The following is a 57,671-nucleotide window of genomic DNA, read 5'->3' on the forward strand; positions in this document are numbered from 1 at the left end:
ATGCCGGCCGCCGCACTGGCGCCGGCGAAGAAGCGGCCCGGCAAGGTCCAGAACACCGCCGTACAAGAGAACATCGCGAACGCAGCCAGGCACAGCGCCGCCATTTGCAGCACCGGCACACTCAGCCAGGCGCTGAAGAATAGGCCGATCGCACCCAGCACATAGAGCACGGCGAGGTGGCCATAACGGTCATTCAAGCGGTCGGAACTGCGCGGGATAATCAGCAAACCGATGATGCCGAAGATATACGGCACCGCCGATATGAAGCCGGTGGTGAGATCGCTGCCGCCGAACTGCTTGATCAACGTGGGCAGCCACAAGCCCAGGCCGTAGATGCTCAGGGTCACCGGCAGGTAGAACAGCGCCAGCAGCAACACGCGCTTGTCTTTGAGCGCATGTAATGGATTGCCGTGGCGGGTCTGACCGTAGGCTTGCAGGTCTTTGTTCAGTTCGTCGGTCAACCAGGTTTTTTCGGCGTCGGTCATCCACTTGACCTGCTTGGGACCATCCGGCAGATAACGCAGCACCGGCCAGGTCAGCAGGATCGCCGGGGTGCCGATCACGATAAACAGCCACTGCCAGCCGTGCAGGCCGAGGATGCCGTCCATACCCAGCAGGCCGCCGGACACGGGGCCGGTGATCATCATCGCGATGGGCTGCGAGAGGATAAACAACCCAAGGATCTTGCCGCGATGGCGAACCGGGAACCATTGGGTGATGTAGTACAGCACGCCCGGGAAGAACCCGGCTTCGGCCGCACCGAGCAGAAAGCGCATCACATAGAAGCTGTGAGGCCCCTGCACGAACGCCATGCCGATGGTGATGGTGCCCCAGGTGATCATGATGCGGGCGAACCAGCGCCGCGCGCCGAAGCGGTCGAGCATCAGGTTGCTGGGAATCTCGAACAGGAAGTAGCCAATGAAGAACAACCCAGCACCCAGGCCATAAGCCGCATCACCGATGCCGACGTCGGCGCCCATGTGCAACTTGGCAAAGCCCACGGCGGAACGGTCCACGTAGGCGATCAGGTACAGCAAGATCAGGAAGGGAATCAGTTTCAGCGTGATGCGCCGGATTAGCCGCAATTCCTCGCTCATGGGGTCGATCTCCGATTGTTGTTCTTATAGGAATCGGGGATGCCTCTCGCAGAAAATCCGCCAGGGTCATACCTCAGTTAAGCCAGACTATATAGTAGGACTATTTGCAAAACAACTCTTCCAAAGCGAACATTTTGCGCTTATGTTTAGCCGCAGAGAGAACATATAGTCATACAATAAGAGAATCGATCATGTCTGATAAAAAGCCCGGCCTACGCTCTGCCCAGTGGTTTGGTACCGCCGACAAAAACGGCTTCATGTACCGCAGCTGGATGAAGAATCAGGGCATTGCCGACCATCAGTTCCATGGCAAGCCGATCATCGGTATCTGCAATACCTGGTCGGAGCTGACCCCGTGCAACGCGCATTTCCGCCAGATCGCCGAGCACGTCAAACGCGGTGTGATCGAGGCCGGTGGCTTCCCGGTGGAATTCCCGGTGTTCTCCAATGGCGAATCCAACCTGCGCCCCACTGCCATGCTGACGCGCAACCTGGCGAGCATGGACGTGGAGGAAGCCATTCGCGGCAACCCGATTGATGGTGTGGTGCTGCTGACCGGCTGCGACAAGACCACCCCGGCCCTGCTGATGGGCGCCGCCAGTTGCGACGTGCCGGCCATCGTGGTCACCGGCGGGCCGATGCTCAACGGCAAGCACAAGGGCCAGGACATCGGCTCGGGCACCGTGGTGTGGCAGCTCAGTGAACAGGTCAAGGCCGGCACCATTACCCTGGACGACTTCCTTGCGGCCGAAGGCGGCATGTCGCGCTCGGCGGGTACCTGCAACACCATGGGCACCGCGTCGACCATGGCCTGCATGGCCGAGGCACTGGGCACTTCCCTGCCCCACAACGCGGCGATTCCGGCAGTGGATGCGCGGCGCTATGTGCTGGCGCACATGTCGGGCATGCGCGCGGTGGAGATGGTGCGCGAAGACTTGAAGCTGTCGAAGATCCTTACCAAGGAGGCGTTTGAAAACGCTATTCGCGTGAACGCGGCCATCGGTGGTTCGACCAACGCGGTGATTCACCTCAAAGCCATCGCCGGGCGCATCGGCGTCGAGTTGGACCTGGACGACTGGACCCGCATGGGTCGTGGCATGCCGACCATCGTCGACTTGCAGCCGTCCGGGCGCTTTCTAATGGAAGAGTTCTACTACGCCGGCGGCCTGCCTGCCGTGTTGCGCCGCCTCGGCGAAGCCAACCTGATCCCGCACCCGAACGCCTTGACCGTGAACGGCAAGTCCCTGGGCGAGAACACCAAGGACTCGCCGATCTACGGCCAGGACGAAGTGATCCGTACCCTGGATAACCCGATCCGCGCCGACGGCGGTATCTGCGTGCTGCGCGGCAACCTCGCCCCGCTCGGCGCAGTGCTCAAGCCGTCAGCCGCCAGCCCGGAGCTGATGCAGCATCGCGGTCGTGCGGTGGTGTTCGAGAATTTCGACATGTACAAGGCGCGCATCAACGATCCGGAGCTGGACGTGGACGCTAACTCGATCCTGGTCATGAAAAACTGCGGGCCCAAGGGTTACCCGGGCATGGCCGAGGTCGGCAACATGGGCTTGCCGGCCAAGCTGCTGGCCCAGGGCGTGACCGATATGGTGCGTATTTCCGATGCGCGCATGAGCGGCACGGCGTACGGCACGGTGGTGTTGCACGTCGCGCCGGAAGCAGCAGCGGGCGGGCCGTTGGCCACGGTGAAGGAAGGCGACTGGATCGAACTGGACTGCGCCAACGGCCGCTTGCACCTGGACATCCCCGATGCAGAGCTGGCGGCGCGCATGGCAGACCTGGCGCCACCGGAAAAACTCATCGTCGGCGGCTACCGCCAGCTGTACATCGACCATGTGTTGCAGGCAGACCAAGGCTGCGACTTTGACTTCCTGGTGGGCTGCCGGGGGGCGGAAGTCCCGCGTCATTCCCACTAATTGGGATGCTATGATGCCGCGTCTTTAAGCCAGAGCCTCCCCGTCGTTATGGATCACCAGCCGCCCAAGCCGCGCAAGAGCATGCATGCCCAGATCGTTCAGGACTTGGGCATGCACATCGTTTCCGGTCGCTTCAAGCCGGAAGAAAGACTGCCCATGGAGGCCACGCTCTGCGAGGAGTACAAGGTCAGCCGCTCGGTGCTGCGCGAGGCGACCCGGGTGCTCAGCGCCAAGGGCCTGGTGTATTCCAAACCACGGGTGGGCGCCGTGGTGCGGCCGCGCTTGAAGTGGCACCTGCTCGACCCGGATGTGTTGTCCTGGCTGATGCAATCCACGCCCCACAGCGAATTCTTCAATACCCTGGCCGGCGTGCGGCGCATCCTCGAACCGGAAATCGCCGCCATGGCCGCCACGACGGCGACCGATAACGACATCGCCACCATCGAAAAAGCCTACCAGGGCATGGAAACCGCGAAGACCCACGAAGACCTGTTGCAGGCCGACCTGGACTTCCACCGCGCCATTGCCGACGCCACGCGCAACGACTTGCTCGCCTATATGTGCAACATGCTGTCGTTGCCGTTGCGCGAGTCGATCAACATTACCAACCGTCGCCCGGACATCCAGGGCCTGAGCCTGCCCCGGCACAAGGCGATTCTCACCGCGATCCAGAACCGCGATGCGCTGGGTGCACGGCATGCCTCACTGGTGCAGTTGGATGACACGCGGGTGGCGTTGGATACGGTGATGAATGTGCTGACGCCGCTGTGAGGTAAACGCAATCAAATGTGGGAGGGGGCTTGCCCCCGATGGCGGTGGGTCAGCTGCAAATAAGCCAGCTGTTACACCGCTATCGGGGGCAAGCCCCCTCCCACATTGAAGCTGTGCAGGCCTTTACAGGGTGTAAGCGATACCGACCTGCACAGTGCGGGGTGCGCCTGGGTAGGCGTAGACATTGCCGAATGCGCCCTCTTCATACTCGCGGTTGAACAGGTTCTTTACATCCAGGTTCAGTCGTACCTTGTCATTGACCTTGTAGTAGCCCAGCAGGTCCACAACGGTGTAGGCGTCCATCGAGAACGCCGTATTGGCGGTCTGGCCGGCACGCTGGTCGACATACTTGCCACCCGCGCCCAGGCCCAGGCCTTTGAGGGCGCCGTCCTGGAATTCGTAGACGTTAAGCAGGCTGAAGCTGTTGCGGGGGATGTTCAGCAGGCGCGTGCCGGAGCGAATGGTGTTGTCCTTGGTGACTTCGGCATCCACGTAGGCGTAACCGCCGATCACGCGCCACTCGGGGGTGATATTGCCCGCCACATTCAGGTCGAAACCACGGCTACGGACTTGGCCAGCGGCGACGCTGAAGGTTGAGTCGATAGGGTCGGTGGTGAGGACGTTTTTCTTCTCGATCTGGTAGATCGCCGCGTCGACGCTCAGTTGACGGTCCAAGGCTTCCCATTTGACGCCCATCTCATAGGACTTGCCCTTTTCCGGCTCAAACCCGCCACCTTGGCGAGCTGCGCCAGTGTTCGGCTTGAACGAACGTGCGGCGTCAGCGTAGACCGCGACGGTATCGGTAAGGTCGTAGATCACGCCCACACGTGGGGTGACGGCGTTATCAGCGGCTTGCCAAGGTTTAACCCCGGTCACATAGCTTTCGTAGTCATGCTCAAAACGCTCAAAACGCGCACCGGCCAAGACTTTCAGGCGCTCGGTGAGGGCCACTTGGTCCTGCACAAAGGCTGCGTAGGTCTTGAGGTTTTCTTTATCGTGGGTCGGTGTTCGCGTCAGCGGTGGGCGTGCCTGGCCGTAAACGGGGTCAAAGATATCGATCGGGTAAGTGCCCTCGGTGGCGCTGGAACGCTGGATGATCGACTTGTAGTCGTAATCCTCATACTCGATGCCGGTCAGCAGGGTGTGCTCGAAACCACCGGTGGTGAAATGCCCGGTGAGGTTGAGTTGGTAGTCCTTGTCGGTCCACTCCAGCTTGCGATAGTTGAAGTTGCGTTGCAGCGTGCGGCCATCGGCGCTCAGGCCGTTGGCTTCAATGGCGTTGCCCTGCAAGGTGCCGTCCAGCCACTGGAAACCGCCGCCCAGGGTCCAGTTTTCGTTGAGCAGGTGTTCGAAGCGCAACTGCGCCATGCTGTTGTCGTTGTGCAATTTGCCGACGTCTTTATCGCCCCAGAAGGTATCGCGCGACGCGTTGCCTTTTTGGGTGGGATAGCGCGTCAGGCCACGGTCCAGCGGGTGGTTGTTACGCATGAAGTCGCCTTCGAAGATCACCTTGGTGTCGTCGGTGGCTTGCCAGGTGATGACAGGCGTCACGCCGTAGCGTTCGGTTTCCACATGGTCCCGGAAGGTGTCGCCGCCCTCGCCCACCACGTTCAGGCGATAAGCGAGGCGACCTTCTTCATCCAACGGGCCGGAGGCATCCAGGGTGCCGCGTTTCATGCCTTGATCATTCAACTGGCTGCCCAGGGTCACGGTACGCTCTGCCAGCGGCTGTTTGGACACCACGTTGAACGTGCCGCCTGGATCGCCACGGCCATACAGCATGGTTGCGGGACCGCGCAGTACTTCGAGGCGTTCGATGGTGTTGGCGTCCGGCATGTTCGGGTAGCCGCGGTTGATCGGGAAACCGTTGCGGTAGAACTCGCCAGTGGTAAAGCCGCGCACGGTGAAGGTGGTCAGGCCCTGGCCGCCGAAGTTGTTGGCGCGGCCGACGCCGCCGGCATAGTCGAGGGCATCCTGCAGGCGGGTGGCGCCAATGTCTTCGACCACATCCTTGGACACCACGCTGATGGACTGCGGTGTTTCATGAATCGACGTGTCGGTGCGCGTCGCGCTGGCTGAGCGTGTGGCGTGGTAGCCCTTGACCGGCCCCTGAGCTGTTTCATAGTCCGCCGTGCCCGTCACAGTGGTCGCTTGCAACTCCAGACTGGTTTGCTCGGTGGGCGCCACTTCTGCCCAGGTGAACGGGGAAAACGCCTGCAACACACAGATGGAAATCAGGGTACGACGCATGGATGTTGGACCTAGTGAATGAGCCAGATGGGACGGCAAACCTGCCAAGAATTCGCGGCGCATGGTATATCAACGCATTCTCGTTTGACATCCATTCTCATTCGTTATTTTTTACGTATCCACTTTGTATCAATACTCAGATAAAAAAAAGCCACTCGATTGAGTGGCTCCATAAACCGCTTGGCTCGCCTCAGCGATAGCGTTCCAACCAATGCGCATACGGCGCTGGCAAGGTCCAGGAGGACTTATCCACGCCCAGCTCTTTGGCGGCAAAGTACGCCCAATGCGGGTCTGCCAGGTGCGCGCGGCCCACTGAGACCAGGTCCAGATGCCCTGCCTGCAACGCGCCTTCTGCCAATTGTGGCGTACCAAAACCCCACGCCGAGGTCACCGGGATACCGGCTTCGCGGCGCACGCGTTCGGCAATCGGGCCCATAAAGGCCGGGCCCCACGGGATGTTGGTGTCGGGGATGGTGAAACCGACGCTGACGCTCAGCAGGTCCAAGCCACCGGCTTTGAAATTACGCGCCAGTTCGATGGATTCGGTGAGGGTTTGCTCGTCACGACCGTCGTATTCGATCACACCGAAACGCGCGGTCAGCGGCAGGTTTTCCGGCCAGACTTCACGCACGGCGGCCAGGGTTTCCAGGAGGAAACGGCTGCGGTTGTCGAAGCTGCCACCGTAGGCATCGGTACGTTGGTTGGAATGCTCGGAGAAAAAGCTTTGGGCCAGGTAACCGTGGGCGAAGTGCAGTTCGATCCACTCGAAACCGGCGTCACGGGCGCGACGGGCGGCGTCGACGAAATCCTGTTTAACGCGAGCGATGTCGTCCAGGGTCATGACGCGCGGCACATTGGGCAGGTTGGCACCGAAGGCGATGGCCGACGGCGCAATAGTTTCCCAACTGCGTGCGTCGGAAGCCGGAATGTGGTCATCCCCTTCCCATGGACGGTTGGCACTGGCTTTACGCCCGGCGTGGGCAATCTGAATGCCGGGCACTGAACCTGCGGCCTTGATCGCCTTGACCATCGGCACGAACGCCTGAGCATGTGCATCGCTCCAGATGCCGGCACAGCCCGGAGTGATGCGGCCTTCAGGCGCAACGGCAGTGGCCTCGACCACTAACAAACCGGCACCGCCACGGGCCATGCCGGCCAGGTGCACGTGGTGCCAGTCGTTGACGATGCCGTCTTCGGCCATGTATTGGCACATTGGCGGGATGGCGATGCGATTGCGCAGGGTTACGTCTTTGAGTTTGAAGGGTTCGAACAGAGCGGACATGGGAACTCCAGCAGCGAGTGAGTGATTCGATAGTTCGATGGTAATCGAACTATGGTATTCGGCGATACCCCCCTGTTATCATCCGACCCATGCGAGCCTTCAAACACCCTACCCCTGAAGATCTGACCCTGGAGCGTCTGTTGTACGCCCTGAGCGACCCGGTGCGCCTGGAAATCGTGCGCTGCCTGGCCGGCGTGCCGGAAGCCACTTGCGGCGAACTGGACGGCGGGCGCCCCAAGTCCAGCATGTCCCACCACTTCCGCGTACTGCGCGATGCCGGCCTGGTGCACACCCGCAGCGTGGGCACGACCCATATGAATTCGTTGCGCGGCGATGTGCTTGAGGAACGGTTTCCAGGGTTGTTGCAGAGCATCCTGGCGCAAGGATAAACACCGATCAGTCCAGCAACGTGATCAGTTGCGACTCGATCGTCAGCGCCTGCATCTTCAGCACCGCCAACGTCACCGGCAACTTGAAGCGCCGCCGCCCTGCACTGCCGGGGTTCACATACAGCGTTGCGCCCCGCCATTCGATCAGGGGCTTGTGCGAATGACCGGTGATCACCAGCCGCACATGCGTATCGAGTCGTGCGGGGACGTCGGCGATGTCATGCACTACCAACGTCCGCCATCCGTCCACATCCAGCATCAGATGGTCGGGCACCTGCCGTGCCCACGGCGCGTCCTGGTCATTGTTGCCGCGCACCACGTGCAGGGGTGCGATCTGCGCCAATTGCTGAAGAATTTCAGGGCTACCGATATCGCCGGCATGGATGATCTGTTCGCATCCCTGCAACGCCGCCACGGCTTCAGGCCGCAGCAGGCCGTGAGTATCGGAAATCACGCCAACTTTCATAGGGCCTCCGGGGTGGACGTCGACCCCTGAAACACCGGCGCGCCATCCAAATACACGCGGTCTTTACCGTTGCCCTTGGCAGCGTAGAGGTTGCGGTCGGCACGCTTGAGGACCGCCGACATTTCGGCCCCGGCCGTAAAGCGCGCCATGCCCGCACTGCAAGTGTAGTCATGGGGCGGCGCGACACTGCTGCGGATCGCTTGCAGCAGGCGCAGCGCGTAATCGGTGGCGAGACCAGGGTCATCGCCCACCAGCAGCACCCCGAATTCTTCGCCGCCAATCCTGCCGAAACTGTGGCTGCCTGGGGTGGATTTAAAGCACGCGGCCATGGCGCAGAGAATCCTGTCGCCGACGTCATGGCCGAACTGGTCATTCTTCAATTTGAAACTGTCGATATCCAGCATCATGAAGTAGCCGGTATCACCGGCCGCAATCAGTTTGGCGAAGCTCTCCATAAAGGCCCGCCGGTTCAGGATGGAGGTCAAATAATCGGTCTCGGCCAACTCCCGAAACTCACTCTCCACCAGTAACACGGAACGCAGGTTCTTCAGGTAGTAGACATTCAAGATAAATCCGATGGCCACCGACGCGGCGCAAAAGATGAACACGTAGGTGTCGACGCCTGCGTAAAGGCTCAGCTGAATCTGGGGCCACGTCAGTAACCACACCAATGCGGCGCAGAACAGAAAATCCTGAACCACGATAAACAGGATTGCGCTGCTCATTACCAAGGTCACGGCCAGCGGCAAGGCGAACACCTGCAGGTCGGGGCGGGTGTGAACCACATAGGCAAAACCCGCGGACAGCAGCACCATATAACCCACGCCCAGCGCCCGCCACAGCACATACTGAGTCACCACCCGGTGAACCCCATACACCACGCACAGCCCCATCGTGACCAGCACGACCGGCCAGCCGAACATCCCCCCGCGATCAACCAGCAACACCGCCAACCAGGCGAAAATCCCGATCAATTCCGCCTGGGCAATTGCGGGCGACAACAGCCTTTGCATCCGTGGCCTGAGCTTCACATTAGCCGGCATCCCGTCACTCCCTATGCATGAGTGGCCGCTTTGGTATCGACATGACTCAGTTGAAGACTGTGCAGGCAGGTCGCAAACGAATACGCCATGAAGCGCCTTACCAACACGATAAAAGGTGGCAGGACTTCAAGCAATGTCTTGGAATGAATCTTGAAATAGCCCCGGTCAGCCCCCTCTTGCACCAAGCGAATAACATGGGTCTTGGACACCGAGAGTTGCTCAGCGATGGAAAGGTAGGACGAAGACCTGAAACTTGCCCCCTGGTTATCCAACGCACACGCATCGTTATAGATCGCCAGCATCAACATATGCCCGGCATCGCGCTTTACCAGCCAATAACAGTCGGGCATCAGCAGGTCGATGGTCACATTATGGGAGAGAAGGACCGAAAACCCTTTGAAATAACGTGCCAGATAAGCGCGATCATCCAACCCGTTCATTGAGCCGCAAACCGCGGTTTCCGGGCACATCACGCCCAGCGGCTCGACCACGGACGTGAGCATCAGCCTGATCTCCTCGCAGGCTAGGGGTGACGGGCTGAATACCCGCAGACGGCTGTCATCCGCATGCCTCGACACCGTCATGAACCCCAACGCCCTGAACAGCAGGAAGATCGACTCCAGACTGTTTCTGGAACAGAACCCGCGCGCCGTACAAAACTCTTTCACCTCGGACAGTAAAGGCACCTGCTTGGAGAAATAGGTGCTCAATAACGTAAAGGACACCATCAAGCGACTGAACTTCAGTGCGGTCTTGTAGAAAAATGGTCTTTTTGAATAGGACTCCAGCAAGATCGAATAATGGGTACGAATACACGCTTCAAAATCCACATGGCGCTCAAACGCACGCGCCGACTGTTCCACCGCCAACTTCAACGAACCACTGCACATGAGAAAGAGCCCTGATCAAACAACTTGGATTCACTGATCTCAATTGCAGCACAGATAATGGCGTTTTGCCTTGAGCGCAATCTATCGTGATTAACGCAGGGGACACCGTCGCTACCAAAATTGTTCCAAAAAGACCCCGGTGGCTTAACCGTTTCAGTCACCACAGCGAACCTTCCCCGCAAACCAGCGTCCGAGCTAAGGCACAGTTGCCTACCGCTCGCCACGAGGTTGTCGTTTGAAAGCCGCCATCATCAAAAAGTACCGCCTGATCATCAAGACCATGGGCTATGTGGGCTGGTCGCTGTTCTGGCTGTTGCTGTGGGACGTCGCCGTCACCGTGGACTTCATGCTGTTTCTCACCGCCAAGATCAACTTGCCGCTGATGCCCCTCACTCTGCTGGGCTCGGCACTGATTGTGCTCATCAGCTTTCGCAACAGCAGCGCCTACAACCGCTGGTGGGAGGCGCGCACGCTATGGGGCGCGATGGTCAACAATTCGCGCAGCTTTGCGCGCCAGGTGCTGACGCTACTGGACGACCCCGACGGTGAAGTGAACCCGGTCAAGTCCACCCTGCTGCGCCGCCATGTGGCCTACGTGAATTGCCTGGCCGCGCACCTCAAGGGCGAGCCATGCCCGGATGAAATCCGCGCGTTTATCCCCACTGAGGAATTCGCCCGCAACGGTGCCACCAATAACTTTGCCAACGATATCCTCACCGGCTCGGCGGCCATCCTGGCCCGGGAATACAAAGCCGGGCACCTGGACAGCATTCGCCTGGCCCGGCTGGAATCCACCCTGGTGGACTTGTCCAACGCCCAGGGCGGCATGGAGCGTATCGCCAACACCCCACTGCCCTACCCTTACGTGTATTTCCCGCGGTTGTTTATCTCGCTGTTCTGCCTGATCGTACCGGTGGGCCTTGTGGAGTCCCTGGGCTGGTTCACGCCGCTGGCCTCCACGGTGGTGGGCTTTATGCTGCTGGCCATCGAACGCATCGGCACCGATTTGCAAAGCCCGTTCCGCTCCAGCGAACACCAGATCCAGATGGAAGCCATCTGCGAAACCATCGAAAAAAACCTGCAATCGATGCGCCGCGACGCCCTGGCCGACGCCCAAATCGGCTGATCACGACGCAGGCCCTAAAGTGCGTGACTCCTCGGTCGATAAACCGGGGGTACGCATGGGCTACACCTCTTCATAACAACACATGCGACGTTCTGCGCTACCCACTGCCTTGCCAAAACTATAAATACTCCGCAGGTGAAGTCATGAATATCAAGCAGAAGCTGACCTGGGCGTTCGCGGCTATCGCATGCGTCCCCGTCATCCTGGTCGCCGTGTTGGTAGTGTTGAATCTGCGCGAGGGGGCCCTGGCCAACTTCCTCGACAGCAGCGGCCGCGAAATCCGCCAGATCGACAATGGCATGAAGCAGTTCTTCGACGGCATCAGCCAGAACGTCGAATTTGTGGCCAAGGACCCGCGCGTTGTCGCGGCCAAGGACCTCAAGAGCTACGCCGGCGCCGACGCCGCGCAAATTCCCCTTACACCCACCAACAAAGAACTGCTGGATATCTTCGACCAGTTCGCCAAGAGCCATCCGAGCACCGCTTACCTGTCCCTGGGCCTGAGCGACGGCGGTTACGCCAGTTGGCCGGACGACACCAAACTGAACAACTACGACCCACGCGTACGCCCTTGGTACCAAGCGGCCATCGCCGCGCCTGGCGCTACCGTGCGCACCGGCGCCTACTACTGGGCACCGGATGATGTGGTGCTGATCGGCACCGTGCACACCGTCGCCGACGCCAGCGGCAAAATCCTCGGCGTGGTCGGCCTGGACGTGTCGCTCAAGCAGCTCACCGAACTGGTGCGCAACATCAAGCTAGGCGACAGCGGCTACCTGATGCTGGTCGAAGCCAATGGCAACGTGCTGGTGGACCCCAGCGACGCCAAGCACAACTTCAAGCCGATGGCAGACCTCGGCCCCAACTACGCCGAACTGTCCAAGCGTGGCGACGGCGTGACCCAAATCGACATCGACGGCGTGGCCTATATGGCTAACGTGGTCAGTTCAAAAGACTTGGGCTGGCGCTTTATCGGGCTGATCAAGCGGGACGAAGTGATGGCGGGTGCGACCAGCCTCACCTGGCTGATCGCCGCGATCGCTGCCGCGTTGGCCTTAGTTTTCGCGATTGTCGGCGCCAGTTTCGCCAGCGTCATTGTCCGCCCGATCCGTGGCGTGGCCGACGGCCTGCAAGAAATCGCCGAAGGTGAAGGCGACCTGACCCGCCAGCTCAAGGTGCAAGGCAAGGACGAAACCGCCAGCCTCGCCGGCTGGTTCAACCAGTTCCTGAGCATGATCGCGCAGTTGGTGCAGCGCATCGGTAACGCATCATCCGACCTGCAAACCGCCGCCGCCGACACCAGCGAAGTGGCCAATAACATGAACCAGGCCGCCGGCCGCCAGCGTGAAGCCGTGGAACTGGTCAGCACTGCGTTCAACGAAATGGTCGCCACCGCCAACGAAGTCGCACGCTCCTGCAGCGCCGCGGCCACCAGTGCCGACGAAGGCTATCGCGATGTGCACGCCGGTCAGCAGCACATCGGCGAAGCCACGGGCAGCGTGCTCAAGCTTAGCGAAGACCTGCAGAAATCGACTCAGACCATGCAGTTGCTGGAGCAGGACAGCCAGAACATCAACACCATCCTCGATACCATCCGTTCGATTGCCGAGCAAACCAACCTGCTGGCACTCAACGCGGCAATCGAAGCGGCCCGCGCCGGTGACCAAGGCCGAGGCTTCGCCGTGGTTGCAGACGAAGTCCGCGCCTTGGCGCGTCGCACCGCAGACTCCACCGGCGAAATCGACAGCCTGCTGGGCAACCTCGCCCGCCGCACCCAGGAAGTCACGCAGCAGATGCAAGGCAGCCTGCTGGTGTCCCACACCAGCGTGGAACGCATCCAGCAGGCTCGCGACAGCTTCGACAAGATCCTTGGCTCCGTGGACTCGATCCGCGACCAGAACACCCAGATCGCGACCGCCGCTGAGGAACAGCACCAAGTGGCGGAAGAGATCAACCGGCACATCGCGCAGATCCATGCCGATGCGCAGTTGGTGGAAGGTTTTGCCCATTCGGCGCAGACCGGCTCAGGTCGTTTGACGGATATTTCCGGTCAGCTCAAAGGGTTGGTGGGACGCTTCAAGTTTTAGGCATTGTCAGACAGAGGGCGTATGCGGACACACACGTCAGTCGCATCGCCCTCAAGGAAGACGTCAACCCATGCATGGCAGTGACTTGAGCCACGACGGTACCGGGATCGGGATGACGAGGGTCATCTGATCCGCTCCGATATGCTCGAAGAGTTCGAGCAAAGCTGCCTGTAAAGACGGTGGTCGAACGCTACGCCCCATCCACTCAACCGATGGGGCGTTTCGTTGAGGCTCAGAGTGCGCTCATCCTGATACGGCTATCGACACCCCTGAATACGCGCTCCCCGCACCGCTGCCCATCGAGAAAACCCTCCTATCCAACGCGGCATTTGACCGCACTGCATCATCGCAGCAACTGTAATAGTCTATTGCAGGACTCTAATGTACTAACCAGTTACTTATCTTGCTAAAATCGCGTCTTTGCCCTCTCACATTCGAGTCCTTTCGACATGAAACGAGCATCGCGCGCCACTGGCGTCTCTAGATTCTTACTCCTGGGCCTGGGCGTTATCATCGCCCTGCTCGGCATCGCGCTCGCCGTCGGCGGCGCCAAACTGGTTAGCCTGGGAGGTTCCTGGTACTTCCTGATCGGCGGCGTGTCCATGGCGATTGCCGGCCTGTTGATTGCCCGGCGTAACCCGGCGGGTGCGTGGTTGTTTGCCGCGTTCCTGGTGGGCACAGCCATTTGGGCCGTGGCGGATGTGGGCCTGGTGTTCTGGCCGCTGTTCTCGCGGCTATTCATGTTCGCCGCGATTGGCCTGGTGGTCGCGCTGGTGTACCCACTGCTGGTCGGCAAGCCTGCGCGCGGTGCCTATGGCGTTGCCGCCGTACTGGCGGTGGGCGTAGTGGTTGCGGCGGGCAATATGTTTGTCGCCCACCCAAGCGTCGCCCCGACCGGTGCCGGCCCAGGCGTCACGCCAGTGGCCCCGGCCGATGCGCAGAAAGATTGGGCGCACTACGGCAACACTGAAGGCGGCAGCCGCTTCGCCGCGCTGGACCAGATCAACCGCGACACCGTCAACAAGCTCAAAGTAGCCTGGACCTACCACACCGGTGACGTGGCGATCAGCGACGGCAACGGTGCCGAAGACCAACTGACCCCGCTGCAGATCGGCAACAAAGTGTTCATCTGCACCCCGCACAACAACCTGATCGCCCTCGACGCCGACACCGGCAAAGAACTGTGGAAGAACGAAGTCAACGCCAAATCGGCGGTCTGGCAGCGTTGCCGCGGCATGGCCTATTTCGACGCCACCGCGCCGATTGCCCAGCCGACCCAGCCCAACAGCTCGCCGATCATTGCCGCCAGCGTTCCAGCCGGTGCGCAGTGCCAGCGCCGTCTGCTGACCAACACCATTGATGCCCGCCTGATTGCGGTAGACGCCGACACCGGCAAATTCTGTGAAGACTTCGGCACCCACGGCCAGGTGGATTTGAAAGCCGGCCTGGGCAATGTCCCGGACAGCTACTACCAGCTCTCCTCGGCCCCGTTGATCGCTGGCACCACCGTAGTGGTCGGTGGTCGCGTGGCGGATAACGTGCAGACCGACATGCCAGGCGGCGTGATCCGTGGTTTTGACGTGATCAGCGGGCAAATGCGTTGGGCCTTCGACCCCGGCAACCCGGAAGACAAACAAGCCCCAACCGGCGACAGCACTTACGTGCGCAGCACGCCGAACAGCTGGGCGCCGATGTCCTACGACCCGCTGATGAACACGATTTTCCTGCCGATGGGCAGCTCATCCACCGACATCTACGGCGTGGAACGCACCCAGCTCAACCATAAATACGGCGCTTCGGTATTGGCGCTGGATGCCTCCACCGGTGCTGAAAAGTGGGTGTACCAGACCGTCCACAACGACCTGTGGGACTTCGACCTGCCAATGCAGCCAAGCCTGATCGACTTCACCCCGCCGGGCAGCGACAAAGCCGTGCCTGCGGTAGTGATCGGCACCAAGGCCGGCCAGATCTACGTGCTCGACCGCGCCACTGGCAAACCGCTGACTGACGTAAAAGAAGTGCCGGTCAAGGCCGCCAACATCCCCAATGAACCGTACTCGCCAACCCAGCCTAAATCGGTGGGCATGCCGCAGATCGGCGCGCAAACCCTGACTGAATCGGACATGTGGGGCGCCACCCCGTACGACCAGTTGCTGTGCCGCATCGACTTCAAAGGCATGCGCTACGACGGCCTGTACACCGCGCCGGGCACCGATAAATCCCTGAGCTTCCCGGGTTCCCTGGGCGGCATGAACTGGGGCAGCATTTCCACCGACCCGGTGCACGGTTTTATCTTCGTCAACGACATGCGCCTGGGCCTGTGGATCCAGATGGTGCCGTCGCAGAACAAAGCCCAGTCTTCGTCCGGTGGCGAAGCGCTGAACACCGGCATGGGCGCGGTCCCGCTCAAGGGCACGCCGTATGCCGTGAACAAAAACCGCTTCCTGTCGGTGGCCGGCATTCCGTGCCAGGCGCCGCCGTTCGGCACCCTGACCGCCATCGATATGAAGACCCAGAAAGTCGCGTGGCAGGTGCCGGTTGGCACCGTTGAAGACACCGGCCCGCTGGGCATCCGTATGCACCTGCCGATCAAGATCGGTCTGCCGACCCTCGGCGGCACGCTGTCGACCCAGGGCGGCCTGATCTTTATCGCCGGCACCCAGGATTTCTACCTGCGCGCCTTCAACAGCGGCAACGGTGACGAAGTGTGGAAAGCCCGCCTGCCGGTCGGCAGCCAAGGCGGCCCGATGACTTACGTATCGCCGAAAACCGGCAAGCAGTACGTAGTCGTCACCGCCGGCGGTGCACGCCAATCCACTGACCGTGGCGACTACGTGATCGCCTACGCCCTGCCATAACCCCCCCCCCCAAGCGCGGTGCCCCCCCGGCACCGCGCTTTCTGTCTGGAAGACCCGCATGACACCCACTTCTCATCTCTCTTTTGGGCGCCTGTTGCTCGGCCTGGCCCTGGGCGCCGCCCTGCCCGTCCAAGCCGATGACACCACCCTGACCGGCGACTGGGGCGGCCTGCGCCGTGAACTGGAAGACACCGGTGTGCGCTTCACCGGCGACTACAGCGGCGAAACTGCCTACAACGCCCACGGCGGTCAGCACCGCTCGGCGCGCTACTCGCAAAACCTCAAGCTCGGTGTGCAGTTCGACCTGAGCAAGCTCTACGGTTTCACCAACGGCGACCGCATCCAGGTCACCGTCAATGACCGTCGTGGCAACAGCGCGTCCGAGGACCTGGTGGGCAACCGTCTGCCGATCCAGGAAAACTACGGCGGTCTCTACACCCGCCTCACTGAGCTGAGCTACGAGCGCACGCTCTTCACCCCGGCACTCAACGTGAAGCTCGGCTACATGGCCATGGGCAATGACCTCGGCGGCCTGGACAGCGGCATCCTGTGCAACTTCATGAACGCCGGTTTCTGCGGGCATCCGCTGAACATGTCCGGCGGCAGCGGCTGGACCAACTACCCGAACGCGCGTCTGGGCGCACGGGTGAAATACGACCTCTCGCCGGCCTGGCAAGTGCGGGTGGCGGCGTTCAATGTCGACCCGGAAAGCAACGGCGACTCCAGCCGCGCCTGGAAGTTGAGCCCCAAGCACACCACCGGGACCGTGGTGCCGATTGAGCTGGTGTACAAGCACGCAGGCCCCCTGCCCGGGGAATATAAGGTGGGTTACTACTACGACAGCTCCGATGTGAAACGCATCGGCAGCACTGAAAAAGTCAGCGGTCGCGGCGGTCACTATCTGCTGATCGACCAGGCGGTGTGGGCCTCCGAATCGTCGGCCGGCCGTGTGCTGCACGCCTTCGGCCAATACTCCGCCGCCAGCGAAGCGGCCTCGCCGTTCAGCAAGTGGTATGGCGCAGGTGTAGTGCTCTACAAACCGTTCGAAGGCCGCCCGCGGGACACCCTGTCCCTGGGTTATGGCCGCGCCGTGCCAAACCCGCGCAGCCGCGACGTGCAGGAACTGGCAGCGTTCAACGCCGGGTCCAGCTACCCCAACCTCGACAACGCCGAACAACTGATCGAACTCAGTTACGGCTACCAGGCCACGCCATGGCTGAACCTGCGCCCGGATGTGCAATACATCATCGAGCCAGGCGCGTTTTCGGGTGACAACATCGACAATGCGCTGGTGTTGGGGTTGCAGGTCAAGGCAGTGTTCTAAGCGCCTGAACGCGGTCAAAAAATGTGGGAGGGGGCTTGCTCCCGATGGCGGTGTGTCAGTCAAGCCATTCATTGACTGACACACCGCCATCGGGAGCAAGCCCCCTCCCACAGTGGGTTCAGCAGTGTATGTAAGGCCTTACTCAGGGACAGATAACGCAAACTCCGCGCCCCGCTGGTACTCCCGGGGCGTACAGCCAAACTCGCGACGAAACACGGTGTGCAGGTACTGCGCCGAGGTGAAGCCGCAGGTCGACGCGATGTCGGCAATCGCCAGGTCGCGGTTTTCCAGGCCTCTGGCGGCAGCCGCGAGTTTGAAGCGCAGGATTTCGTCATGCACGCTGCAATTGCGCACCTTACGAAAGTGCGCTTCCAGGGATGAACGCGACACACCGACATACGCCGCCACTTGAGCGGTCTTGATGCCCTGGCACGCGTATTGGCGGATAAACAGCAGCGCCTGCATCACGTACGGATTGCCCAAGGGTTGATGAAGGCTGGAGGCCTGGACGTTGATTGCGTCCGGCGGCACGAGGATTTGCGTACCGGTGCAAGGCTTGCCGTGCAACATCTGGTGCAACAGCGCAGCGGCAGTGCGACCCATGGTTTCGGTGCCCTGGATCACCGAACTCAGCGGCACTCGCGTAAGGGTTCGGGTCAGCGGATCGTTGTCGATGCCGATCAGCGCCACTTGTTCCGGCACGGCGATGCCGGCTGTGAGGCAGGCTTGCAGCAATTGCCGGGCACGGGCATCGGTCACGGCAATAATGCCAATGGGCTTTGGCAAGCTGTGCAGCCAGGCGATCTGCTGCTCCACTGCGCTGTCCCACAACGGCGCGCTGGTGCCGAGGCCGCGATACACCTCCACCTGCAAGCCGTCGCGCAGCATCAGGCGGCGAAAGGCTTTTTCGCGCTCCTGGGCCCAGCGGTTGGCCTGCGCTTCGGGCAGGCTGAAGCAGGCAAAGCGCGTCAGCCCTGCCTCGATCAAATGCGCGTAGGCCAACTTCATCAATGCGTAATTATCGGTGGCCACATAGGGGATGCCCTTGGGGTACGCGCGGCCGTCTTCATAGGAGCCGCCCACCGCTACCACCGGCAACTGACTGTCGGCCAATACCTCGCCAATCAGCGGGTCGTCGAAGTCGGCAATGATGCCGTCGCCCTGAAAACGCTCGATGCCTTTGAGGCGGCATAGAAAGTCCTCTTCCAGGAACAAATCCCAGGACACACGCGTACTGCTCAGGTAATTACCGATGCCGGCGATGATGCCGCGGTCGTAGATTTTGCTGCCGTTGAACAGCAGCGCGATTCGGTGCACGGGCGGTAGGGTTTTCATTGTTTTTGTCCTGGGGACTGTCGCGACAGACTAGCCCTCGCTGCACAAAATCGCACTACGCCTTGGTGATTTTCATAATCGCCAGCCCCATCGCCGTTGCTAGTATCCAGACACCGCCAAGAACAATAAGGAAAACGCCATGCCGTACTTCCCCGGTGTCGAGAAGGTTCGCTTCGAAGGCCCCAGCAGCGATTCCCCCCTCGCCTTTCGCCATTACGACGCCAACAAGTTGATCCTCGGCAAACCCATGCGCGAGCACCTGCGCATGGCTGCGTGTTACTGGCACACCTTCGTGTGGCCCGGTGCCGATATGTTTGGCATGGGCACCTTCAAGCGCCCGTGGCAGCGCAGTGGCGACCCGATGGAGGTGGCCATCGGCAAGGCGGAGGCGGCCTTTGAGTTTTTCTCCAAACTGGGCATCGACTACTACAGCTTTCACGACACCGACGTGGCGCCCGAAGGCAGCTCGCTCAAGGAGTACCGCGAGCACTTCGCACAGATGGTCGACCATCTGGAGCGTCACCAGGAACAAACCGGGATCAAACTGCTGTGGGGCACCGCGAACTGCTTCAGCAACCCGCGCTTTGCCGCCGGCGCTGCCAGTAACCCGGACCCTGAAGTGTTTGCCTACGCCGCCGCCCAGGTGTTCAGCGCGATGAACGCCACCCTGCGGCTCAAAGGCTCAAACTATGTGCTGTGGGGCGGCCGTGAAGGCTATGAAACCCTGCTCAACACCGACCTCAAGCGCGAGCGCGAACAGCTCGGGCGCTTTATGCGCATGGTGGTGGAACACAAGCACAAGATCGGCTTCAAGGGCGACCTGCTGATCGAGCCCAAGCCCCAGGAGCCGACCAAGCACCAGTACGACTACGACAGCGCCACGGTGTTCGGTTTCCTGCATGAGTACGGCCTGGAACACGAGATCAAGGTGAATATCGAGGCCAACCACGCCACCCTGGCCGGGCACAGCTTCCATCACGAGATCGCCACGGCCGTATCCCTCGGTATCTTCGGCAGCATCGACGCCAACCGTGGCGACCCGCAGAACGGCTGGGACACCGACCAATTCCCCAACAGCGTCGAGGAGATGACCCTCGCCACCTATGAAATCCTCAAGGCTGGCGGGTTCAAGAACGGCGGCTATAACTTTGATTCTAAGGTACGGCGTCAGAGCCTGGATGAGGTGGATCTGTTCCACGGGCATGTGGAGGCCATGGACGTATTGGCGCTGGCCCTGGAGCGTGCGGCGGCCATGGTGCAAAACGACCGATTGCAGCAGTTCAAGGACCAGCGTTATGCCGGTTGGCAACAGCCGCTGGGCCAAGCCGTGCTGGCGGGTGAGTTCAGCCTGGAATCGCTGGCAGAACACGCGTTTGCCCATGAACTGAACCCGCAGGCGGTGAGCGGGCGACAGGAGATGCTCGAAGGTGTCGTGAACCGGTTTATCTACACCTGACCGATGCTGTGCGCAGTTGATTGTGGCTGCAGTTGTAGTGAGCGGGCTTGCCCCGCGCTGGGGCGCGAAGCGGCCCTGAAATCAGGCACCTCGGTGTGTCACGTAAAATTGCCTCGTCTGGTTTGGGGTCGCTTCGCGCCCTAGCGCGGGGCAAGCCCACTCACCACAAAAAAGCCAGGCTACACACAACGCAAACAGCAACAGCAGTGTTCGGCTAGAGTCTTCCAACAACAATAAAAGGACGCACCAACATGAAGTCATTCAAACGTACCCTGCTCGCCACCGCCCTGGCCCTGCTCGCACTGCCGGTGATGGCCGATTCCGCCCACCCGAAAATCGGTTTCTCCATCGACGACCTGCGCCTGGAACGCTGGTCCCGCGACCGCGATTACTTCGTCGCCGCTGCGGAAAAACTCGACGCGAAGGTCTTTGTGCAGTCCGCCGATGCCAACGAGCAGAAGCAGATTTCCCAGATCGAAAACCTGATTTCCCGGGGCGTCGATGTGATCGTTATCGTGCCGTTCAACGCCACGGTGCTGACCAACGCGGTGGCCGAAGCCAAGAAAGCCGGGATCAAGGTGGTGTCCTATGACCGCCTGATTCTCAATGCGGACATCGACGCCTACATCTCCTTTGATAACGAAAAGGTCGGCGAAATGCAGGCCAGCGGTGTGCTGCAAGCGGCGCCCAAGGGCAACTACTTCCTGCTCGGCGGCGCGCCTACCGACAACAACGCCAAGGTGCTGCGCGAAGGCCAGATGAAGGTGCTGCAACCGGCCATCGACAAGGGCGATATCAAGGTAGTCGGCCAGCAGTGGGTCAAGGAGTGGAACCCCACCGAAGCCCTGAGCATCGTCGAAAACGCCCTGACCCGGAACAACAACAAAATCGACGCCATCGTCGCCTCCAACGACGCCACCGCCGGCGGTGCGATCCAGGCCCTGGCCGCGCAGAAACTGGCGGGCAAGGTGCCGATCTCCGGACAGGACGCTGACCTCGCCGCGATCAAACGCGTGATCGACGGCACCCAGACCATGACCGTGTACAAACCGCTCAAGCTGATTGCCACCGAAGCCGCCAAGCTCTCGGTGCAACTGGCACGTAACGAGAAGCCCACCTACAGCTCGCAGTACGATAACGGCAGCAAGAAAGTCGACACCATCCTGCTCACCCCGACTCCGCTGACCAAGGCCAATATCGATCTGTTGGAGAAGGACGGGTTCTATACCAAAGAGCAGATCGGCGGGCAGTGACCGCCATGGCTGACTATCTGCTGCAAATGAACGGCATCGTCAAAAGCTTTGGCGGTGTCAACGCGCTGAACGGCATCGACATCACTGTGCGGCCGGGGGAATGTGTCGGCCTGTGCGGTGAGAACGGCGCGGGTAAATCCACACTGATGAAGGTGCTGTCGGCGGTCTACCCGTACGGCACCTGGGAGGGTGAAATCCTCTGGGATGGGCAACCGCTCAAGGCTCAGTCCATCAGCGAAACCGAGGCCGCCGGTATCGTGATCATTCACCAGGAACTGACCCTGGTGCCCGACCTGTCGGTGGCCGAAAACATCTTTATGGGCCACGAACTGACATTGCCCGGCGGGCGCATGAACTACCCGGCGATGATCCACCGCGCCGAAGCGTTGATGCGTGAACTCAAGGTGCCGGACATGAACGTCGCCTTGCCGGTGTCGCAGTACGGCGGCGGCTACCAGCAACTGGTAGAAATCGCCAAGGCGCTCAATAAAAAAGCGCGCCTGCTGATCCTCGACGAGCCCTCTTCGGCCCTGACCCGCTCGGAAATCGAGGTACTGCTCGACATCATCCGTGACCTCAAAGCCAAGGGTGTAGCCTGCGTGTACATCTCCCACAAGCTCGATGAAGTGGCGGCGGTGTGCGACACCATTGCGGTGATCCGCGACGGTAAACACATCGCGACCACGGCCATGGCCGACATGGACATCCCCCGGATCATCACGCAGATGGTCGGCCGTGAGATGAGCAACCTCTACCCCACCGAGCCCCATGCCATCGGCGAGGTGATTTTCGAGGCGCGCAACGTCACCTGCTACGACGTGGACAACCCCAGGCGCAAGCGTGTCGACGATATTTCCTTCGTGCTCAAGCGCGGCGAGATCCTCGGTATTGCCGGGCTGGTGGGCGCCGGACGCACGGAGTTAGTGTCAGCGCTCTTCGGCGCCTACCCCGGCCGCTACAGCGCCGAGGTGTGGCTCGACGGCCAGGTAATCGACACGCGCACGCCGCTCAAATCGATTCGCGCCGGGCTGTGCATGGTGCCCGAGGACCGTAAGCGCCAAGGCATCATTCCCGACCTGGGCGTGGGTCAGAACATCACCCTGGCGGTCCTCGATACCTATGCGCATATGACCCGCATCGACGCAGAAGCTGAACTGGGCAGCATCGACCAGCAGATCGCACGCATGCACCTCAAGACGGCCAGCCCGTTTTTACCGATCACCAGCTTGTCCGGCGGCAATCAGCAAAAAGCCGTGCTGGCGAAAATGCTGATGGCCAAGCCCAAAGTGCTGATCCTCGACGAACCCACGCGCGGGGTGGACGTGGGCGCCAAGTATGAGATCTACAAACTGATGGGCGCCCTGGCGGCCGAAGGCGTGTCGATCATCATGGTCTCCTCGGAACTGGCCGAAGTGCTCGGCGTGTCCAACCGCGTGCTGGTGATCGGCGACGGCCAGTTGCGCGGCGATTTCATCAATGAAGGGCTCACCCAGGAACAGGTGCTCGCCGCTGCGCTCAGCCAAAACAACAATAATGATCGGAAGACCGCGTAGATGAATCAGGTCAAACAGCTGTTTACCCGCTACAAAATGCTTGCGCTGGTGATCGCCGTGGCGGTGATCTGGCTGTTTTTCAGTTGGCAGACCGAGGGCGGTTTCCTCACACCGCGCAACCTGTCGAACCTGCTGCGGCAGATGGCAATCACCGGGATTCTGGCGTGCGGCATGGTGCTGGTGATTATTAGCGGCGAGATTGATTTGTCGGTGGGTTCGTTGCTGGGGTTGTTGGGCGGGTTGGCGGCGATCCTGGATGTGGTTTATCACATTCCGCTGCTGGCCAATCTCAGCCTGGTGGCGCTGTGTGGGCTGATGATCGGTTTGGCCAACGGTTACATGACGGCCTACCTGCGCATCCCCTCTTTTATCGTTGGCCTGGGCGGCATGCTGGCGTTTCGCGGGATTCTGCTGGGGATCACCGGCGGCACCACCATCGCGCCGGTGTCGCCGTCGCTGGTGTACGTAGGCCAGGGGTATTTGCCGCATTCGGTGGGGATTGGCCTTGGGGTCTTGCTGTTTGCCCTGACCCTGTTGTTGACCTGGAAACAACGGCGCAACCGCGCGCTGCATGGCTTGGCGCCGCACGCCCTGGTGCGCGACGTGCTGCGCGTGGCGGTGATCGGCGCGGTACTCGCCGGGTTCGTCACCACCCTCAACAGCTACGACGGCATCCCCGTACCAGTGCTGCTGTTGCTGGTGCTGCTCGGCGTGTTCAGCTACGTCACCAGCCAGACAGTGTTCGGCCGCCGCGTGTATGCGGTGGGCAGCAATATGGAAGCCACGCGCCTGTCGGGCATCAACGTGCAGGCGGTGAAACTGTGGATCTTCGGGATCATGGGCGTGATGTGCGCCCTCGCCGGCCTGGTCAACACCGCGCGGCTCGCGGCGGGCTCACCGTCGGCGGGCAATATGGGCGAGTTGGATGCCATCGCTGCGTGCTTTATTGGTGGTACGTCGATGCGCGGCGGCTCGGGCACGGTGTATGGCGCGTTGCTCGGGGCGTTGGTGATTACCAGCCTGGATAACGGCATGTCGATGCTGGACGTGGACAGTTACTGGCAGATGATTGTGAAGGGCAGCATCCTGGTGTTGGCGGTGTGGGTGGATGTGAGTACGCGCACGGGGCGGCGCTGACGCCACCCTCACAAACACCACAAATCCCGTGTGGGAGGGGCGGTGGTCGTCTCACTTTCCGAGCAACACGGCCCCATCCCCCAACTGCCCCAGGCGATCCCCCGGATTGCGCAGCGGGCAATCATCCAGGGACAGGCAACCACAGCCGATACAGCCATCGAGCTGGTCGCGCAGTTGAGTGAGGCTGTTGATGCGCTCACTCAACAGGTCGCGCCAGCGGGTGGAGAGTTGGGTCCAGTCCTTCGCAGTCAACGGCCGTCCTGAAGGCAGTTCGTCCAACGCGTCCTTGATGGTCGCCAACGGAATGCCCGCGCGCTGCGCGACCTTGATCACCGCGATCCGGCGCAGTACGTCACGCTGATAGCGACGCTGATTGCCCGCGCTGCGTTGTGCGTGGATCAACCCCTTGGCTTCGTAGAAATGCACCGTGGCCACGGTCACGCCGCTGCGGCGGGCCAATTCGCCCACGCCGAGGGGGATGCGCACATCGATTTTCGCTTCCATCCAGCTCTTGACCTCATCTAAACATGAGGTTTTATAAAGGGTGTCGGCTTGCCTTGGCAAGCCTTCAGTCCTTTGAATCGGAGCCTACATGGACACACCTCAACCCTCCCCTTCCAACTGGGCCGCGCTGTTGTCCGGTGCCAACGGCGTACGTTCGCTCGCACTGGCAGGCGGCGTGGTGCTGCATGCGATCAACGTGTACATCGCCACCACGATTCTGCCGTCAGTGGTCCAGGACATCGGCGGCATCGACTACTACGCCTGGAACACCACGTTATTTGTCGCCGCCTCGATCCTCGGTTCGGCGTTGTCGGCGCGCCTGCTCGGCAGCCTCGGGCCGCGTGCGGCGTACCTGGTCGCCAGCCTGGTGTTTGCCGGCGGGGCCTTGGCCTGTGCGTTTGCGCCGTCCATGCCGGTGATGCTCGTTGGGCGGTTGGTGCAGGGGCTGGGCGGTGGGTTCTTGTTCGCGCTGTCCTACGCGATGATTCGGTTGGTGTTCGATGAAAGCCTGTGGCCTCGCGCGATGGCGTTGGTGTCGGGGATGTGGGGCGTGGCGACGCTGGTCGGGCCAGCGGTGGGCGGGGTGTTTGCCGAGCTGGGCATATGGCGCGCGGCGTTCTGGTCGTTGATTCCGGTGGCCGGGTTATTCGCGGTGCTGGCGGCGGCGGTCCTGCCCAAGCGCAGCACCGATAGCGTTGAGCCGACACCGCTGCCACTCGCCCAACTGGTGCTGCTGACGGCGGCGGTACTGGCGGTGTCGGCCGGCAGCGTCTCGTCCACCCTGCCCCTGAACCTGCTGGGGCTGGCCGTGGCAGCGGTGTTCACCGCGCTGCTGATCGTCACGGAAAGCCGCGCCCACCATCGACTGTTGCCCGCCGGAGCGTTTCGGATCACCACTGCACTCGGCGCGCTGTACGCGACGATGTCATTGCTGGCGGTGGCCGTGACCAGTGGCGAAATCTTCGTGCCGCTGTTTCTTCAAGTCCTGCACCACCAGTCGCCGTTGGTGGCCGGTTATCTGGCCGCACTGATGGCGGCCGGCTGGACGCTGGGGTCAATCGCCAGCGCGGGTGTGACGGGCGGCAACATTCGACGCGCGATCCTGGCCGGGCCGATCCTGGGCGTGGTGGGCATGGTGGCGCTGGCCATCTTGATGCCCGTCGAAAGCAACGGCAGCGGGCAGACGCTCACACCGATCTGCCTGGCGCTTATCCTGATTGGGTTGGGCGTGGGGCTGGCGTGGCCGCACTTGCTGACTCGGGTGTTCCAGGTGGCGCCGGCCGGTGAGCAGGACCTTGCCAGCGCGTCGATTACCACCGTGCAACTGTTCGCTACCGCGTTTGGCGCGGCACTGGCGGGCATGGTCGCGAACGTCGCCGGCCTCACTGAACCCGGCGGTGTCGAAGGCACCGCGAGCGCTGCGGTGTGGCTGTTTGGGGTGTTTGCGCTGGCGCCTGTGGTGGGTGTTCTGATTGCCAGGCGGGTGGTTCGCATGATCGGTTAGTGGCCATTTCTGGAGATTGCCAAGACCACCGTGGATTATGAACGGCTCAAAAATCACTGCTTGAACGGGGTCAAAGGTGGGAGGGGGCTTGCCCCGATAGCGGTGGACCAGTCGACACCTTCTTGACTGAGGCACCGCCATCGGGGGCAAGCCCCCTCCCACATTGGATCTCCATTTGTCAGGACCGGCCGAGTATGTGGCTCATGGTGGTCTTGAGCTTCAGCGCCGCCAATCTTCCAGACACGACACCGGTCAAAGGTGGGAGGGGGCTTGCTCCCGATAGCTGTGGACCAGTCGACACCTTCTTGACTGAGGCACCGCCATCGGGGGCAAGCCCCCTCCCACATTGGATCTCCATTTGTCAGGACCGGCCGAGTATGTGGCTCATGGTGGTCTTGAGCTTCAGCGCCGCCAATCTTCCAGACACGACACCGGTCAAAGGTGGGAGGGGGCTTGCTCCCGATAGCTGTGGACCAGTCAACACCTTCTTGACTGAGGCACCGCCATCGGGGGCAAGCCCCCTCCCACATTGGATCTCCATTTGTCAGGACCGGCCGAGTATGTGGCTCATGGTGGTCTTGAGCTTCAGCGCCGCCAATCTTCCAGACACAACACCGGTCAAAGGTGGGAGGGGGCTTGCTCCCGATAGCTGTGGACCAGTCGACACCTTCTTGACTGAGGCACCGCCATCGGGGGCAAGCCCCCTCCCACATTGGATCTCCATTTGTCAGGACCGGCCGAGTATGTGGCTCATGGTGGTCTTGAGCTTCAGCGCCGCCAATCTTCCAGACACAACACCGGTCAAAGGTGGGAGGGGGCTTGCTCCCGATAGCTGTGGACCAGTCGACACCTTCTTGACTGAGGCACCGCCATCGGGGGCAAGCCCCCTCCCACATTGGATCTCCATTTGTCAGGACCGGCCGAGTATGTGGCTCATGGTGGTCTTGAGCTTCAGCGCCGCCAATCTTCCAGACACAACACCAGTCAAAGGTGGGAGGGTTGCCCCTCCCACACTGGATCTCTGCTTGTCAGGGCCGACTGAGTATGTGGCTCATGACAGCCTTGAGCTTGAGCGCCACCAATCTTCCAGGCACAACACCGGTCAACGGTGGGAGGGGGCTTGCCCCCGATAGCGGTGGACCAGTCGCACCTTCTTGACTGAGACACCGCCATCGGGGGCAAGCCCCCTCCTACACTATTTGGATCGGTTTACACCTGATGAATCAGGCTGGCTTTTGCACTGCGGTCACTGGCTCAACACCACATCCCGCATCGCCGGAATGTAGCCGTAGTCATAAGCCTCCTGCACAAACGAACGATCACCCTTCAACACGATCCTGACCGTCGGCGCCTCGGTGCCGCCGATGCGATAGTCATCGCCGGTGGTGGGCACGCTGTCGATAAACGACGTCACCAGGCCGTTGGGCATCACGCAGTGAGAGTACGTCTGGAACGGCTGCGAAGGCGGGTTGCCCAGTACCAGCCCCGACGCATTCATCAGCGTATAGGGGCCGAACAGATGATCACTGACAAACCCATAGACGCCATCCGGCCCCGTCACGCCATCCGCATAGGTGAACTTGTGGCTGATGGTGAACAGGTAGTACTTGTTGTCCTGGAACACATAGTGCGGCCGTTCGGTCTGGTCGTTCACGCCAACGGCCGTGACCAATGGCGGCAGGATTTCCCACTCGTCACCGTTGAGGTCCTTGGCCACGGCAATGCCGATGCACCCCACCTGATAACGCGCGCCCCCCACATCTTCATGCCCTGGCGGCACCAGACCTATTTCATTCGGGCCCACTTCGTGAGTCCCGCGCTCGCCGGCCACATTGCCTTCGAACACCATGTACAACTTGCCATCGACGGGATCGATAAAGGGGCTGGGATCGCGAAAGTTCCAGGTCGCATTCTGCGCTTCGGTTTGGTAGTAGGTGCCGTCGGCATCGAACAACGACTTGACCTGATCAAAGCCCTGGAGCGTGACGCCGGTGTCCGACGTGACAACCTGGCCCCTGACTTTGGCAATCGTGGCACCCGGCGTGACGCAGGTGTAGTACAGGTCGATGTCACCGTTGTTATTCAACAGAATCGGCGTGCCCGCCCATTCACGGGTGGTCGGCGAAACCCCTTCGGCCATGACACGGCCGCCGAAGATCCAGTCTTTGCCGGTGCGCGAATACCAGTAGCAGATACGCGCATGACCATGGCGGTCTTCCCAATCGCGCTTGATGTCGTAACGGCCATCGGCATTGATGAATTGTGGATCATGGGGGCGACGGTCGGCGGTCAAGGTGAAGATCACCGACCAGCCATTCACCGATACCACCGTGCCATCCAGTTCACGCAATGGCATGGTGTCCCAAATAAAGACCGTGTCACTCATGACAGGAAAGTCAGGACTCACTAACGGCTGTGTCGTCGTCGGGTCATTCTCATTAACTTTCAGCGCATCGGCCCGTGTCCAGCGAGTGGGTGTGTGATTCGCATGTTTCATGATGATGTCCTTTTGCTAACGCTTAAGTGACAAGCGAAGATTAAATAGCACCTGGCAGTCAGCAACTTAATACTGACTGAAAGAGCAAGAGATAGTTGGCCCTGCAAGTGCGCACCAAGGTTTAACATGGGCACTTGCTTATAGCAACATTAAGAATTATTCATATTACAAAGGCCATCACTGTATTTATATCTTTGATATACATACAGTGGCACTTGCAATAAATGACAGCTAAGTAGAAAGCTAGCTACTCAACTACCGAATACTAGCGTCCCAGCCTGGGCGCCGGCATTCTTCTGTGTGAAGTCCTTGGCTTGCGCCGCCGTCTTCAAGGTATAGGCGTAGTTGGAACTTGCCGTCCATTGTGCTTTGGGTGACTTCTGGTTGGTGATCGGCGGCACACTGTTTGTATCAGTGAACGTCCCGGTACCTTTGTCATCCAACATGCCTTTATTTTGGCTGCCTTCGCCAAAATAGTTGCTTTCAGAGAGGATATTGGCGTTCTGTGCGAGGGTAAAACCGAGATGGAAGTTATTGACGTAGTTGTTATACACATGGAAATAACCGTAACGCATCAAGCCAGGCGCGCGTACTTCCATGTTGTCGAAGCGGTTGTGGCACAACGTCAGGCGCGGATAACCGTTGAACTCTGCCTTATTATCATCCGCCGGATGCCCGAAAATCAGCCCGTACTTGTGGCTGCCAAAGAAGCAGTTGCTGATGGTGGCATAATCGGCTTTTTCACCGATATACAGCAGCTTGTCTTCACTGCCGTCAGTGGTGGACCAGGTGTGCCCGACAAAAGAGCAATGATCGATCCAGTACTTGCTGCCGTAGTTCAAGTACACCTGAATATCGTCATTGGCCTTAATGCTCGCCGAATGTTTGAAGATAATATTCTGCAGAATAATGTTCTGCGACTGCGCGGTTGCACGCAGGTGAATATTCTCCAAAGTACGGTTCTGGAATGAACCGATCAGGGTCTTGTTGGCACCCATGTTGACTTTGGTCAGGCTCGACGCCGAGATATTGCTGTTGATCACCAACACCCGTGGGGTGGTGTCGCTAATGTTGGCCTTGAGTTGATCCAGCGTGGTGATACTGACCACTTGGCCAGACCAGCCGCCGGTGACTTTTGCCGCAAGGGCGAAACCGGTCAGGCCGGTGAGTTTGCTTTCTGGATACGACATGAGTTCCCTCTCTATAGATAAAAACGGCTCGGATTGACGAGCCTGTGCATTAAGTTAATCCGTTAACTTGCACACAGTGTTTGGCGTGGCTGAGGTTGCCAGGGTTTGGTTGGTCAGCGCTTAAACACTGTGTTTATGTACAGTATTCATCATTCGCCTAGCAGTCAACCCTCAAGTGAAAAACAACCAAAAGTGGGAGGGGGCTTGCCCCCGATGGCGGTGTAACAGCCACATATACAGTGACTGTCATTCCGCCATCGGGGGCAAGCCCCCTCCCACATTTGCCCTGCGGTGTTCTTCCAAGCGTTATTTGGACACCGGCATCGCAAACTCCGCGCCTTGCTCGATGCTCTCCGACCAGCGCTGCATAATCGATTTCTGCTTGGTATAGAACCGAACACCCTCAGTGCCGTACGCATGCATGTCGCCAAACAGACTCTTCTTCCACCCCCCAAAACCGTGCCACGCCATCGGGACCGGGATCGGTACGTTGATGCCCACCATGCCCACCTGAATACGCCGCGCAAATTCGCGGGCGATGTTGCCGTCGCGGGTGAAACAGCTGACGCCGTTGCCGAACTCGTGGTCGTTGACCAGCTTGATCGCCTCGCCAAAGTCGTTCACCCGCACACACGCCAGGACCGGGCCGAAGATTTCTTCGCGGTAGATGCTCATCTCTCGGGTCACATGGTCGAACAGGGTCGCGCCGAGCCAGAAGCCGTTTTCCAGGCCCGCTTCGGTGGGCACGTAATCACGCCCGTCCAGCAGCAGTTGCGCGCCGGCCTGCACGCCTTGTTCGATGTAGCCGCTGATGCGTTCCAGTGCAGCGCGGGACACAATCGGGCCCATCTCGGCCTTGAGGTCGCGGCCGTCGGTGATGCGCAGTTGCTTGGCGCGCTCGGTCAAGGCAGCGATGACTTTGTCACCGACGTCACCAACCAGCACGGCGACGGAGATCGCCATGCAGCGCTCGCCGGCACTGCCATAAGCCGCGCCCATCAGGGCGTCGACGGTTTTTTCGATGTCCGCATCAGGCATCACCACCATGTGGTTTTTAGCACCGCCCAGCCCCTGCACACGCTTGCCGTTACGCGCGCCGGTTTCGTAGATGTACTGGGCAATCGGTGTGGAGCCGACGAAGCTCACGGCCTTGACGTCCGGGTGTTCGATCAGTGCATCCACCGATTCCTTGTCGCCCTGCACCACGTTGAACACGCCTTTGGGCAGGCCGGCTTCACGCAGCAGCTCGGCCATGAACAACGAGGCGCTCGGATCGGTCGGGCTTGGCTTGAGGATGAAGGTGTTGCCCGCCGCGATGGCGATCGGGTACATCCACATCGGCACCATCACTGGGAAGTTGAACGGCGTGACGCCGGCCACTACGCCCAACGGTTGGCGCAGGGTCCAGTTGTCCATGCCTCGGGAAACTTGGTCAGAGTGTTCGCCTTTGAGCAGGTTGGGAATGCCGCACGCGAATTCCAGAATATCGATACCACGGTCCACTTCGCCCTGGGCGTCGGTGAAGACCTTGCCGTGCTCGGCGACGATGATGCGCGCCAGGTCGTCCTTGCGCTCACGCAACAGGTGCAGGTACTGGAACAGCACGCGGACGCGGCGGATGGGCGGGGTATCGGCCCAGCTGTCGAAAGCGGCTTGGGCAGCAGCAACGGCTTCGGATACGGTCTGGCGGCTGGCCAGCGCGACGCGCCCGGTTTTTTCGCCGGTGGCGGGGTTGTAGACGTCCTGATAGCGATCATCGCGGGACACGCGCTGGTCGTTGATGTAGTGCTCGATTGTGGTTGTCATGGCAGTCGATCCAGGTGGGTAGCGTTGGAACACACGATAGGCTTTCGCTTTGTTCCAAACCAGAGCAGAATCCTGAACTTATTGTCCACATACGCGAACAATCCACCCATGGAAAAATCTGAGATCGAAGGCCTATGGACCCATATCCACTGGCTTTCCATATTGGAAGAGCAAGGCACTTACACGGCTGCCGCTGCGCGCCTGGGCGTGAGCAAGTCTGCGGTCAGCCAGCGTATTGCCGACCTGGAAAAGGCCACCGGCACTCAGTTGGTCACGCGCACCACGCGCAGTGTGCGGCTGACCGATGCGGGGCTGTCGCTGACCCGTGAAGTGCGCAGCGCCTATGCGCAGATCGCCCGCAGCTTCTCGTCAGTGCGTGACTCTGTGGGGGAGATTCGCGGGCTGGTGCGCCTTACCGCGCCGGTGGCATTTGCCCGACAGCAACTGGTGCCGCATCTGTCGGAATTCCTGCAGCGTTACCCGCAGGTGCGTATCCAGCTGGATGTGTCCGATGCGCTGAGTTCCCTGGCAGCCGAAGGTTACGACCTGGCCGTGCGCCACGGTTTCCAGGTGCCGGAAACCCACGTCGCCTGGAAGCTCTGCGACACCGGGTCGGTGCTGGTAGCCACCCAGGATTACCTGCAACGCCACGGAGAGCCCCGCGAACCCGGCGAGCTGTCGGCACACAACTGCCTGTTCTACCCACGGGGCACCGACCAGCCCGCCTGGACCTTCGAACGCGGCAGTAAAAACGTTGAACGCCTGACCGTGCCCATCGCCGGCAGCTTCGCCACCAATAACAGTGAGGCGCTGCGCGACTCCGCTCTCAACCACCTGGGCATCGCCCTGCTCCCAGACTTCAGCGCCCATGCCGCGCTGACCAGCCGCAAGCTGGTGCAGGTGCTCAAGGACTGGACGCTCAAGGGCGCATTTGCCAATGAGATCTACTTGATTCGGCCGTATTCGCCCCATGTGCCGAAGTCGGTGAGTGTGTTGGTGGGTTATCTGAAGGAGAAGCTGTCGGGGGGCTTTCGTTATCTCGGATAAGGTTTGCCTCTTGCTCGACGGAACTAAAAGTCCATAATGGACAAATAAGTTCAACAAAAGAGGCATTCATGTCCAGCACCCCGCATGTGATCAACCAAACCCAGGCCCGCGAACTGCTGGGCCAAGTCGATGTGCTGCAGATCCTACGCGCACTGTTCCGCGACCTGGCGGCCGGGCATGCGGTGCAGCCGCCCCAGCAATGGGTGGAATTCCCCCAGGGCGCCGGTGACTTCATCAACTACCTGGGCGTGCTGGCGCAGGACGGCGTGTATGGCATGAAAACCTCGCCGTATATCGTGCGTGAGCAAGGGCCATTGGTAACCGCCTGGACGCTCTTGATGTCCACGCACACCGGCCAGCCGCTGCTGTTGTGTGATGCCGCAGAACTGACCACCGCACGCACCGCCGCGACCACTGCGCTGGCGGTGGATGCGCTGGCGCCACAGGCGGCTCGGCGACTGGCGATCATCGGCAGCGGCAAGGTGGCCCAGGCTCACCTGCACTACGTGAAAAACCTGCGGGATTGGCAAAGCATCAACTTCTTCTCGCCCAGCCTGACCGCTACTGACTCCACGCTTCAACGCCTTGACCCACGCGTGAGCATCGCTCCAACCTGCGAAGCCGCCCTGGAAGACGCCGACGTGATCCTACTGTGCACGTCATCCGCCGGCCCGGTGATTGACCCTTCGCGCCTGAGCAAACCGGCGCTGATCACCTCCATCAGCACCAACGCACCGCGCGCTCACGAAGTACCACCCCCATCACTGAACGAAATGGACGTGTTCTGCGACTACCGCCAAACCACGCCAGGCTCGGCGGGCGAGATGCTGATCGCCGCCGAACAACATGGCTGGAACCCAAGCGCAGTCATGGGCGACCTGCCCGAACTGCTCAGCGACCAGGTGAAGCGCCCGTCCTACAACCGTCACGTATTCTTCCGTTCCATCGGTCTGGGCCTGGAAGACATCGCACTGGCCAATGCCCTCTGGAGACTCCTATGAACCACGCAGATTTCATCATCATCGGCGGCGGCATTGCCGGTGCGTCCACGGGTTTCTGGTTGTCGCAACACGGCAAAGTGAGAGTGCTGGAACGTGAATCTCACCCGGCCTATCACTCCACCGGGCGTTCGGCTGCGCTCTACACCGCCGCCTACGGCACTCCGCAGGTGCGGGCGTTGACCCTGGCCAGCCGGGAGTTTTTCGACCACCCGCCGGCAGGGTTCTGCGAGCATCCCTTGCTCACACCGCGCGGCGAGATGACGGTGGACTTCACCGGCGATGCGGCCGAGTTGAACGCGCAGTACCTCAGCGCCAAGGCCACCGTGCCGCAGGTTGAACAGCTGAGTGTCGACGAGGCCTGTGCGAAGTTGCCGATCCTGCGTCGGGAAAAGGTTCACGGTGCGATCTATGATCCCACTGCCAGCGACATCGACACCGACGCCCTGCACCAAGGCTATTTGCGCGGTATTCGTCGCAAGGGCGGCGACGTGCATACCGACAGCCATGTGCTGGGCTTGAGCCGTGACAGCGGTGGTCTTTGGCACGTCACCACCCAACACGAAACCTTCACCGCGCCGATCATTATCAACGCCGCTGGCGCCTGGGCCGACCACATCGGTGGGCTGGCCGGTGCCGCATCCATTGGCCTGCAACCCAAGCGCCGCTCGGCGTTTATCTTCGCCGGCCCCGAAGGCATGGACAGCCATGCGTGGCCAATGCTGGTGGCGCTCGACGAAGCGTTCTACATGAAGCCCGACGCCGGCATGTTCCTCGGCTCACCGGCCAACGCAGACCCGGTCGAGCCTCAGGACATCCAGCCCGAAGAATTGGACATCGCCATGGGCATCTACCAGATCGAAGAAGCCACCACCCTGACCATCCGCCGCCCCACGCGAACCTGGGCCGGACTGCGCAGCTTTGTGCACGACGGTGACTTGCTTTCGGGCTTCGACCCGCGAGTCCCAGGGCTGTTCTGGGTAGCGGCGCAAGGCGGTTACGGCATCCAAACCTCACCGGCCATGGGCCAGGCCAGTGCGGCACTGGTGCGCGGCGCACCGCTGCCGGAGGCACTGACCCGGTTCGGCCTCGACGCTGGTATGCTCTCCCCCGCCCGCCTGGAGCCCCATTGATGAACACCGTCGAACCCGACAACGTCTTGCAGAACTTTCGCGCGATCGCCGATGCCATCGCCACGCTGTTCTTCCCCCACGCCGAAGCGGTGCTGCATGACCTGCGCACGCAAAAAGTCGATTACATCGCCAATAACCTGTCGAAACGCGCGATTGGCGACGACTCGGCGCTGGAGGACATGCTCAGCGATGACGTCAGCGAAGTGAATATCGGCCCCTACGAAAAACTCAACTGGGACGGTCAGAAAATTCGCAGCCTGAGCACCGTACTGCGCGACGCCAACGGTCGGCCCCTGGCGGTGCTGTGCATCAACCTGAATATTTCACTGTTCGAAAATGCCAAGGCGGCATTGGACCTGTTCCTGTCGCCAAGCAAGCTGATCCCACAGCCGGACGCGCTGTTTCGCGATGACTGGCAGGAACGCATCAACACCTTCCTGCATGCCTGGATGCGTGAGCGCCAGTTAAGCCTGAACCTGCTGACCCGCGACCACAAACGCGAACTGGTGCTGGCACTGCATGCCGAAGGCGCGTTCAAGGGCAAGAGCGCCTCGAACTATGTGGCCAACGTGCTGGGTATGGGGCGGGCAACGGTTTACAAGCATCTGAAGGAATTAAAGGGCTGAACCTTCAACCCTGGATGATTTTTTTGGTGAGCAGGCTTTTTGTCTTGAGCAGGCCTTATGTGGTGAACAGGATTTTGTAGTGAGCGGGCCTGCCCCGCGCTGGGTGGCGAAGCCGCCCCAAATTCAGACGCCTCAGTTCCAACTGAAGGTATGCACTGTCAGTAATGGGGCGGCTTCGCCACCCAGCGCGGGGCAAGCCCGCTCACCACAAAAGCAGAACTGCTCACCACAAAAGCAAGCCAGCTCACCACAAAAGCAAGCCCGCTCATTACAACTGCAGGACTGCTCATCAAAAAAGCAAGGCTACTCACCGCAACAGCAGCAGCCCCGCTGCATCAATCACCGTAAATGTCAGCCTTGAAGTACTGCTGCGAAATCTTCTGGTACTCACCACTGGCACGAATGCCGTCGATGGCCGTGTTCAATTCGCTGACCAGCGTGGTGAGCAGGCTCTTTGTCTTGAGCAGGTCTTATGTGGTGAACAGGATTTTGTAGTGAGCGGGCTTGCCCCGCGCTGGGTGGCGGAGCCGCCCCAAATTCAGACGCCTCAGTTCCAACTGAAGGTATGCACTGTCAGTAATGGGGCGGCTTCGCCACCCAGCGCGGGGCAAGCCCGCTCACCACAAACGCAGAACTGCTCACCACAAAAGCAAGCCCGCTCATTACAACTGCAGGACTGCTCATCAAAAAAGCAAGGCTACTCACCGCAACAGCAGCAGCCCCGCTGCATCAATCACCGTAAATGTCAGCCTTGAAGTACTGCTGCGAAATCTTCTGGTACTCACCACTGGCACGAATGCCGTCGATGGCCGTGTTCAATTCGCTGACCAGCGTGGTGAGCAGGCTCTTTGTCTTGAGCAGGTCTTATGTGGTGAACAGGATTTTGTAGTGAGCGGGCTTGCCCCGCGCTGGGTGGCGGAGCCGCCCCAAATTCAGACGCCTCAGTTCCAACTGAAGGTATGCACTGTCAGTAATGGGGCGGCTTCGCCACCCAGCGCGGGGCAAGCCCGCTCACCACAAAAGCAGAACTGCTCACCACAAAAGCAAGCCCGCTCATTACAACTGCAGGACTGCTCATCAAAAAAGCAAGGCTACTCACCACAACAGCAGCAGCCCCGCTGCATCAATCACCGTAAATGTCAGCCTTGAAGTACTGCTGCGAAATCTTCTGGTACTCACCACTGGCACGAATGCCGTCGATGGCCGTGTTCAATTCGCTGACCAGCGCCTCGTTGCCCTTGCGCACCGCAATCCCCGCGCCTTCGCCTACGTATTTGGGGTCCTTGAGCTCCGGCCCGACAAAAGCGTAGCCCTTGCCCCGTGGCATTTGCAGGAAGTCATTCAAGGGGATGGTGTCGGCAAAAATCGCATCCAGGCGCCCTGCCGCCAGGTCCATGTAGATCTCTTCGTTATTGCTGTAGCGCTTGACGTTAATGCCCTTGGGCTCAAATACCTCGGTGGCGTAACGGTCGGTGGTGGTCGCACGCTACACACCGACGGTCTTGCCCTTCAGGCTGGCGTACTGGTCATCCACCACCGCGCCGTCTTTCATCACAAGACGCGATGAGGTGAAGTAGTACTTGTGGGTGAAATCTACTGACTTCTTGCGGTCTTCGTTGATGGTCATGGACGACAGGGCCATGTCGATTTTCTTCACCTTGAGGGAAGGAATCAGACCATCGAACTCACCTTCAACCCACACGCACTTGACCTTCATCTGCGCGCACAGCGCGTTGCCGATGTCGTAGTCGAAGCCAACGATGGTGCCTTCCTGGGTCTTGGAGGCAAACGGCGGGTAGGCCGCCTCGATGCCGATGCGCAGGGTTTTCTCGGCGGCCCATACGTGGCTGGAAGCGACCAAGGCCAGGGCGGTGATAAGCAAGCGTTTCTTCATGGGGGATCTCGCAAGTTGTTGTTGGTTTGGCAAGAGAGAAGAAAAAATCCAGCAATAGCTTTTGTACTTATAATTCCATACTGGACTTTTATGTATTGATCGTCAATCCAGCCCCTGCACCCATGACTTTTTTGCACAACACACCGGTGTTTTTGAGCGTTCATCTCTGGATTTATGCGTGCCTATACTCGGTTCAGCCTCTCGGTTGAACCGTGGGTCACCGCAGCACAGAAATGTCCCTACAACAATAATCAAGGACACCGACCATGACGCATCCCTTCCTGGCCGCGCGGGATTTTCTGCTCGCCCATCGCACCGATTACGCCACCGCCGTTCGCGACTTCCGCTGGCCGCAGCTGGACGCGTTCAACTGGGCCTTGGACTACTTCGATGCCATGGCCGAGGGCAATGCGGCCAACGCGCTGTGGATCGTCGAAGAAGACGGCAGCGAGCAGCGCTACAGCTTCCAGCAACTGGCGACGCGCTCAAACCAGGTGGCCAACCATCTGCGTGCCCTCGGCGTGCGACGCGGCGACCGAGTGCTGTTGATGCTCGGCAACGACGTGGCGTTGTGGGACACCATGCTCGCCGCCTTCAAACTAGGCGCGGTAGTGATCCCGGCCACCGCCCTGCTCAACCCGGATGATCTGCGCGACCGTATCGAGCGTGGCCAGGTTCGCCATCTGGTTGTCGGCGAGGCGCATGTCGGCAAGTTCGACGGCCTGGGCGATGGCTGTAGCCGCATCTGCGTGGGAGCTGCGCCCAGCGGCTGGGTCGCGCACAACGCCGCATTTGAATACCCCGAGCAGTTCGAAGCCGAAGGCCGCACCCTGGCCACCGACCCCATGCTGCTGTACTTCACTTCCGGCACCACCTCCAAACCTAAGATGGTGCTGCACAGCCACCAAAGCTACCCGGTGGGCCACCTGTCGACGATGTACTGGATCGGCCTGCAACCCGGCGACCTGCACCTGAATATCTCGTCTCCAGGCTGGGCCAAGCACGCCTGGAGCTGCCTGTTCGCGCCGTGGAATGCCGGCGCGTGCATCTTCATCCATAACGTCGCGCGGTTCAGCGCGCCGGCCTTGCTGACAGCGCTGGAACAATATCGTGTGACCAGCCTGTGCGCCCCGCCGACCGTGTGGCGCATGCTGATCCAGGAAGACCTGGCCAGTCACAAGGCGCGCCTGAATCTGCGTGAATTGGTGGGTGCGGGCGAACCCCTGAACCCGGAAATCATCGAGCAAATCCAGCAGGCCTGGGGCTTGCCGCTGCGCGATGGTTTCGGCCAATCGGAGACCACCGCCCTGGTCGGCAACACCCCCGGCCAGTTGCTCAAGCCAGGGTCCATGGGCCGTCCACTGCCGGGCTATCGTGTCGTGCTGTTGGACGCCGACGGCCTACCGGGCAACGAAGGGGAAGTCGCGCTGCCGCTGGATGTACGCCCTCTCGGTTTAATGGTGTGCTACGAGGACAGCCCGGAAAAAACCGCCGAAGTGATGCGCGACGGTTACTACCGCACCGGCGATACCGCGCAGATCGACAGCGACGGCTACATCACCTTCGTCGGTCGCGCCGATGACGTGTTCAAGGCCTCCGACTACCGCATCAGCCCGTTCGAACTGGAAAGTGCGCTGATCGAACACCCGGCGGTGATGGAAGTGGCCGTAGTGCCCAGCCCAGACCCACTGCGCCTGGCGGTGCCCAAAGCCTTCCTGATCCTGGCCCACGACGCCCCCGGCAGCGCCGAGCTGGCCCGCAACATCCTCGCCTTCGCCCGCGAACACCTCGCCCCGTACAAACGGGTGCGGCGCATCGAATTTGTCAGCGAACTGCCCAAAACCATTTCCGGCAAGATCCGGCGGGTAGAGCTGCGGCAGATGGAGGTGGTGCGTCGCCAAGGGGATGCGCGGGGTGAGCACGAGCATTTCGAGGAGGATTTTTCCTGAACGCAGAACCCGGCGCCGCAGCGCCGGGGCACGCAGGAATACAGCTTACAGGTCGTAACGCAGCGCCATGCCAAAGGTGCGCGGCGCGCCGGCGTCGATGATTTCGTCATCGCGGTTGTTGGTGACGTAGCGCTTGTCGAAGGCGTTTTTCACGAAGCCCGAGACAGCCACGTTCTTGGTGACTTTGAATTCGCTGCTGAAGTTGGCCAACACGTAGTTGTCGCTCCTGCGCTCGCCGTTGACCTTGCCCGCTGAATCGAACTCGTACGCCGAAGGCGCGCTGCTCTGGTACGTCACGTCGGTGTTGAAGGTCAGGCGCTCGTTGAAGCGATAGATGCCGCCCACTGAAGCCTTGTACTTGGGCGAGTAGTAGAACGCTTCGCCGCTGCGGTCCTGGCCGTTGCCGACGATGAAGTCCTTGTACTTGCCATCGGTGATCGCGCCACCAAGGGTCAGGGTCAGTTGCTCGCTCAGGTCTTTCTCGATGAACACTTCCAGGCCCTTGATATCGCTGCGACCGGCGTTGTACACGTTGATGACATTGCTGTTGGCTTGCCGCACGCTGACCTGCTGGTCTTTCCAGTCGGTGTAATACAGGTTGGCGCGTGCACGCAGGGTGTCTTCGAGAAATGAACCGCGGTACGACAGCTCATAGTTGGTGGTGTATTCCGGGTCATATGCCTCGTGACCGCTGCCGGAACGCACGTTCACGCCACCGCCGCGATAACCTTTCTGCACCATGAAACCCAGGTACTGGCCGGTGGCGAGTTCGTAGTTGATGCCCAGTTTTGGCAGCACGGCCGCGAACGACTTTTTGACCTTCGCCGCGTCGGACAGGTCGTCCTGCTTGATGTCGGTGTCGTTGGTTTCGTGGTCGTAGCGCAGGCCGGTGACCAGAGTCCAGCGCGGTGCGAAGGTCCAGTCGACTTCACCAAACAGCGCCTTGTTTTCGATGACTGTGTCGCCTTTCACCGTGACCGCCAATACGTCATCGAACAGCAGTCGGTCGTGGAAATTGTTGGAGTTGTGGCCGTAATAGGCGCCGACGAAACTTTTCACCGTGTCCGAGCTGTAGTTGAGGCGCAGCTCCTGGCCGAACAGGTTGCCATCCTGCTTGCGTCGGATGACTTCATTGGCGTCGGCAGTCTGGTCGAAGTCCAGGCGGTTGGTGTAGTCGGACCGGGTGTTGGTGGTCAGGCTGGTCAGCGACCATTGGTCATCGAGGCGGTAGTCGACCTTGGCGCTGACGGTGTCTTGGTTGAGGTTGTCGAACGCTTGGGTATCGGAGGACACCTTGTAATAGCGCACCTTGTCCGGGGTGCGGATGACCGAGTTGTCACCCTGGCGGTGCTCGTTGTGGGCGTAGGTCAGCAAGACGTCGAGATCGTCGTTGGGCAGGATCAACAGCTTGCCGCGCGCGTTGCTCGTGCGGTGCGGGTTGGCATCCTTGCCGAGGGCGATGTTGTCGATGTAACCATCGCCATCTTGATAATCCAGGGCGATGCGACCTGCGATCTTGTCATCGACAATGCTGCCGCCACCGGCCACCGCTGCGCCTTTTTCTCCGTAGTTGCCCACGTTGGTTTGCGCCGAGAACGTCGGTTGGAACGTCGGGTTGCGGGTCTGGATTACTACGGCGCCGGCCAGGGAGTTACGTCCCTGGGTGGTGGATTGCGGGCCGAGGAAGACTTCTACCTGTTCCACATCCCACAAGCCGGTAGGGCTCAGGGTCAGGGTGCGATTGGGTTGCACGGCACCATCGACATACACCGAAACGGCGCCATTGAGGGTCGCGGGGCCCTGGTCGTCGAATCCGGACACCGGTACACCGCGAATGCCCCAGTTTTCGTTACCAGCCTGGCTGTACACACCCGGCGTGCGCGCGAACACATCGACCAGGCTGTGATCGGCCTTGTCCCGCAGTTGTTGTTCGGTCACGACCACAACGCTGGATTGGGTCTGCTCAAGGGAGCGGTTGATTTTCTCGCCACTCACCGTAATCGGCGCGATTTCCATCGTGTTGGGTTCGGCAGCCCAAGCCCCTGAAGCCAGGCAAACCGACCCGACCGCCAACGCAATTGTGTTCTTTTTGAAATTCACGCCCAGCTCCCCTAGCACCCTTCGTTATTGTTTTTTGTGGCGGGCTGAAGGCAGCCAAACGCCAGCGGGGCTGAGTCTAAGGGATAAAAAAACCAAAGTGAATTTTATTGATAAGAAATCTCATTTGAGATAGCTACGCATTCACGTATCAGCTTGAATACATAGCGCGGCACAGCGTCCCGCGAAAAAAAAAGGCCCGGTGGCGCACCACCGGGCAAAACGAAGCGACCAGCTTCAATAACGCGGTTTGACGGTTTTCCACTCCGGTTGATAGCGCTGCATCTGTTTCACGTCGTCGCGCTGGCGGATGCCACAGGTAAGGTATTGATCATGCAGCTTGCCCAATTGGTCATGGTCCAGTTCCAGGCCCAGCCCCGGTGCGCGGGTGATTTTTACGCAGCCGTCGACAATCGGCAGCTTGCCGCCCTTGATCACCTCCTCATCCGGCTCTTGCCACGGGTAATGGGTGTCACAGGCGTAGTCGAGGTTGGGCACCGACGCGGCCACGTGGGCCATGGCCATCAGGCTGATGCCCAAGTGCGAATTGGAGTGCATCGACACGCCCAGGCCGAAGGTCTGGCACATCTTCGCCAGCGCCTGGGTGTCGCGCAGGCCGCCCCAGTAATGGTGGTCGGCAAGTACGATCTGCACACTGTTAAGCGCCACGCTGCGGCGAAACTCGTCAAAGTCGGTGACCACCATATTGGTCGCCAGGGGCAAGCCGGTGCGTTTGTGCAGCTCGGCCATGCCGTCCAGGCCGGGGGTCGGGTCTTCGTAATATTGCAGGTCATCGCCGAGCAACTCGGCCATGCGGATCGAGGTTTCCAGGGACCAGTTGCCGTTCGGGTCAATGCGCAGCGGCACGCCGGGGAAGGCCCTTTTCAGCGCCTTGATGCATGACACCTCGTGCTCGGGTTGCAGCGCACCGGCCTTGAGCTTGATGCTTTTGAAGCCGTAGGTGTCGATCATGCGCCGGGCCTGGGCGACGATCTGTTCCTCGTTCAGCGCTTCGCCCCAGCTGTCGGGTTTATACGGCGAATCAATGTGCTTGGCGTATTTGAAAAACAGGTACGCGCTGAACGGGATCTGGTCACGGATCGCGCCGCCGAGCAGGTCCACCAATGGCACGTTCAGTGAGTGCGCCTGCAAATCAAGAAACGCCACTTCGAATGCCGAATAGGCATTGCTCACCGCCTTGCTGGCGTGGGAGCCCGGTGCCAGTTCGGCGCCGGCCAGGCTCGCCGGTTTATGGGCGGCGACGGTGGCCTGCACGATGGCGCGCAATTGGTTGAGGTTGAAGGGGTCGAGCCCGATCAACTGTGACTGTACCTGCTGCTGGATCGCCAACGCCGGGGCGTCGCCGTAGCTCTCGCCCAGGCCGATGTAGCCGGTGTCGCTCTCGATCTCGATGATCGAGCGCAGCGCGAAGGGTTCGTGAATACCACTGGCGTTGAGCAATGGCGGGTCACGGAAGGCAATCGGGGTGACGGTAACGCGGACAATTTTCAAGAGGCGGCTCCCTGTGGACCGGAACGCAAGGCGTGAGGATGAGTGGACGATTTGGACGCAGGCGGCACAGTGCCCCGAGGCGCGGTGCGGGCAAAAAACACCACCATCGCCGCCACCAGCGAGGTGGCCGCCAAGCCATACAGGCCGCCCTCGATGGAGCCGGTGGTCTGCTCCAGCAAGCCGAAAGTGGTGGGCGCAACAAAGCCGCCCAGGTTGCCGACCGAATTGATCAAGGCGATCACCGCCGCGGCGATGCGCGCATCCAGGTAACCCTGGGGAATCGGCCAGAACAACGCCGAGGCAGCCTTAAAGCCAATTGCGGCAAAACAGATGGCGACAAAGGCAAACACCGGCCCGCCGGTGGTGGACATGAACATGCCGAATGCGGCGATCACCAGCATCAGTGACACCCACGCCTGTTGGTGCTTCCACTTGCTGGCCAACGACGCAAAACCGTACATCGCGACGATGGAAATCAACCAGGGGATGGAGTTGAACAGACCAACCTGGAAGTCTCCCAGGTTGCCCATTTTCTTGATCATGCTCGGCAGCCAGAACGTGGCGCCGTAGATGGTCAGGGCGATGGAGAAGTAGATGAAGCAGAACAGTGCGATCTGTTTGTCGGCAAGCAATTTGAACATCGACGGCCGCACGCTCTGGCTCGCCTCACGGGCTTGCTGCTCCAGCGCAATAGCAGCGGCCAACGCGTGTTTTTCGTCGTCGCTGAGCCACGTGGCCTGATGGGGATGGGACTGCAACCAGAACCACACGAACCCGCAGAGCACGATGGAGGCAAAGCCTTCGATCAGGAACATCCACTGCCAACCATGCAGGCTCAGGCCGCTGACGTTGAGCAGTGCCCCCGACACCGGCCCGGAGATGACCGAGGCGATCGCCGAGCCACTGAGGAAGATCGCCATCGCCTTGCCACGCTCGGCGGCCGGCAGCCATTGAGTGAAGTAGTAGATGATCCCCGGGAAAAACCCGGCTTCGGCGGCGCCGAGGATAAAGCGCAGGATGTAGAAGCTGGTTTCGCCCTGAACAAAGGCCATGGCCATCGCCGCCGCGCCCCAGGTGAACATGATGCGCGTCAACCAGGCCCGAGCGCCGTAGCGCTGCAAGAGCAGGTTGGACGGCACTTCGAAGATCGCGTAACCGATGAAAAACAACCCGGCGCCCAAACCATAGGCCGCTGCGCCAATGCCCAGGTCGGTCTCCATATGGCTGCGCACAAAGCCGATATTGACCCGGTCGATGTAATTGACGATGAACATCACCACGAACAGCGGCAGTACATGACGCTTGACCTTGGCGGCCGCGCGGGCAAGCACGGTCGGGTCTGGCGGATTCTGGAGGGTTTCCACGGGCAACTCCCATTCATTGTTTTTTTAGGGGCAGAACAATGATGGACGCCGTGAATTGTTCCCGTCTAATCTAACTTGGCATCCGATTGATACTGGGATTAGATCAATGTTCGAGCTGACGCAACTGCGCTGCTTCACCACCGTAGCCACTGAGCTGAATTTCCGCCGCGCTGCGGAACGGCTGAACATGACCCAGCCGCCGCTGAGCCGGCAGATCCAATTGCTCGAACACCACTTGGGCGTAGAGCTGTTTACCCGCACCACTCGCAGCGTCGCGCTCACCGCTGCTGGCCGCGCGTTTTTCATCGAAGCCCAGAACCTGCTGGAGCTTGCCCAGCAAGCGGCCGTGACCGCGCGACGGTTTGCAGAAGGCGATATCGGCACGGTCAATATCAGCTTCGTCGGCAGCGCGGTGTATGAGTTTCTGCCCAAGGTGATCGCCGAGGCGCGTCTCAAGCAGCCTCACGTCAAGATCGACCTGGCCGAGATGAACACCTACCAACAATACGAAGCCCTGCGCGCCCGACGCATCGACCTGGGCATCGTCCGCGCGCCCCTGCTGGAACCGGGCTACGCCACCGAATGCCTGGTCCGCGAGCCCTTCGTGCTGGCGGTGCCGAGCAGCCATCGCCTGGCCAACGCCGAGACGGTCAGCGTGCACGACCTCGACGCCCAACCCTTCCTCATGTACGCCCACGCCGCCTACCCGCCCTTCAACGAACTGCTCACCGGCCTGCTGCGCTCGGCCCGCGTCGCGCCAGATTATGTGCAGTGGCTCGGCTCGTCCCTGACCATCCTCGCGCTGGTCAACGCCGGCATGGGCCTGGCCCTGGTACCTCGTTGCGCCAGCAGCGTAGTGTTCAAGAACGTGGTGTTCCGCGACATCGACCTGGGCGAAGGCGCGCAGAGCGAATTGCACCTGATCTGGCGTGAAAACAACGACAACCCGGCGTTTGCCATGTTGCTGGAAGGGATTCGCAATGCAGTGCGTGAGGGGTGGGCCTGAATAGCGATAGATATGGGGTGCTCTTGCTGTTGGGGTGAGCGGATTTTTTGTGGTGAATGGATGTTATGGGGTGAATGGATTTGTTGTGGTGAACGGGTGTCCTGTGGTGGGTGGATTGTTGTGGTGAACGGATGTCCTGTAGTGAGCGGGCTTGCCCCGCGCTGGGCTGCGAAGCAGCCCCATCAAGAACACCGCATTTCTTCCGGTAAATCTCGGTGGCAGTTTTGGGGCTGCTCCGCAGCCCAGCGCGGGGCAAGCCCGCTCACCACAAAAAGACCGCGCACCACAGAAAACCTCACAACCACAAAAAGACTGTGCACCACAGAAAACCTGATCATCACAGTGGTCATGCCAACCACGGTAAATATGGGTTGTTATGCCTGGTGAACAGGCTGTCTATGGTGAGTGGATTTGTCGTGGTGAACCGGTGTCCTGTGGTGAGTGGATTTGTTGTGGTGAACGGGTGTCCAGTGGTGAGCGGGCTTGCCCCGCGCTGGGCTGCGAAGCGGCCCCATCAAGAACATCGCATTTCTTCCGGTAAATCTCAGCGGCAGTTTTGGGGCTGCTCCGCAGCCCAGCGCGGGGCAAGCCCGCTCACCACAAAAAAAACTGTGCACCACAGAAAACCTGATCATCACAGTGGTCCTGCCAACCACAGTAAATATGGGTTGTTATAACTGGTGAACAGGCTGTCTATGGTGAGTGAATTTGTTGTGGTGAACGGGTGTCCTGTGGTGAGCGGGCTTGCCCCGCGCTGGGCTGCGAAGCGGCCCCATCAAGAACACCGCATTTCTTCCGGTAAATCTCGGTGGCAGTTTTGGGGCTGCTCCGCAGCCCAGCGCGGGGCAAGCCCGCTCACCACAAAAAAGACCGTGCACCACGGAAGCCCTAACGACCACAAAAAGACCGTGCACCACAGAAAACCTGATCATCACAGTGGTCCTGCCAACCACGGTAAATATGGGTTGTTATGCCTGGTGAACAGGCTGTCTATGGTGAGTGGATTTGTTGTGGTGAACGGGTGTCCTGTGGTGAGCGGGCTTGCCCTGCGCTGGGCTGCGAAGCGGCCCCATCAAGAACACCGCATTTCTTCCGGTAAATCTCGGTGGCAGTTTTGGGGCTGCTCCGCAGCCCAGCGCGGGGCAAGCCCGCTCACCACAAAAAGACCGCGCACCACAGAAAACCTCACAAAACCACAAAAAGACTGTGCATCACAGAAAACCTCACAACCACAAAAAGACCGTCCATCACAGATACCTGTTCATGACAGAAAGCCTGATCACCACGCAAAGGCCAGACTCCACCACCGGGCTTCACCGCTGTCAGTCACCCAATCCTGTTGAATCCTTGCCTGATCCTCTGAATATGGCGGCCAGCAGATAGATACCCCTTGCGCGGTGGTCTAGAGTTCGACGATGGGCGACTTCTCGTCGCACCACTCCTATAAGAAATCAGCACCACCAACCGATGATCAGCAGGTGAGCCAGCCATGGAATTACGTATCAACCAAAAGGCCTATCAGGTCGAGGCCGAAGCCGACACGCCATTGCTGTGGGTAATCCGCGACAATCTGGGCATGACCGGTACCAAATACGGCTGCGGCCTGGCCCAATGCGGCGCCTGCTCGGTGCTGGTGGACGGCAATGTAGTGCGTTCATGCGTCACCCCGGTAGCCGGGGTCGTTGGCCGCGAGATCACCACCATCGAAGCCATCGAAGCCGATGACGTGGGCAAACGTGTCGTGAGTGCCTGGGTCGAGCACCAGGTAGCGCAGTGCGGTTACTGCCAGTCCGGACAAGTGATGGCAGCCACCGCGCTGCTCAAGCACACCCCCGCTCCCACCAAAGAGCAGATCGACGCAGCGATGGTCAACCTGTGCCGCTGCGGTACCTACAACGCCATCCATACCGCCATGTACGACCTGGCCGCCGGGAAGGAGACTGCCTGATGAATATGCCAGGACTCATCCCCGGCCTTTCCCTGGACGAGCCGGTCAACCTGTCCCGCCGACGCTTCCTAGCCAGTACGGCCGTGGGGGCGCTGGTCATCGGTTTCGGCCTGCCGCTCGGCTCGGGCCGGGTGCAGGCTGCCACCGGCGCGACGACAGAACGTGGCACCCAAGTGCCGGCCTTTCTGGAGATTCGCCCGGACGGCACTGTTCGCCTGCTCAGCCCCTTTATGGAAGGCGGTCAGGGCACCCACACCGCCATGGCGCAGATTGTCGGCGAAGAACTCGACGCCGACCCGGCCACGTTCATCGTTGAAGCTGCGCCGCCCGGTGAGGCTTATGTGGTGATGGACAACGGCATGCGCATCACCGGCGGCAGCATGTCGGTGCGCATGAGCTATCCGACCATGCGTCGCCTGGGCGCCCTCGCCCGCGCCATGCTGCTGCAGGCCGGCGCCGAGCAGCTCGGTGTGCCAGTGGCCCAATTGACCACCCAACCCGGCCGCGTGGTTCACGCTGCGTCCGGTCGTTCCCTGGGCTATGGCGAGTTGGCCAGCCGCGCCCTGGACATGCCGGTGCCTGATGCCGCGAGCATTACCCTGCGCGACCCGAGTCAATTCCGCTGGATCGGTAAACCGGTCAAGCGTGTGGACGCCTACGACAAATCCACTGGCAAGGCGCTGTACAGCATCGACCTGAAAGTCGACGACATGCTCCACGCCGCCGTGCAACACGCGCCGCGCCTGGGCATGACCGTGGGCAGCCTGCGTAACCAGGCGCAGGTCGAAGCCATGCCAGGCGTGCACTCGGTGCATCAACTGCCTGGCGCAGTGGCGGTCGTCGCCGAACGCTGGTGGCATGCCAAGCGCGCGGTAGAAGCCATCCAGGTCGACTGGTTGGAAGCGGCCGCTGACGCCAAAGTCCGTGCGATGCCCGCCGACTTTTCCAGCGATGGCTTCCGCGATTTCCTCGCCACCCAGCAAGGCCCGGCCCGTGACGATGAAAACGAAGGCGATGTGGCCGGCGCACTGAAAAACGCCAAGACCCAGATCGAGGCCACCTACCACAACCAGTACGTCAATCACGCCCAGTTGGAGCCGCCTTCAGCCCTGGCGCGTTTCAACCCCGACGGTTCCCTGGACATCTGGCTGCCCAACCAGGCGCCGGACATGTTCCGCGCTGACATCGCCAAGCGCACCGGCCTGGCGCCTGCACAAATCAATCTGCACTCACCGCTACTGGGCGGTTTTTTTGGCCGGCATTTCCTCTATGACTCGGCCAGCCCTTACCCGCAGGCCATTGCGCTGGCCAAGGCGGTGGGCCGTCCGGTCAAGCTGATCTGGAGCCGTGAAGAAGAGTTCCTGCGCGATGTACTGCGCCCGGTTGCGGTGGTCAAGTTCCGCGCCGCGCTGGATGCCGACGGCCTGCCCGTTGCCATCGAAGCCGTCAGCGCCACCGAAGGCCCCAGCGAAGCCATCGCCGGCAAACAGGGCGAAAAACTCGACCCCACGGCCCTCGAAGGCCTGACCGGCAAGAGCTACGCCATCCCCAACAAACGCATCGCACAGATCTATGTCAAAGGCCCGGCCATGCTCGGCTACTGGCGGTCGGTGGGTAACTCGCTCAATGACTTCTTCTACGAAGCGTTCCTCGATGAACTGGCCGACCAAGGCAAACGCGACCCGTATGAGTTGCGCCTGCATTTGCTGCGGGACAACCCTCGGTTGACGACTTTACTCAAAGCGGTGGCCGAGTTGTCCGGCGGCTGGAAGCGTGGCCCTTACACCGCCGAAGACGGCACGCGACGAGCGCGTGGCGTGGCCATGGCCTCGCCGTTTGGTTCTCACGCGGCGGTGATCGCCGAGGTGTCGATTGAACACGGCCAGGTCAAGGTGCACCACATCTGGGAAGCCATCGACCCTGGCAGCATCGTCAACCCGGCGATTGTCGAAGCTCAGGTCAACGGCGCGGTAGCCCTGGGCTTATCGCAGACTTTGCTGGAGGAAGCGGTGTACGTGGACGGCAAGCCACGGGCGCGCAATTACGACCTTTACCCGATCCTGCCGCCGTCACGCATGGCGCAGGTGCACGTAAAGATCATCGAGAGTGGTGAAAAGATGGGCGGCATCGGTGAGCCTCCGCTCCCCGCTGTGGCGCCGGCCGTGGTCAACGCGGTGGCGCAATTGACCGGCCAGCGTGTTCGCAGCCTGCCATTAAGCCGACACACCTTCAGCTAACCGAGCGAGACCGCCCATGAACAACCGTCGATTCGCAAGAACCGTAGGCTGGCTCGCGCTGCCCTGCGTCATCGCCGCCGGCCTGATGGCCTGGTATGTCACCCGCCAACCGGCCACACCGTTTGAACCGGCACAGGCCGCCAGTTTCGACCCGGCCCTGGTCAGTCGCGGCGAGTACGTCGCCCGCCTCAGCGACTGCGTGGCCTGCCACAGCCTGCCCGACAAGGCACCGTTCGCCGGTGGCCTGGAAATGGCCACGCCGCTGGGTGCAATTCACGCCACCAACATCACCCCGGACCGTACCCACGGGATCGGCACTTACAGCCTCGCCGACTTCGACCGAGCGGTACGCCACGGCGTGGCACCGGGCGGCCGACGGTTGTACCCGGCCATGCCCTACCCGTCGTATGCCAAGCTCAGCGACGACGATATAAAGGCGATGTACGCGTTTTTCATGAAAGGCGTGCAACCGGCCAACCAGCCGAATATCCCCAGCGATATTCCCTGGCCGCTGAATATGCGCTGGCCCATCGCACTGTGGAACGGCCTGTTCGCACCAACGGCCACCTACGCCGCCAACCCCAACCAGGACGCGCTTTGGAATCGCGGCGCCTACATCGTCCAAGGGCCTGGCCACTGCGGCAGTTGTCACACGCCGCGTGGTCTGGCCTTCAACGAAAAGGCCCTGGATGACTCCGGCAAGCCGTTTCTCGCTGGCGCCCTGCTCGATGGCTGGTACGCCCCCAGCTTGCGCCAGGACCCCAACAGCGGTTTAGGCCGCTGGAGCGAGCCTGAGATCGTGCAGTTCCTCAAGACCGGCCGCAACCAGCACGCGGTGGTCTACGGCTCGATGACCGAAGCGTTCAACAACTCCACCCAGTTCATGGCCGACGACGACCTGGCGGCCATCGCCCGCTACCTCAAGTCGCTGCCCGGCGACCCGCAGCGCGACGGCACGCCCTGGCAGTACGTGACCGCCGACGCGCGCCCGGACGCACCCGGCGCCCACACCTACGCAACCCGCTGTGCCTCGTGCCACGGCGCTGATGGCAAAGGCCAGCCCGAGTGGATGCCGCCCCTGGCCGGCGCCACCTCGGCGCTGGTCAAGGAGACGGCGTCAGCGATCAACATCACCCTCAATGGCGCACAACGCGTGGTCGCCGCTGGCGTGCCGGATGCGTATCGCATGCCGGCGTTTCGTGAACAGCTGTCTGATCAGGAAATCGCCGACGTGCTGACGTATGTGCGCGGTACTTGGGGTAATCAGGGTGGCGCGGTGGACGCCAAGGCGGTGGGTAAACTGCGTGGGCATACGGACCCTGCGAGCAGCAGTCCGATTATTTTGCATATGCGTTGAGGCGGGCCAACCCTCGGATTTTCAGAGCGCCTCAGGCAGAAAAAACCTGCGCGCGCTCTGTGTTGTTGGTGCGTGCCTGAGGGGTTGCTGACGGGCAAGCTGCGCCTGAACCTGCGCGACGGCCTCCAACACCCGCTGCGCCCAGTGCTCGTCCTGAGGGTCCACCACCACCACGCGAAAACCGTGGTCATGGCCTTCACTGCGCACACCTTCGGAGTCATCCACATGCAGGTCGATGTCGAAGGCCGGTGGGAATTTCGATGGTGAATTCGACAGCCCGTGCGCCGTCAGTGCCTGGTTATGCAGCACGCTGTTGACCACGCCGTCGACGCGGATGCCGTACAGCATCAGCCACCGTCGGATATAGGACGGCGTGCGACCGGACGAGGTATAGACCCAGATGCTGCAGCCCTGGCGGCGTAGTTCGCGGGTCAGGGAGCGCGTGCCGATTCGCAGCGGTTCACCCAGCCAACGGTGCACGCAGGCCGGCAGCCGGCTCGGCTCGACGTCGCAGTGGTGGAGCTGGCAGGCCAGGGTGTCGTCTATGTCGAACGAAATGCGGATGCGCGGGCGCTTAAGCAGTTGCATCGGGAGAAGGCGCTGGAGGGCCTGCCCTGCCCTGGCGAACAGGAGAGAACCGCTCATCAATGGCCCCCTTGATAGACGGGCACGGGCTGGTCCTTAAGAAAAAACTTCATTGGATCCGGTGCCTGTTCTTCGAGGAAGGCTGCGTATTTTTTCTTGATCTTGGGCAATTCGTACAACGCCTTGACGCCATGTTTGGCTGAGTTACGGATGACTGATGAGGGGTTGAAGTAGCCTTCGGCGTTCTCCAGCGACAGCACGAACGGCGGCAACCCTGCACGCATCAGCAAATAGCTGACAATCAGCGAGCCGCTGCGGTTGTTGCCTTCGATGAACAACTGCGGCTTGCTGAGGATGCGTACATACACCCCGGCTGCACGCTTCCAGACCGATTCACTGCGGTACGCGCAGTACCAGTTGTACAAGTCCTTGATGCCGCCCTCGACGTTGTTGAAGAAGTGTTCTTCGGTCGCCGCCAGGTGCTGGGCGTATTCCAGTCGGCGAGTCGGGTCGCTGCCACAGAGTACGGTGGCGTTGATCTCCAGCATCAGGTTCAGTTGCTGAAGGTCAAACAGGTCGACGCCCCGCGCCACGTAGTCGTCAATCAGCGCATAGCCTTCAAGCACGTTATGCAGCACTTCGTCAGTCAACGGATCGCGCGGCTCGGTAAAGTCCCGACTGAGCTCGGCAAAGCGCTGCTGTACCTCACGCAGTGCACGTTCAATCGCGGGCAAATCAAGGCGTCGTGTTGCTGGCATTGGCATTCCTATAAACAGGTGAAAATGCGCGAGCGTCCGAGCTCGCGCAGGGTTCAGCTGAACTTACCGGTGATGTAGTCACCGGTCATTTGCTCACGCGGGTTCTGGAAAATCTGCTCCGTAGGGCCCATCTCAACCAGATAGCCGGTACGCGTGCCTTGGGAAATATCGACCGAGAAAAACGCCGTGGTGTCAGCCACACGAATGGCTTGCTGCATGTTGTGGGTCACCAGGGCAATGGTGTAGTCCTTCTTCAGCTCAACCATCAACTCCTCGACACGGCGCGTGGCAATCGGGTCGAGTGCCGAGCAGGGCTCATCGAGCAACAGCACTTCTGGCTCGGTGGCGATGGCACGGGCGATACACAGGCGTTGCTGCTGACCACCGGACAGCGACAGGCCGCTGACCTTGAGTTTGTCCTTGACCTCATCCCACAACGCCGCACCTTGCAGGGCGTGTTTGACGCGGTCGCCCAGGTCGCCTTTGTAGCGGTTCAGGCGCAGGCCGAAAGCGACGTTGTCGAAGATGCTCATCGAGAACGGGTTCGGCTGCTGGAACACCATGCCGATATAGCGGCGCACGACCACTGGATCCACGCCCTTGCCGTAGACGTCCTGCCCGAGGAAGTGCACGTGGCCCTCAAAGCGGAAACCTTTGACCAGGTCGTTCATGCGGTTGAGGCTACGCAACACGGTACTTTTGCCGCAGCCGGAAGGACCGATGAAGCCAGTGATCTTGTTCTTTTCGATCGGCACATGGCTGTCACGTACGGCCAGGAAGTTGCCGTAGAAGATCTTATCCAGCTTGCAGTCCATGACCACAGGCGCCTGGGTGACAAACGGAGCGGCTATTTGCGCAGTTGAGACGTTCAAGATTCAGATGCTCCCGTTTTCAATACTTTGGCTTGCCGAAAATACGGCTCACGATATTCACGACCAGCACGATCATTACCAGTACCAGCGACGCCGCCCAGGCGAGTTCAAGCTGGTTGTCGAAGGGCATGCCGGAGAAGTTGTAAATCAGCACGGCCAGCGAGGCCGTCGGATTCATCACCGCCAGGCTGCCGTCGTGGTAGATCCAGTAGTTGCTGAACAGTGCGGTAAACAACAGCGGCGCGGTTTCGCCTGCGGCGCGAGCCACGGCAAGCATCACGCCGGTGAGGATTGCCGGCAGGCCGGTGGGCAGGACGATTTTCCAGATCACCTGGGAGCGGGTGCAGCCCATGCCGTAGGCGGCGTCCTTCATGATTTTGGGCACCATGCGCATCGATTCTTCAGCGGTCAGGACCACGATCGGCAGCATCAGTACCGCCAGTGCCACACCACCGGCCGGAGCCGAGTAGGTGCCGGTGGTCATGACCACCAAGGCGTAGGCGAATACACCAGCCAGGATGGAAGGCAGGCCGGTGAGCATCTTCGCGGCAAAACGCGCGGCGTTCGCCAGCTTGCTGTCTGGGCCCAGTTCGGCGAGGAAGATCGCCGCCATGATGCCGACCGGCACGGCGATGGCAGCGGCGATGCCGACCATCACGAAGGTACCGGCCATTGCGTTGCCGAAACCACCGCCGGTCTCGAAACCAGTCGGCGGCAGCTCGGTGAACACTTCAAGGCTCAGGCGCGCGCCGCCACGCATGATCAGCATGTAGAGCACGGAAATCAGCGGCACGCTGGCCAGTAGCGCGCCTGTCCAGACCAGGGTGGTCAATACCAGGCTGCGCAGGGCGCGGCCTTCAAACCGGCGCTGCAGGCTGGGCATCGCGCCGGCGGGGGACGTCAGGTCGGTTGCAGCAGTGAGATCAGTCATCACTTATTACCCCGTTGAGCGTACATCATGATCATGGAGCCGAAGATATTGACGATCAGCGTGATCAACATCAGCACCAGTGCGGCGTACATCAGCACCTCGATCTCGTTCGGCCCGGCTTCCGGGAAGTTCAGCGCCAGCAAGGCCGCCAGGGTGTTGGCCGGTGCGAACAGCGACAGAGAGATGTTGTTGGCATTGCCCACCAGCATGGCCAGGGCCATGGTTTCACCGAGTGCGCGGCCCAGGCCCAGCACCAGGGAACCGAAGATGCCGGTAGCGGCGGACGGCACCATCACCTTGAGAATTGCTTCCCAGTGAGTGGTGCCCATACCGTAGGCCGCTTGCTTGGTTTTCATCGGCACGGCGGTGAGGGCGTCCTGCGACACGGCAGCGATGGTCGGCAGAATCATGATCGCCAACACCAGCGCGGCCGGGAGCAGCCCCGGACCGCTCAAGGAGGTGCCGAAAAAAGGGATCCAGCCGAGTTCGGTATTCAACCAAGCGGTCAAAGGCCGGATCGCCGGAATCACCACGTAAATGCCCCACAGGCCATAAACGACGCTGGGAATGGCCGCGAGCAGTTCGACGATGGTGCGAAACACCGCCGCCAGCTTCGCCGGCAAAAAATCTTGGGTAAGGAAAATCGCCATGCTGACGCCGAAAACACCTGCGATCAGTAACGCGATGAAGGCACTGTAAAGCGTGCCCCAGATGGCCGGCAGAATGCCGTACTTGCCTTGGTTAACGTCCCAGACGCTTCCGAAAATCACGTCAAAACCGTGCTTTTCCATGCCTGGAAGGGCCTTGCGCCCGACTTCAAACACCAGGGCAAACACCAACGCCAGCACCAGAACCACACCTATCCGCGCAAGCGCACGGAAGGTGCGATCAACCAGGAAGTCCTTCGTAGAAGGTGGCTGGCAGGCAGAGTCCGGGTTACCCGGTACGACAAAAGGTGTGTTCATTGGCTAATTCCGGAACAGGGGGGTAACTCTCCCGGCAAGGCTGACAGCACCCGCCGAGAGAGGCCTCACGGGCGTTACTGGATGTTGGCGGATGCTTTGCGAACCTGATCGACTACCGATGGCGGCAGTGGGATATAGCCCATCGAGTCAGCGATTTTCTGGCCTTCGGTCAGGCTGTATTCGACCATTTCACGCATGGCCTTGGCCTTGGCCGGGTTGCCGTTGTCTTTGCGGAAGATCATCCAGGTGTAGGACGTGATCGGGTAGGACTTGGCACCGTCCGGGTCCGGCAGCCAGGCCACCAGGCTTTCCGGCATCTTCACCGCCGCCAGTGCTTCGGCACCGCTTTCGGCGTTAGGAACCACGTACTTGCCGGCCTTGTTTTGCAGCTGGGCAAAATCAACCTTGGCCAATTTGGCGAAGCCGTATTCGATGTAGCCAATCGCGCCTGGGGTCTGGCGTACGGTGGCGGTCACACCATCGTTCTTCGGCGATTTGATGAATTTGTCGCTGGAAGGCCAGTTGACGGTGTTGCCTTCACCCAAGTCCTTTTGGAACTGTGGGTTGATGGCCGCCAAGTGCTTGGTGAAGACGGCAGTGGTACCGCTGGAGTCTGCACGCACGACCACGGTGATCGGCATATCCGGCAGTTTCAAGCCAGGGTTGGCAGCGACGATCTGCGGATCGTTCCACTTGGTGATCTTGCCCAGGAAGATGTTGGAGTACACATCGCGTGGCAACTTCAGCTCTTTAGGATTGCCTGGCAGGTTGAACGCCAGCACGATTTCGCCCGCGGTCATCGGCAGCAACTGCACGCCTTCAGCGACCTTGGCAATGTCTTCATCTTTCATGGCCGAGTCACTGGCGGCGAAGTCCACGGTTTTGTTCAGGAAGTCCTGAACACCCGCCCCGCTCCCCTTGGATTGGTAGTCAACCGTGACGCCATCGGTCTTTTTGCTGAAATCCTTGAACCAGGTGAGATAGATCGGCGCTGGGAAACTGGCGCCAGAACCTGTCAGACGGACGTTTTCGGCGGCAAATACCGAGGTGGCACTTAGAGAAACCGCAACGGCGAGTGCAGCAGACTTCATCAGACGTTTCATTCAGGGAAATCCTTGTGATTACGGGCTCCCGGAACTCTGCATCAGCATTGTTACGCTTTTATGAAAATTGAATGGCAAGCCGCTATTTTGTCCCCCTTTTGCGCCACAGCTACGCATTTCGCTGTTGTTTAGTGGCGCCGGTAACTTTTCTGCCCGGAAGGCGTAAGGCAAAACACTCCGCCCCGTGGCCCAGTACAGTACGCACCGCTACCGCAGCTGCAACTCTGCGAGCGACCTTGCAGCGGCTGCACGGCGGGGCGTGCCAGGCGGTTGCCCGTGTAGGCGGTGCAACTTTTTTTAGAGGCGCTTATGGAGCCGTCGTTGCACAGGAATACGTCCCCGTCACAACCGGCGATACCTCCTTTACGACCTGAACACGGCGTATTGGCCGCCAGGACGGACAGGCTCGACAGCATCAAAATGAGACCCAGGACAAACACGCGGATAAGGCCAGGAAACATAAGGAACACTCGAAATAAGTGGCCCAATGATATCAATCTTTGAGCACAGCCGCTGACGGCTAACGCAGCTTTCTCATGCATGCAGCCCGGGCTTCGTTCTTCGTCTCCCGCGCGCCAAAGCCTGAGCAAAGCGAGGTCTATCTGATCTACGGAAATCAAAATGTGGGAGGGGGCTTGCCCCCGATGAGTGAGTGTCAGCTAATCATCGGTGACTGACACACTGCCATCGGGGGCAAGCCCCCTCCCACATTTGGACGGAGTTCGACTTAAGAAACCGGTCGGCGCCAAGGCCACCGCGCTCTGGCTTTTGATACGCAGTGGCCCCGTTGCCCACGTTGCTACGTACGCTTAGGGCGTCGGCTCCACGTCCTTGAACACCAGTCCCTGGCTACCATTCACCTGCCACGGATTGCCACCACCGGTCTGACTGAACACCACACGCTCGAAGCGTGAATCTTTCAGCCCATCAATACGCGCCTTGGCCGCGCCGCTGAAGCGCACACGCTCGAACACCAACCCCTGATGATAGGCATTGTGCGCGGCATCGCCCTTGACCTCGATCGCCGCGCCCTGGGCATTTTCCACACTGACGTCAGTCACACGGATGTCCCTGAACTGCCCGGCAATCGTGGAGCGCTGATAATCGAGTTTGGCGTTCGGGTCGTTGTAGTCGAGGGTGAAGATGAACGCCTGCTTGACCGTGTTGCGAATCGCCGAATCACGGAAGATAACGTTGCGCGCGCCGCCGCCCATGAAGTTGGTGCTCTTCATACGCAACCCGGCATCAGTGCCGTCGGAGACGTTGTCTTCAGCCAGGATGTTCTGGATCCACGCACCGGTATGACTGCCGGCCACCACCATGCCGTGGCCCTTGCGGAAGTAGTTGTTGAAAATCCACGCGTCTTCCTGGGGCGGCTGGTGCACGGCATTCGCACCGGTGCCGGCGGCGAAGTTGACGCAGTCGTCGCCGGTGTCGAAGAAGTTGTTGAAGACCATCGCGCCCTTGCTGTTGGCAAACTCGATGCCGTCGCCGTTGTTGGCGTCGTAGGTCTTGTGGGTGGTGTTGGCCAGCACCACGTTTT

42 protein-coding genes and 5 pseudogenes (2 of these 47 cut by a window edge) are annotated in these 57,671 nt (G+C 60.6%); 22 read left to right on the plus strand and 25 right to left on the minus strand.

What is annotated here, in order from left to right:
* On the minus strand, positions 1 to 1,097 hold the 5' portion of the coding sequence (locus tag ACKZ62_RS17940; protein ID WP_032885423.1) for an MFS transporter. The gene continues 226 nt to the left of window position 1, outside the view; 1,097 of the gene's 1,323 nt are visible here — the first part of the coding sequence; the start codon lies at positions 1,095 to 1,097; its stop codon lies off the left edge, out of view.
* 191 nt (positions 1,098 to 1,288) lie between these two features.
* On the opposite strand from ACKZ62_RS17940, the gene ACKZ62_RS17945 reads away from it, so the two are divergent.
* Together ACKZ62_RS17945 and ACKZ62_RS17950 are read left to right on the plus strand one after the other, a co-directional pair.
* Positions 1,289 to 3,025 carry an IlvD/Edd family dehydratase gene (locus tag ACKZ62_RS17945; protein WP_032885424.1) on the plus strand — a complete coding sequence of 579 codons (1,737 nt, stop codon included), beginning with the start codon at positions 1,289 to 1,291 and terminating at the stop codon, positions 3,023 to 3,025.
* A gap of 48 nt (positions 3,026 to 3,073) precedes the next feature.
* Positions 3,074 to 3,796, plus strand: a complete 723-nt coding sequence (locus tag ACKZ62_RS17950; protein ID WP_447095612.1) for a FadR/GntR family transcriptional regulator — start codon at positions 3,074 to 3,076, stop codon at positions 3,794 to 3,796.
* A gap of 123 nt (positions 3,797 to 3,919) precedes the next feature.
* On the opposite strand, the gene ACKZ62_RS17955 is transcribed toward ACKZ62_RS17950, so the two are convergent.
* A complete protein-coding gene (locus ACKZ62_RS17955) occupies positions 3,920 to 6,046 on the minus strand; it encodes a TonB-dependent siderophore receptor (protein WP_447095613.1) in 2,127 nt (708 codons plus the stop codon).
* A 190-nt stretch (positions 6,047 to 6,236) separates the two neighbouring features.
* The gene (locus tag ACKZ62_RS17960; protein ID WP_447095614.1) at positions 6,237 to 7,328 is read right to left on the minus strand and encodes an NADH:flavin oxidoreductase/NADH oxidase; all 1,092 of its coding nucleotides are present in this window, start codon (positions 7,326 to 7,328) and stop codon (positions 6,237 to 6,239) included.
* An 89-nt stretch (positions 7,329 to 7,417) separates the two neighbouring features.
* Here ACKZ62_RS17960 and ACKZ62_RS17965 point away from each other — a divergent pair, with 89 nt between their 5' ends.
* Positions 7,418 to 7,717, plus strand: coding sequence for an ArsR/SmtB family transcription factor (locus tag ACKZ62_RS17965; protein WP_099603348.1), 300 nt, complete (start codon positions 7,418 to 7,420; stop codon positions 7,715 to 7,717).
* Between the two features lie 7 nt (positions 7,718 to 7,724).
* Here ACKZ62_RS17965 and ACKZ62_RS17970 read toward each other — a convergent pair whose 3' ends face one another.
* The 3 genes from ACKZ62_RS17970 to ACKZ62_RS17980 are packed head-to-tail and all read right to left on the minus strand — an operon-like array spanning position 7,725 to position 10,116.
* Entirely contained in the window at positions 7,725 to 8,183 is a 459-nt protein-coding gene (locus ACKZ62_RS17970) for a metallophosphoesterase family protein (RefSeq protein ID WP_447095615.1), read from the minus strand.
* Complete coding sequence (locus tag ACKZ62_RS17975) at positions 8,180 to 9,226, minus strand: GGDEF domain-containing protein (RefSeq protein ID WP_099603346.1); 1,047 nt, start codon at positions 9,224 to 9,226, stop codon at positions 8,180 to 8,182. The genes ACKZ62_RS17970 and ACKZ62_RS17975 overlap by 4 nt, the downstream gene beginning before the upstream one ends.
* An 11-nt stretch (positions 9,227 to 9,237) precedes the next feature.
* A complete protein-coding gene (locus ACKZ62_RS17980) occupies positions 9,238 to 10,116 on the minus strand; it encodes a hypothetical protein (protein WP_032885431.1) in 879 nt (292 codons plus the stop codon).
* Positions 10,117 to 10,351: 235 nt separating this feature from the next.
* On the opposite strand from ACKZ62_RS17980, the gene ACKZ62_RS17985 reads away from it, so the two are divergent.
* From ACKZ62_RS17985 to ACKZ62_RS18005, 5 genes and pseudogenes are all read left to right on the plus strand, one after another.
* On the plus strand, positions 10,352 to 11,242 hold the full coding sequence (locus tag ACKZ62_RS17985; RefSeq protein ID WP_095186438.1) for a bestrophin family protein: 891 nt from the start codon (positions 10,352 to 10,354) through the stop codon (positions 11,240 to 11,242).
* Between the two features lie 143 nt (positions 11,243 to 11,385).
* Positions 11,386 to 12,465 (plus strand): annotated as a pseudogene (locus ACKZ62_RS17990) (HAMP domain-containing protein); the annotation flags it as partial.
* Between the two features lie 348 nt (positions 12,466 to 12,813).
* Positions 12,814 to 13,329, plus strand: a pseudogene (locus ACKZ62_RS17995) (methyl-accepting chemotaxis protein); the annotation flags it as partial.
* A 449-nt stretch (positions 13,330 to 13,778) separates the two neighbouring features.
* Positions 13,779 to 16,187 (plus strand): glucose/quinate/shikimate family membrane-bound PQQ-dependent dehydrogenase, encoded by a 2,409-nt coding sequence (locus ACKZ62_RS18000; protein WP_447095616.1) that lies wholly within the window; start codon positions 13,779 to 13,781, stop codon positions 16,185 to 16,187.
* Positions 16,188 to 16,245: 58 nt separating this feature from the next.
* Positions 16,246 to 17,511 (plus strand): carbohydrate porin, encoded by a 1,266-nt coding sequence (locus ACKZ62_RS18005; protein ID WP_122680912.1) that lies wholly within the window; start codon positions 16,246 to 16,248, stop codon positions 17,509 to 17,511.
* A gap of 138 nt (positions 17,512 to 17,649) precedes the next feature.
* Here ACKZ62_RS18005 and ACKZ62_RS18010 read toward each other — a convergent pair whose 3' ends face one another.
* The gene (locus ACKZ62_RS18010; RefSeq protein WP_447095617.1) at positions 17,650 to 18,846 is read right to left on the minus strand and encodes a XylR family transcriptional regulator; all 1,197 of its coding nucleotides are present in this window, start codon (positions 18,844 to 18,846) and stop codon (positions 17,650 to 17,652) included.
* Positions 18,847 to 18,985: 139 nt separating this feature from the next.
* On the opposite strand from ACKZ62_RS18010, the gene xylA reads away from it, so the two are divergent.
* From xylA to ACKZ62_RS18030, 4 genes are all read left to right on the plus strand, one after another.
* A complete protein-coding gene (gene xylA / locus ACKZ62_RS18015; protein ID WP_095186435.1) occupies positions 18,986 to 20,302 on the plus strand; it encodes a xylose isomerase in 1,317 nt (438 codons plus the stop codon).
* A gap of 251 nt (positions 20,303 to 20,553) precedes the next feature.
* A complete protein-coding gene (gene xylF, locus ACKZ62_RS18020; protein ID WP_099603342.1) occupies positions 20,554 to 21,555 on the plus strand; it encodes a D-xylose ABC transporter substrate-binding protein in 1,002 nt (333 codons plus the stop codon).
* Positions 21,556 to 21,560: 5 nt separating this feature from the next.
* On the plus strand, positions 21,561 to 23,108 hold the full coding sequence (gene xylG / locus ACKZ62_RS18025; protein ID WP_177326417.1) for a D-xylose ABC transporter ATP-binding protein: 1,548 nt from the start codon (positions 21,561 to 21,563) through the stop codon (positions 23,106 to 23,108).
* Positions 23,109 to 24,245 carry a sugar ABC transporter permease gene (locus tag ACKZ62_RS18030; protein WP_095186434.1) on the plus strand — a complete coding sequence of 379 codons (1,137 nt, stop codon included), beginning with the start codon at positions 23,109 to 23,111 and terminating at the stop codon, positions 24,243 to 24,245.
* A 51-nt stretch (positions 24,246 to 24,296) separates the two neighbouring features.
* Here the strand turns inward: ACKZ62_RS18030 and soxR are convergent, their stop codons facing one another.
* The gene (gene soxR / locus ACKZ62_RS18035; protein WP_095186433.1) at positions 24,297 to 24,749 is read right to left on the minus strand and encodes a redox-sensitive transcriptional activator SoxR; all 453 of its coding nucleotides are present in this window, start codon (positions 24,747 to 24,749) and stop codon (positions 24,297 to 24,299) included.
* 88 nt (positions 24,750 to 24,837) lie between these two features.
* Between soxR and ACKZ62_RS18040 the strand changes: the two genes are divergently transcribed.
* Positions 24,838 to 26,253 carry an MFS transporter gene (locus ACKZ62_RS18040; RefSeq protein WP_099603340.1) on the plus strand — a complete coding sequence of 472 codons (1,416 nt, stop codon included), beginning with the start codon at positions 24,838 to 24,840 and terminating at the stop codon, positions 26,251 to 26,253.
* A gap of 1,246 nt (positions 26,254 to 27,499) precedes the next feature.
* On the opposite strand, the gene ACKZ62_RS18045 is transcribed toward ACKZ62_RS18040, so the two are convergent.
* The 3 genes from ACKZ62_RS18045 to ACKZ62_RS18055 all read right to left on the minus strand — a co-directional run bounded on the left by ACKZ62_RS18045 (position 27,500) and on the right by ACKZ62_RS18055 (position 31,746).
* Positions 27,500 to 28,750 (minus strand): glycoside hydrolase family 68 protein, encoded by a 1,251-nt coding sequence (locus ACKZ62_RS18045; RefSeq protein ID WP_095186431.1) that lies wholly within the window; start codon positions 28,748 to 28,750, stop codon positions 27,500 to 27,502.
* 251 nt (positions 28,751 to 29,001) lie between these two features.
* Positions 29,002 to 29,940: a pectate lyase family protein gene (locus ACKZ62_RS18050; protein ID WP_447095618.1), complete on the minus strand. Its 939-nt coding sequence runs from the start codon at positions 29,938 to 29,940 to the stop codon at positions 29,002 to 29,004.
* Between the two features lie 306 nt (positions 29,941 to 30,246).
* A complete protein-coding gene (locus tag ACKZ62_RS18055) occupies positions 30,247 to 31,746 on the minus strand; it encodes a CoA-acylating methylmalonate-semialdehyde dehydrogenase (protein WP_447095619.1) in 1,500 nt (499 codons plus the stop codon).
* A 108-nt stretch (positions 31,747 to 31,854) separates the two neighbouring features.
* On the opposite strand from ACKZ62_RS18055, the gene ACKZ62_RS18060 reads away from it, so the two are divergent.
* From ACKZ62_RS18060 to ACKZ62_RS18075, 4 genes are all read left to right on the plus strand, one after another.
* A complete protein-coding gene (locus ACKZ62_RS18060) occupies positions 31,855 to 32,793 on the plus strand; it encodes a LysR family transcriptional regulator (RefSeq protein WP_447095620.1) in 939 nt (312 codons plus the stop codon).
* Positions 32,794 to 32,861: 68 nt separating this feature from the next.
* Entirely contained in the window at positions 32,862 to 33,794 is a 933-nt protein-coding gene (locus tag ACKZ62_RS18065) for an ornithine cyclodeaminase family protein (protein ID WP_122756391.1), read from the plus strand.
* Entirely contained in the window at positions 33,791 to 34,924 is a 1,134-nt protein-coding gene (locus ACKZ62_RS18070) for an NAD(P)/FAD-dependent oxidoreductase (RefSeq protein WP_179179225.1), read from the plus strand. Before ACKZ62_RS18065 ends, ACKZ62_RS18070 begins: the two co-directional genes overlap by 4 nt.
* Positions 34,924 to 35,550: a helix-turn-helix transcriptional regulator gene (locus ACKZ62_RS18075; RefSeq protein ID WP_032885454.1), complete on the plus strand. Its 627-nt coding sequence runs from the start codon at positions 34,924 to 34,926 to the stop codon at positions 35,548 to 35,550. The genes ACKZ62_RS18070 and ACKZ62_RS18075 overlap by 1 nt, the downstream gene beginning before the upstream one ends.
* A gap of 335 nt (positions 35,551 to 35,885) precedes the next feature.
* On the opposite strand, the pseudogene ACKZ62_RS18080 reads toward ACKZ62_RS18075, so the two are convergent.
* The 3 pseudogenes from ACKZ62_RS18080 to ACKZ62_RS18090 form a co-directional block, all read right to left on the minus strand.
* Positions 35,886 to 35,987 (minus strand): annotated as a pseudogene (locus ACKZ62_RS18080) (ABC transporter substrate-binding protein); the annotation flags it as partial.
* 292 nt (positions 35,988 to 36,279) lie between these two features.
* Positions 36,280 to 36,381 (minus strand): annotated as a pseudogene (locus tag ACKZ62_RS18085) (ABC transporter substrate-binding protein); the annotation flags it as partial.
* Between the two features lie 292 nt (positions 36,382 to 36,673).
* Positions 36,674 to 37,444 (minus strand): annotated as a pseudogene (locus ACKZ62_RS18090) (ABC transporter substrate-binding protein).
* Positions 37,445 to 37,710: 266 nt separating this feature from the next.
* Here ACKZ62_RS18090 and ACKZ62_RS18095 point away from each other — a divergent pair.
* Positions 37,711 to 39,393 carry an AMP-binding protein gene (locus tag ACKZ62_RS18095; protein ID WP_447095621.1) on the plus strand — a complete coding sequence of 561 codons (1,683 nt, stop codon included), beginning with the start codon at positions 37,711 to 37,713 and terminating at the stop codon, positions 39,391 to 39,393.
* A 45-nt stretch (positions 39,394 to 39,438) separates the two neighbouring features.
* Here ACKZ62_RS18095 and ACKZ62_RS18100 read toward each other — a convergent pair whose 3' ends face one another.
* The 3 genes from ACKZ62_RS18100 to ACKZ62_RS18110 all read right to left on the minus strand — a co-directional run bounded on the left by ACKZ62_RS18100 (position 39,439) and on the right by ACKZ62_RS18110 (position 44,366).
* Complete coding sequence (locus ACKZ62_RS18100) at positions 39,439 to 41,493, minus strand: TonB-dependent receptor (RefSeq protein ID WP_032885458.1); 2,055 nt, start codon at positions 41,491 to 41,493, stop codon at positions 39,439 to 39,441.
* A gap of 234 nt (positions 41,494 to 41,727) precedes the next feature.
* A complete protein-coding gene (locus ACKZ62_RS18105) occupies positions 41,728 to 43,002 on the minus strand; it encodes a glucarate dehydratase family protein (RefSeq protein WP_099603331.1) in 1,275 nt (424 codons plus the stop codon).
* Positions 42,999 to 44,366: an MFS transporter gene (locus tag ACKZ62_RS18110; RefSeq protein ID WP_447095622.1), complete on the minus strand. Its 1,368-nt coding sequence runs from the start codon at positions 44,364 to 44,366 to the stop codon at positions 42,999 to 43,001. Before ACKZ62_RS18110 ends, ACKZ62_RS18105 begins: the two co-directional genes overlap by 4 nt.
* A 106-nt stretch (positions 44,367 to 44,472) precedes the next feature.
* Between ACKZ62_RS18110 and ACKZ62_RS18115 the strand changes: the two genes are divergently transcribed.
* From ACKZ62_RS18115 to ACKZ62_RS18130, 4 genes are all read left to right on the plus strand, one after another.
* Entirely contained in the window at positions 44,473 to 45,372 is a 900-nt protein-coding gene (locus ACKZ62_RS18115) for a LysR family transcriptional regulator (protein ID WP_032885460.1), read from the plus strand.
* A gap of 1,489 nt (positions 45,373 to 46,861) precedes the next feature.
* Complete coding sequence (locus ACKZ62_RS18120) at positions 46,862 to 47,320, plus strand: (2Fe-2S)-binding protein (protein ID WP_032885461.1); 459 nt, start codon at positions 46,862 to 46,864, stop codon at positions 47,318 to 47,320.
* The gene (locus tag ACKZ62_RS18125; protein ID WP_122681338.1) at positions 47,320 to 49,557 is read left to right on the plus strand and encodes a xanthine dehydrogenase family protein molybdopterin-binding subunit; all 2,238 of its coding nucleotides are present in this window, start codon (positions 47,320 to 47,322) and stop codon (positions 49,555 to 49,557) included. Before ACKZ62_RS18120 ends, ACKZ62_RS18125 begins: the two co-directional genes overlap by 1 nt.
* A 16-nt stretch (positions 49,558 to 49,573) precedes the next feature.
* Positions 49,574 to 50,914 (plus strand): cytochrome c, encoded by a 1,341-nt coding sequence (locus ACKZ62_RS18130; RefSeq protein ID WP_095186422.1) that lies wholly within the window; start codon positions 49,574 to 49,576, stop codon positions 50,912 to 50,914.
* 21 nt (positions 50,915 to 50,935) lie between these two features.
* Here ACKZ62_RS18130 and ACKZ62_RS18135 read toward each other — a convergent pair whose 3' ends face one another.
* The 8 genes from ACKZ62_RS18135 to ACKZ62_RS18170 form a co-directional block, all read right to left on the minus strand.
* Positions 50,936 to 51,559, minus strand: coding sequence for a hypothetical protein (locus ACKZ62_RS18135; RefSeq protein ID WP_032885465.1), 624 nt, complete (start codon positions 51,557 to 51,559; stop codon positions 50,936 to 50,938).
* The gene (locus ACKZ62_RS18140) at positions 51,559 to 52,257 is read right to left on the minus strand and encodes a hypothetical protein (RefSeq protein ID WP_032885466.1); all 699 of its coding nucleotides are present in this window, start codon (positions 52,255 to 52,257) and stop codon (positions 51,559 to 51,561) included. The genes ACKZ62_RS18135 and ACKZ62_RS18140 overlap by 1 nt, the downstream gene beginning before the upstream one ends.
* Before the next feature lie 53 nt (positions 52,258 to 52,310).
* Entirely contained in the window at positions 52,311 to 53,072 is a 762-nt protein-coding gene (gene pstB / locus ACKZ62_RS18145; RefSeq protein ID WP_050442813.1) for a phosphate ABC transporter ATP-binding protein PstB, read from the minus strand.
* 76 nt (positions 53,073 to 53,148) lie between these two features.
* Positions 53,149 to 54,060, minus strand: a complete 912-nt coding sequence (gene pstA, locus ACKZ62_RS18150; RefSeq protein WP_032885467.1) for a phosphate ABC transporter permease PstA — start codon at positions 54,058 to 54,060, stop codon at positions 53,149 to 53,151.
* Entirely contained in the window at positions 54,060 to 55,025 is a 966-nt protein-coding gene (gene pstC / locus ACKZ62_RS18155; protein WP_032885468.1) for a phosphate ABC transporter permease subunit PstC, read from the minus strand. Before pstC ends, pstA begins: the two co-directional genes overlap by 1 nt.
* Before the next feature lie 74 nt (positions 55,026 to 55,099).
* Positions 55,100 to 56,128 carry a phosphate ABC transporter substrate-binding protein PstS gene (pstS, locus tag ACKZ62_RS18160; RefSeq protein ID WP_032885469.1) on the minus strand — a complete coding sequence of 343 codons (1,029 nt, stop codon included), beginning with the start codon at positions 56,126 to 56,128 and terminating at the stop codon, positions 55,100 to 55,102.
* A 128-nt stretch (positions 56,129 to 56,256) separates the two neighbouring features.
* Entirely contained in the window at positions 56,257 to 56,544 is a 288-nt protein-coding gene (locus tag ACKZ62_RS18165; RefSeq protein ID WP_375803678.1) for a YdcA family protein, read from the minus strand.
* A gap of 393 nt (positions 56,545 to 56,937) precedes the next feature.
* Positions 56,938 to 57,671: the final stretch of a glycosyl hydrolase family 28 protein gene (locus ACKZ62_RS18170; protein WP_447095623.1), read on the minus strand. Its footprint extends 1,066 nt past the window's final position; the window shows 734 of its 1,800 coding nt (coding positions 1,067-1,800); its start codon lies off the right edge, out of view — the gene reads right to left on this strand; its stop codon occupies positions 56,938 to 56,940.

The organism is Pseudomonas sivasensis, from assembly GCF_052938085.1.

Bases quoted from the DNA above. Each gene is read 5' to 3' on its own strand.
- ACKZ62_RS17945 (WP_032885424.1), top strand. From the start codon at position 1,289: ATGTCTGATAAAAAGCCCGGCCTACGCTCTGCCCAGTGGTTTGGTACC.
- ACKZ62_RS17950 (WP_447095612.1), top strand. From the start codon at position 3,074: ATGGATCACCAGCCGCCCAAGCCGCGCAAGAGCATGCATGCCCAGATC.
- ACKZ62_RS17955 (WP_447095613.1), bottom strand. From the start codon at position 6,046: ATGCGTCGTACCCTGATTTCCATCTGTGTGTTGCAGGCGTTTTCCCCG.
- ACKZ62_RS17960 (WP_447095614.1), bottom strand. From the start codon at position 7,328: ATGTCCGCTCTGTTCGAACCCTTCAAACTCAAAGACGTAACCCTGCGC.
- ACKZ62_RS17965 (WP_099603348.1), top strand. From the start codon at position 7,418: ATGCGAGCCTTCAAACACCCTACCCCTGAAGATCTGACCCTGGAGCGT.
- ACKZ62_RS17970 (WP_447095615.1), bottom strand. From the start codon at position 8,183: ATGAAAGTTGGCGTGATTTCCGATACTCACGGCCTGCTGCGGCCTGAA.
- ACKZ62_RS17975 (WP_099603346.1), bottom strand. From the start codon at position 9,226: ATGCCGGCTAATGTGAAGCTCAGGCCACGGATGCAAAGGCTGTTGTCG.
- ACKZ62_RS17980 (WP_032885431.1), bottom strand. From the start codon at position 10,116: ATGTGCAGTGGTTCGTTGAAGTTGGCGGTGGAACAGTCGGCGCGTGCG.
- ACKZ62_RS18000 (WP_447095616.1), top strand. From the start codon at position 13,779: ATGAAACGAGCATCGCGCGCCACTGGCGTCTCTAGATTCTTACTCCTG.
- ACKZ62_RS18005 (WP_122680912.1), top strand. From the start codon at position 16,246: ATGACACCCACTTCTCATCTCTCTTTTGGGCGCCTGTTGCTCGGCCTG.
- ACKZ62_RS18010 (WP_447095617.1), bottom strand. From the start codon at position 18,846: ATGAAAACCCTACCGCCCGTGCACCGAATCGCGCTGCTGTTCAACGGC.
- xylA (WP_095186435.1), top strand. From the start codon at position 18,986: ATGCCGTACTTCCCCGGTGTCGAGAAGGTTCGCTTCGAAGGCCCCAGC.
- xylF (WP_099603342.1), top strand. From the start codon at position 20,554: ATGAAGTCATTCAAACGTACCCTGCTCGCCACCGCCCTGGCCCTGCTC.
- xylG (WP_177326417.1), top strand. From the start codon at position 21,561: ATGGCTGACTATCTGCTGCAAATGAACGGCATCGTCAAAAGCTTTGGC.
- ACKZ62_RS18030 (WP_095186434.1), top strand. From the start codon at position 23,109: ATGAATCAGGTCAAACAGCTGTTTACCCGCTACAAAATGCTTGCGCTG.
- soxR (WP_095186433.1), bottom strand. From the start codon at position 24,749: ATGGAAGCGAAAATCGATGTGCGCATCCCCCTCGGCGTGGGCGAATTG.
- ACKZ62_RS18040 (WP_099603340.1), top strand. From the start codon at position 24,838: ATGGACACACCTCAACCCTCCCCTTCCAACTGGGCCGCGCTGTTGTCC.
- ACKZ62_RS18045 (WP_095186431.1), bottom strand. From the start codon at position 28,750: ATGAAACATGCGAATCACACACCCACTCGCTGGACACGGGCCGATGCG.
- ACKZ62_RS18050 (WP_447095618.1), bottom strand. From the start codon at position 29,940: ATGTCGTATCCAGAAAGCAAACTCACCGGCCTGACCGGTTTCGCCCTT.
- ACKZ62_RS18055 (WP_447095619.1), bottom strand. From the start codon at position 31,746: ATGACAACCACAATCGAGCACTACATCAACGACCAGCGCGTGTCCCGC.
- ACKZ62_RS18060 (WP_447095620.1), top strand. From the start codon at position 31,855: ATGGAAAAATCTGAGATCGAAGGCCTATGGACCCATATCCACTGGCTT.
- ACKZ62_RS18065 (WP_122756391.1), top strand. From the start codon at position 32,862: ATGTCCAGCACCCCGCATGTGATCAACCAAACCCAGGCCCGCGAACTG.
- ACKZ62_RS18070 (WP_179179225.1), top strand. From the start codon at position 33,791: ATGAACCACGCAGATTTCATCATCATCGGCGGCGGCATTGCCGGTGCG.
- ACKZ62_RS18075 (WP_032885454.1), top strand. From the start codon at position 34,924: ATGAACACCGTCGAACCCGACAACGTCTTGCAGAACTTTCGCGCGATC.
- ACKZ62_RS18095 (WP_447095621.1), top strand. From the start codon at position 37,711: ATGACGCATCCCTTCCTGGCCGCGCGGGATTTTCTGCTCGCCCATCGC.
- ACKZ62_RS18115 (WP_032885460.1), top strand. From the start codon at position 44,473: ATGTTCGAGCTGACGCAACTGCGCTGCTTCACCACCGTAGCCACTGAG.
- ACKZ62_RS18120 (WP_032885461.1), top strand. From the start codon at position 46,862: ATGGAATTACGTATCAACCAAAAGGCCTATCAGGTCGAGGCCGAAGCC.
- ACKZ62_RS18125 (WP_122681338.1), top strand. From the start codon at position 47,320: ATGAATATGCCAGGACTCATCCCCGGCCTTTCCCTGGACGAGCCGGTC.
- ACKZ62_RS18130 (WP_095186422.1), top strand. From the start codon at position 49,574: ATGAACAACCGTCGATTCGCAAGAACCGTAGGCTGGCTCGCGCTGCCC.
- ACKZ62_RS18135 (WP_032885465.1), bottom strand. From the start codon at position 51,559: ATGAGCGGTTCTCTCCTGTTCGCCAGGGCAGGGCAGGCCCTCCAGCGC.
- ACKZ62_RS18140 (WP_032885466.1), bottom strand. From the start codon at position 52,257: ATGCCAGCAACACGACGCCTTGATTTGCCCGCGATTGAACGTGCACTG.
- pstB (WP_050442813.1), bottom strand. From the start codon at position 53,072: ATGGACTGCAAGCTGGATAAGATCTTCTACGGCAACTTCCTGGCCGTA.
- pstA (WP_032885467.1), bottom strand. From the start codon at position 54,060: ATGACTGATCTCACTGCTGCAACCGACCTGACGTCCCCCGCCGGCGCG.
- pstC (WP_032885468.1), bottom strand. From the start codon at position 55,025: ATGAACACACCTTTTGTCGTACCGGGTAACCCGGACTCTGCCTGCCAG.
- pstS (WP_032885469.1), bottom strand. From the start codon at position 56,128: ATGAAACGTCTGATGAAGTCTGCTGCACTCGCCGTTGCGGTTTCTCTA.
- ACKZ62_RS18165 (WP_375803678.1), bottom strand. From the start codon at position 56,544: ATGCTGTCGAGCCTGTCCGTCCTGGCGGCCAATACGCCGTGTTCAGGT.